This window comes from Flavobacteriales bacterium, assembly GCA_025210805.1.
Classification (GTDB): Bacteria; Bacteroidota; Bacteroidia; order Flavobacteriales; family CAJXXR01; genus JAOAQX01.
Genome location: JAOAQX010000025.1, coordinates 1 through 43165 on the forward strand (window position 1 = coordinate 1; position 43165 = coordinate 43165).

The following is a 43165-nucleotide window of genomic DNA, read 5'->3' on the forward strand; positions in this document are numbered from 1 at the left end:
GTGAACTCAAAAACTTGGTATCCTCCAAATGGGACACTATCTCCGTCAAGTAGTACATCAGGAGTGTCACAAATCAAATATTGACCATCAATTCCTGTGGCAAAAATCGTTACGTCAAAAAAGTCTAGAGCGACATCAAAACAATGACGGTAAGAAGTGTCAGAGGTGTATGTACCGTTTTGTTTTGCAACGGAATCAATCATCATGGCAAAACTAAACTTTGTTGGGATTCCAATAGTTAATTTCCTGTCAATTGCTATCCAAATTCCCCCTGTACTTAATGTGCTAATCCATGTAGTTGGATATCTATTAGAGCCTTCCATACCTAAAGCCCCGCTTCCAGAGTATGGTGTTATCCACCCATTGGAGTCTCCATAATTGTTACAGTTTCCATATCGAACAAGTCCCGTGTGATTAAAAACCCAATCTATACTATCTAAACTCCAAGAAGGAGGAGGATTATTGCAGTCTTGAAAAAAATAATCTTCTAGATTTGGATTTAACATGTAATTTGTGTCATATTGAGCCTTCAGATTAAAAGAGATGAGAAGACTTACAGACCAAATAATAAAATGGAGTTTTGATGATGTCATAAGATTATTATTAACCCGCTGTGTATTTAGATAAAAGTTACGTATGTAATTGAAAGTGAATTATAATTAAAAGATAGCGTTCGATATGAACAACTTTAAAGCAAATTACGATAAAATACTTGAAGTATTACGTGAAATAGATAAAATCGAAAGTTATATTGATCAGATTTACAAGCCAAAACTGAGTGATAAAGAACTTAAGTCTTTAATTTGACTTATAAATATTTAGGTATTGTGTGTCACTATTTCATTAGATATCAGAAGAATTATTAAGCAAAATTCATTTCAGGAATCTATCCGATTAAAATTAGCCAAGAGATTTACAGGACATGAAGATTGTTTCATTGTAGATAGCATGCCGTTAGAAGTGTGTACACTCTCACGATCTTCATGTAGTACAATTTGTAGAGATAATTAGAATGAATCCTTTGCTACCGTCAGTAATAAAACCCTGTAAATCGCTGCTGCCAATTTTTAATTGGTAGTCAGTTTGAATGTCAAAATAGCGAAAAAGTCATTAGGAAAATTCCCTAGCAATAGTGAAAGCAACTAGAAGTCATTATATATTAAATAACTTTTCGATAATTCATGTAAATTTGGTTTGATTATCAATGTGTACACACTTCGACCTGAGTATCGTGAAATTAAAAATTGGCGACAGCGAGGTAAGGCGAGAGAAGTTAATAACCTTGAGAAAATTGATAAGTATGAAAACAAACTACATATTAATATTTGGACTATTATTTGGTATTTTTTGTTATTTCTCACTTGTACAATTTTACACTAATCGCAATCATTCTTATTTTGGAGGTGTTAAATTTGGAAGTGCTAAAGCTGAGGTTGATAAGAAAATAGGTTATTTATTCGATGAGAAAAAAAACTGTTATTTAATTTCTTTTGATGGTGTAGATATTGAAACAAGGCTTGTTTTCTCTTATGATCAAAAATTGGAAGGTATGATTCTAAAAACGGATTCAGTTATTTTAGTTGATAGACTGCAGTCAAAAATACATTTTGATAGAAAGAAAGTTGCAATTCATAATATTCAACCCAAATTTCAAATATTGTACAATCAGAAACATGATTACAATGCCATTTGCATTTATACCGATAAACTTAAGTATTCTAAATATCTTAAGAGACTTCTTGATATTGAAGAATTTACAGATAGATAACATACAAAGTTAATCCCAAGCTCCCACAACGAAAACACTCAGCCTTGCCACTGCCAATCTTTAATTGGTAGCCAGTATGTAAGAAGAGACAACAAAACACTCAATAAAAACTCATTGAGTGTTTTGTTTTTCTTGTAAAATAGGTTAATTTGGTTTGATTATCTGTTTGTCATACACCTTGTCTAGTGTATCGGGTGATTTAAAAATTTTGAGATACGAGGATAAATAATCTAGGGTTATTTTTTACCAAACCAATCACTAAAGGATGTCTTATAACCTATTTGAAATTGAGTAAAAGAGGCTTCTCCTTCATTGAAGTTCTTGAACCATACGAATCGCACGTATAACTTTTCATTGGTATTTGGACGTTTGTAATAGGCTTCAAATTGTGGTATAAGATATGCACGAAGATTCGTGTTTTCAATCTCAATGTCTTTTAATTTAGATAACTCACTTGGTTCTGAAAGACTTTGAAACCAAAGATTGGTACCTAAATCTACTCCTATATGATCTTTGTATATCGGGATTTTATACATTAAATCAAGACCAAATGTAAGTATGTCCACAGTGTATTTCTCTTCCTTATATAAAATATCTGAAAATCCATACTTCCCTATTAAAGATAATTCAAGAGACTGACTATAGTAATAACTTGTCAGAATATTCAGTTTTAAACCTAAGTCCATTCTTGAAATCAAATTTAAATTAGACCGATCAATGCTTATGCTTTTATCTCCTTTTTCATTTGTTTCTATTATAGTTGAATCAATAAGCAGTGTTTGATTCTCATTCTCAAACTTAGAGAATCTTAAAGAAGGTTCTAGATAATGTAGCCAAATAAGTCTTGAATTTCTCATTGGGACGGTATTAGAGAAGAAATTAAATTTTATTTCTGATTGTATTAGACCTTTTGGTTGGTGTTCTCTTAAGGATATAGGTTCAGTATAGATTCTAACGTTCAGTAAGGAATTTAGGCTAGTACCAAATGCAACGGGTTTGACCATTGTATCTTTATCTAATCTCACAATTCCGTTATTAGGCACGGTATGAACGCCTAATGTTTTTGTATATTTTAGACAATCATTTAGGGATATATAAGGAGCAATAGAATCTGTATCAGATGTTTTGGTTTCGAATAATCTATCATTTAAATGTCTTCGGTATTCTATAATTGAGATGGGCATTTGACTTCTAAATTCTTTATTATTCTCTGTGAGAATGGTTAGGTTGAAAGCCATTCCATTCTTAATTTCAAACTCTATACTTTTAATTTTTATTTTGGTTTGAGTTTTTTTGAACCTTCTACATACAGTAAACTGGTCATATTTTAGAGAGTTATACCATTTCTTAAATCGTAATTTTTTAATATGATCACAAGATTTATCAAGCATTTCATTACAGTTTGAATCGTAGTAATCAAATTCGTATAAATAGACAGAATCATTCAATGAGAACTTACCAACTTGCTCATGTATAATAGTATCTTTCGAAGCTATTTGACGGAGTGAATTGTTGATTTTTTCAAGCTCTGTTTTTATCTTATTTACAGTTTCTTGAAGTTTTGCAGTGTCGATAGGTGAGTTGTCTATTTGTTCTTGGGATTCTTTATAGGAATCCGATGAACTCTTAGCGTCAGGTGTTTTTGTTGTTGATATTTCTCCACCTAGTGCAAAAGCTAAGTTTGAAATCAATAAAAAGAGTGCTAATAATTTAAAAAAATTCATAATATTTTTGTTAATGTTCGGTATAAATATAGTATTAAAAAATAACTAATAACTTGTTTTTGTGACTTTTGTATTTATTTTCGTTAGTGAATTAATATTTATAGATGAGATATAACGGTTTGTTAACTATAATAAAACTTTTTTATAAAGAAAAGGATTTTAACACAATTCTTTATGATTTTGAAGATGCTGTTCAAAACTTCCCAAGCTCCCACCAACGAAAACACTCAGCCTTGCCACTGCCAATTTTTAATTGGTAGTCCAAGTATTCCATTTATTTATGGTTCAGTTTTATGAATTTTTACGTTTAAGCCAAAGGTATTTCTATACGAATAAAAATTCCCTTTTCGACTTTTGGAAACTTGATACTACCTTTCATTATTTCCACTCGGTTGTAAATATTGAACAATCCGTTTTTCTTATCATCTTCATGAAACCCAATTCCGTTATCCTTATACTCGATTGTAATTAAATCATCTGTTGCAATAATGTTAAAAATGGTCTGATCCGCTTTTGAGTGCTTCAGATTATTTGATAATAATTCTTGCACAATTCTTACAATATGAATTTTTGATTTTTTATCTAATTTTATTTCTTCAGGAGAAATTTTATAAGTCAAACCTTGAACTTCAAAAGTGGTTAGAATATCTTCTAAATCATCGGTGAGATTTCCATATTTTTCAGGCTTATAGTCTAAGTCATGAGAGAGTTTTGCGACATATCTACTTGTAAGCAACACCTTTTTTCCTAACTGAGGATTATGTTTTTCAATATCAAAAGCTAATCCCAATAATTTTCCCGCTACCTGGTCATGAAGTTCGAGTCCGATTTCTTTTTGTATAATTTCTGTTTGGTGAATTTGATCTTCTTTGATTCTTATTTTTTTTCTTTGAAATAATAAAATACCAGCAGTAAAAAATAAAAGCAACAAAAGAATGGCAGAGAATAGTATTATTTTTTGCTCATCTTGAAGTGCGTTTAATTCCAACTTTTGGTTTTGATGTTGGTTTTGAAGTTTTAAAATTTGATTTTCTTTTTGATAAACCTCGACTTCAGCAAATGCTTGGTTCAGACTATTTGAATGATAGGCTGAGTCTCTTTTGTTTTTTAAATCATAAAGGGAGGATTGATAATAAAAAGCAACTTTGTAATTATTCTTCTTTTCATAATATTCAGACAAGGCTTGGAAGTAATCTAATTTTCTTAAAGGGGCTAGATTATTAACATCCTTCATGTTCTTATCTAGCCATTTGAATTGTTCTTCTACGTTCTTCCAGTCATTTTTTGATAGGTATAATCTAAATAGTGCTATATTCACTTGTTCCAAATTTTTTTGAGAAGCTATTTTATCAAAAACTATTTGAGCCTCTTTGAAATCTTTAAGTGACAGATCAAACTGTTTATTTTTAAGGTATAGAAAACCTCTATTTAGCTTCAATCTTGCGATTCTGCTTTTATCACTTTTATTCTCCTCACTCAATGAAAATGCGATATCTGCCATTTGATACGCCAGACTATCCATACCTAATTCATTATAGGATAAGAGTAGTAAGGAATAAAGCAAAATAGGATCATTCGGATTGTGTTCTAGACTTCTTTTAGCATATTCAATTGCTTTATAAAAATTATTTTTCTTTGCATAAAGAGAACCTATATTACCGTACAATCTACTAATTGATTTTTGCCCTGCTGAATTCTCACTTAGAAACAAACCCTCTTTATAGTAATGAATTGCAGAGTCAAGCTGACCAATCAATTCATAAGCTAAGCCCAAATTATTAAGTGAATTTAAATAAGAATCTATTTTAACAACATCCTTTGCTATATAATAACGTTTTCTAAAATTATAAATTCGTTTAAAATAGGGAATTGCTTTTTTAAACTGCCCAGAGTTAGCAAATAGTACAGCAATATCGGTTAGAGTAGCAATTTTTAAACTTTGATGCTTGGTATTATTAGAATCCAACAAATCACATAAACCTTCTAATAAAGGAATTGAATCTATACGCTCTTTTAGTGTTTTATTCGGCATTGTGATAATTGAGGTCCGCGCTAAGACTTCATGATATATTGGTTCAAAATTGTTGTTTTTAGCGTATTCAATACTATAATTATACAAACTATCTGCGGCAGAGTATTTAGCAAAGTCCCTGAACAAACTCGCCTTTCCTTGAGCTAAAGTAATGTGAAACTTAGTAGCTGAGTCTATAGAATTCAAAAGATGCTGAGCCCTATCAAAAAAATATAGTGCACTATCTCCATTTGAGTAATAGTACTCTACACCAAGGTTGTAGGTATGCTTAGCCCTATCGTAGTCATTGGTTGCTTGAGATATCTGGTTTCGTATATTAGTCTTTATACTATCCAAAGAATTTTTTCCTGTTACGAAAAAAGTAACTAAGAAGGCGATGTGAAAAAATATAATTCTCATAATTGTTATTTATTGAGAGGCAATGTAGTCAATAAAAATCTATTATTAGATTTTTATTGCTACTGATAAGTTATAGATTGATATTTTTTGCGAAATAAAAAAGTTCTTGTCTATTATTCAACTTTAATTTTTTTCGGATATTTCTTATATGGGTATTTATAGTATCTATGCTAATAGACATTTTATCCGCAAGAATAACTGTGTCCAAGGATTCTAAGCCACTCATTATATCTAATAATTGAATCTCTCTAGAGGATAATAAATCTAACAGAACAATAGAGTTTCCAAACTGAGAGTCAACTTCTGATAAACTAATATCGTTCAAGAACCTAAAAAAATCTTTCTTCTCAATATTCTTTTTAAGTACAGTTTCTAAAGCTTCGCTAAATTCATCAATTCCTACACTCTTTGGTAAATACAAATCAAAACCAGACTTGATGCATTTTTTAATAATATTTTTGCCTATAAAAGAAGAATAGGCTATCACTTTACAATTGGGATGGATTTTTTTTATCTTTGTTGCTAAATCAAAACCCATATGGTCAATAAATTCACCTTGAGATAATTGTAAATCACAAATTACTAAATCAAAATTGACTTGGTGCAATTTGGAAATCATCGACCTTTTACATTTTGCTGCAAAATAATTAAAGCTCTCCTCCAAAGCTGATTTTAATCTGTATTCAACACCAATACGGATATCTTCGTGATCATCCACGACAAGAATATTAAGCATCATCTAATTCTTTACTCACTCCCCACTATTAATAACTATATGAAACAATAGTACTAAAATATTTGTCAAATACCACAAAATGTTAGAATACATTTTTTCGGTTTCTTGCATTTTTGTAAACAAAACAAAACAATTATCAAAAATGAAAAAAATTCTATTAGTATTAGGTGTCATATTGATTAGTCTTTCCTCAGATGCACAGACAGTCAAAAAGAAAATTGGAATAATTTCTTTCAAGTACGTTAACGCAGCAGTAAATGTAAAAGATGTTTCAGCGATTCGTGAAAAAGTAACTAATTCATTCGTTAAAACCAAGAGATTTGATGTTCTAGACTTGACCACAATGGATAATGTTGAGCAAGAAAAGATTAGGCAAATGGGCGCTGGTATCGACTTGAAAACTAAGGCAGATAAATCCAATAATAAGCTCATGGGAGCAAATTATATTATTATGGGAAAGATAGTTTCTGCTGAAGCTACCAAAATGAGTTCGAAAGACTCAAAGGGTAATGAAAAAATTACTTATAAAGCCAAGTTAGCTGTTAGTTTAAAAGCGATAGATGTCGCAACAGGTAAGATTATCGCTTCAGAAACATTAGCGCCAAAAGCAGGCTCTGGTCTTTTAGGTGCAATCGGATTTGGACACGGAACAGAAAGAGAAGCAATAAAGAAAGCTATTGATGACATCGAGTCTGAAATAGACAAGTTTGTAACGAAGTATTTCCCAGCTGAATTTGAAATTGCCGAAATTATTGAGAGCAAACGTGGAAAAGCGAGAGCCATATTAATCGTTGGGGGTAGTGAATTTGGATTGCAAAAAGGAGATAAACTATATGTTTATGAATTAGTACAAACTCAAATAAGAGGGAAAAAACTTACAAGAAAAAAGAAGATATCGGAAGTAAAAATATCTAGTGTTGAAGATGAGAACTTCTCAAATTGTAAGGTTACCAAAGGTGGTGATGCTCTTCTCACTAAATTTGAAAAAGGGGCAAAACTGTTAGCCATTACTAATACCAAATGATGAAGCAATTCATTCTCATTATATGTGTTTTTTGTTTTGGAGTGCTGTCATCTTGCACTCCAAAACTTACAACTCAACCTACATACACAGCACAAGTAAATTTAGTTTCCGAGTCTGGAAATATAATAAAGCTAAAAAGTAAAGTATCGGGAAAAGAAAAAAAAACATTGGAGAAACAAGCCATAAACAATATTCTCAATACTCTTATTTTTCAAGGCTTTGCGAATGCTGAAAGTTACTATTTGCGAAATCCCTTGATACATAACGAACAATTGTCTAGAGAAAAGAATCATTCTTACTGGAAAATTTTCTTCGATCAAAACAGGTACAAACAACATGTTACTAGTCAAACGTATACTTATCTTGGAAAGATAAAAGGAATTCATTCAGGAGAAGTTTTTATGACAATAAACCTTAAATCCCTCAAAAAGAATCTAAGGCAAAATGGGATTATTAAATCATTAGGATACCGATGAAACAATACAAGCTAAAGCTCACCATAATATTAACTCTTATTTATCTGATAGGATTTGCTCAGTCTCAAGGGGAAATCAATAAACCTAAATTCCTCATTATGCCAGGGGGAAGTGGAAAGAATTTATTGGAAGAAATGAAAAAGCCTATTAATAAAATCTTATACTCTACTCTCTCAGAATTTTTCATTAGCAACTATCAAATAACACCTGAAAGTTATGCAACCAACACTCAAGAATTCAATAAAAACAATCTTACCAGATCCACTGACGATGTTCTTAATATAGAATACACGGATAGAAATAATAATTTGAGTGAATTAATTCTCAATAATTCTCGAGCGGATTTTTATATTAAGTACGAAGTAATGGAGATTAGAAGCTCTAATCGGATAAAAGTTCATTTATCACTTACTGGAATATCAATAAGAGGTAGAAGTGAAATAGCTTCAGTTTCTACAAGCGAATATGATGCTGCAGAACAGTTTTATTCACCAGGAATTGAGATTAGTCTAGCTAAATATCAATTAGAAGAACTAATTGAAAAAAACGATCGGTCATTTGTAGAGCAACTATTTCATTATTTTGACACAGAGCAGAAAGAAGGAACTCCAATACCTGTTAGTGTACATTTTACCAAAGATGCGGAATATAATGGATATTCAACTGTAGATGATGAAGGAAATACAATTACTGATATTTTGGATGAATTCTTCGAGGTAGTTGCCAAAAAAGGAATTTATTCAGATCCTTCCACTTCTTCAAGAGCAATTCTTTTTAGCAATGTAAATCTTCCCCTCCGTAAACCAAATGGAATGCCTTTTAAGAGAAGTAGAGATTTTATTAGACCACTTAGAAAGATGCTAAACAAAAAACTGAAATGCGGAGGTTGTGTCACCGTCAAAACAGAAAACAATTCTCAAATTGGAATTATAATCAGCAAATCGAAAAATTAGTATGAAAACTATTCTTGCTTATCTATTATTAATTTTTTTCGTTTCAGAGATTTCCGTAGCACAGCAATCTTTTCATGTATATATTGAGGAGGGAGAAACGAAAATTGATGAAACCTCCAAAATGAAACTTAAAGGAAAAATTCAAAATTATTTTTTTAATAACGGGATTCTTACTTCGGGTACTGAAAATATGTTTATCGCGTACTGCAATCTAGAGGTATATGATGAAAAAAATGTTGACATTGGATTAGAAACTATCAATATGTTTGAAGGAATGGTTCAATTAACATTAACCAATATCAAGGACCAAATAATATTTGGAAGTAAATCATTTAATTTCAAGCACACAAGCAGTTCTAGAAAAAGAAGTATTTCGCAAGGAATAAACAGCCTAAAATTGGATCGTGAGGACGAGGGATTTTTAGACATGGTTCTTTCAAATATTCACACTTACTACAATAAAAACTGCGACAATATTATTGATCAAGCTTTTACGCATAAAAATGTTCGAGAATATGAAAAAGCTCTATCTATAGCAAAGTCTATCCCATTTGAATCGAATTGCTCTTATCAACGTAATGTATTAATAGAAGAGATTGAAAGAGAGTATAGATTAAGTTGTAACGATAAGTATGATTTTGCACAATCCTTATTCTATCAGAAAAAGTACTTTCCTGCACTCAGCGTTTTATCAACAATAAACAATCGTACAGCCTGTACGTATAAAAAGAATGTCTTGAGGGACCAAATACACAGAAAAATAGAAAGTGAAGATCTTAAAAAATGGAATCTAAAGGTCTTACAGATTTTGGAAAAGTCATACCTAAAGAAATTAGAATTAAAATACTCTAAAGAAGTAGCTTTAGCTAAACTTGAAAACAATAAAAGAGCAATGGACCTAGAATTTAAAGCATATTTGATTGATTCCTATATTGATTTAGAAGAAAACAAAAAAGAAATGTTGAGAGATGAGTACAACTACATTTTATCCTCTCAAAAAATAGATGCGATGAAATCGATTTTAATGGAAAAGAACAAAAAAGTGAGTCATCAATTTCACGTTACAAAAAACTATCATGTATTTAAAACCGTTCAATTTTAAAATGTGATAAATCGAGTACCTCATAAAATGTGTAAGTTATCAAAGTAAGAGTGGAACATGTTTAACTCTGGCTTTTGGTTTGCCCAGCATGGGTAAACTCCCAACTCCCTCCCACCAACGAAAGCACTCAGCCTTGCCACTGCCAATTTTTAATTGGTAGCCATATTGAGAATAAAAAACCACAAAACACTCAATGATAGGTCATTGAGTGTTTTGTTTTTCTTGTAAAATAGGTTGATTTGGCTTGGTTATCCGTGTGTCCACACCTTGTCCCGAGCAGCGGGAAATTAGAAATTGGCGGTAGCGGGGGGTTATTCTAATTCTTTTAGTTCATCTGGTATTTTTAATTCAGATTTATAGCTTTTTATATTTCCGTAGTTCCAATATTTATCTTTAATCAAATAAAGGACAATTGCCATAAATGCAAATGATAAAATTGATAATAAATTACCAATAATAAAGTCAGATTGCCAACTTTCAAATCTCAAAATTGCATTATCTATATTCCAGTCAGACATATAAAGGAGGTATGTTCCAATACCAATAAAGATAGCCAAACTAATAAAAAATAAAAACCAACTCTTATTTCTCCATTTGCTAACTTGTTCTTTTATCCAAGCTTCTCTTTTGATTCGTCTTATTTCATTTTTCTCTTTTATTAAGTCACTTTTTAATTGTTTAGTTTCTATTTTTTTTTGATTAATAATTACATCAATGTCTTTGCTTTTCTCGTCATATTCTTTTTTGCTTTTTTCAAGACTATCAGTTTTAATGGATAAATTATTGAATATCTTTTCTAAATTTTTTATTCTAGTATCCTCAATCTCTTTTTGTTTTTTAGCTTCATCTTCTAATCGTTTAATGAACTCTTCTTTATTCTGTTCAGCCAGTAAATTTAGAGACTCAATGTCTTTAAGCTGTTTATTAGTTATTCGTGTTGCTACTCGAACAATATCTTCATCACTTATTTTCTCTTCAGCATATTTGTGAATATTATCATCTAATTCCCTTAGTATTTTTGCTTTAGGAAGGTTTTGGCTAAGTGTAAGAGCAATTGTAGAAGTCAATCCAATTTCAGCTAAATCTTCTCCATTTATTGAATTAGTTATCTGTGGATTACTAAGCCAGAGAATGTTTAACAAATCATCTGCTTTAATCGTTTCTGGCTGAAATCTTTCTCTTAAATGATAGTTGTCACCATGAATAGTTGCAGTATTATTTACAAACCAAGCTTTTACTTTATCAAAGTCACGAATACGCTTGTTTTTTCTTTCTTTTCTTACATATAGAACAGCCATTGCATCGTGTAAAGCAGCTATTTTCGTTGACCTGTAGTTAAGTAATTTTTTATAATCATCAGTAAATTTAGCTTCGTTCTTAAGTTTATCAGTATATGGGATTGTTAAAACCCCAAATTCTTTTAATGAGTCTTCAATATTATCAGCTATTCTTTCGAGATCAGTTTTAGACAAATTCCTTCTTTCACAAGCGTTGTAAACATCTTCTGTATTTACTTTTTTTTGAAGAAAAGATTTGTCAAAAAATTCTGCCTTTTTTTCAAGTAAATTAGTTGTTTCATTTATAGTATCTATAAGTACGTTTACTTTATATCCTTGTTGTTTTGCTATTTTTAATAAAGTTCGACAAGTATGTGTTGATTCAGGTGTGTTTAAGTCAAGTAAGCCTACAATAAAATTCGTATCTAACAAAAGTTTTACTTCGCTTTTAGTCTTATCGGGTGTATATTCGATATAACCTGAAATAATTGAACCTAAATAAATGTTTTTAATTTTTTCATATACTTGAGGAATACGCTTAAAAAACTCAATAAACTGAGCTTCTGCATTATAATCTTCTCCATTGTGATATTGATTATGAGAAATGTATTTAGAAAGATTGAATTTGTTTTTTTCTATGAATTTAAAAATGGATTCACTATTCTTAATATCGAGTTCAGATGTTTTACAAAAATCTTCAAACAGGTTTTCTAGTTCTTCAATATCTCTTTCTTGTTCTTCTAAAATTATATCAAATTCGTCGAAAGTATATTCATTTATGCTGAAAGATAAATCTTTATGTAATACAAATCTTGTTACTTCATCATCGTTAACTTCTAAGCAAATTGCATTTAAAATTTTCTTTAGAGCTGGGACAGGGAAATCTAGTCCGTATAATTCGTCTGCAATTGTTTTTATTTCAAGGATGCTTTCTCCTTTATGTATTCCTTTTGAATTCATATAAGACAATGCTCTTTTTACTAATGGTATAAATATATCAATTGGACCTTTGGCTAGAGTTCCTGTATTTCTAATATGTGCTAAAAGACTATATGTAGTTGCTCTTTCTTTATTCATTAATTTCTATTTGATTTCTGGTTTTGCCTTGTAGTCAACAACCACATAAACACACCCTCACATAACAAAGGCGCATTCATAAGTCATTATACGTTTATACTTCCTTCATCATAATCAAAAACACAAAAAGCCCAGAAAATACAAGTTTTGTAGGTGAATTTAGCAGTCTATTTATATTTTTGAATATCATAAGGCTAAGGTACAAAAAAACAAGGTTATGAATAAGAAATAAACAAATAATTACACGTATAATACTCGACAATTGCCTTTAGTTTTTGTTGGATTTTTGATTCCCTGTACCATATTATTAGCCCCGATAGAGGCGGTATCCTTTTGTTTTTTCCTTAGGAAAAACAAAAGATTATTCCATTGAAATAAAAATTTTTGACAGGAATAATGCCGATACATTGTGAAAACTCACTTATGAATGAAGTGAAGTAAGTGCGTATTGAACAAGTAATCGGTATTTAGCCGAAAGCGGGTTTCCGCTCCAAAAAAAAGAAAACAAAAAAACCAGAACTATAAAGTATAGCTCTGGTTTTTGGTATGATGATAAAATGGGTATTGGTTAGAGTCCCAAATTAGCTTTTAGGTTTTCTTCTCCACCTAGGAGGATTTCTACTGGGTTTTCTAGGGCTTCTTTTACTGCTACTAGGAAACCTACAGATTCTTTTCCGTCTATGATTCTGTGATCGTAGCTAAGGGCTACATACATGATAGGGCGGATAACAATTTCTCCGTTTTGTACCACTGGGCGTTCTACGATATTGTGCATCCCTAAGATGGCAGATTGTGGTGGATTGATGATCGGTGTAGATAGCATAGATCCGAATACTCCACCGTTTGTGATGGTGAAAGTTCCTCCGGTCATATCGCTAAGCTCTATTTTTCCGTCACGGGCTTTTATTGCCAATCTTTTTACTTCAGATTCTACTCCGGCAAAGTCCAGTTCTTCGGCATTTCTGATTACGGGAACCATCAATCCTTTTGGTGAACTTACGGCGATAGAGATATCACAGAACTCGAAACTTACCATTTCTTTTCCGTCTATCATAGAGTTTACGGCTGGGTACATTTCCAATGCGCGTGTTACGGCTTTGGTGAAGAATGACATAAATCCTAGACCTACTCCGTGCTTGGTTTTGAATTCTTCTTTATATACCTTTCTTAGGTCCATGATGGGTTTCATGTCCACTTCGTTGAAAGTAGTAAGCATGGCTGTTTCCGATTTTACGGCTACCAATCTCTCGGCTACTTTTCTTCTTAGTGAAGACATTTTTTTGCGTTTCTGACCTCTGTTTCCTGGTCCGTCTCCCATGGCTACTTTTGCATCTTCTACGTCGGCTTTGGTGATTCTTCCGTCTTTTCCTGTTCCGATGATGTCATTGGCGTTGAGGTTTTTCTCTGCCATGAGTTTTTTGGCTGCAGGGGAAGGGGTTCCTGTGGCGTAGTTTTGCTTTTGGGCTAGGGGTTCTGGGTTCGGTTTTGCAGTAGTATCTTCTTTTTTATCTTCTTTAGGTGCTGAAGGAGCTTCTCCAGCGGCACTTGTATCTATGGTACAAATAACAGATCCTACGGCTACTTCTTCTCCGTCTTCGGCAAGGATTTTTATTTTTCCTGCTTCTTCGGCATTTACGGTCAGGGTAGCTTTATCCGAATCAATTTCGCATAATTCTTGGTCTTTTTCAACCACATCGCCATCTGACACAAGCCAGTTTGCGATTTCTACTTCGGTGATGGATTCACCTGGACTTGGTACATTTATTTCTACGATCATAGCTCTCGTAATTTATGGCTTTTGTTAAAATCTTGTTTTAAAATCAAATACATTGTCAATTATTTCTTCTTGACGTCTCTTGGCTCTTTTGCTAGATCCACTAGCTGGGGTAGCACTTGAGCTTCTGGCAATCACTTCGAATGGGAAATGACGTAGATGTCTCAATATATGCGTCCAAGCTCCCATGTTTTCAGGTTCTTCTTGAGCCCAAATTAGGGTGTTGGCTTTGCTGTATCTGGTAATTATTTTGTTAATGGCTCGAATAGGCAATGGATAAAGTTGTTCTAGCCTAATCAATGCCACGTCTTCTCTTCCGAGTTCTACTTTTTTGGCAAGCAATTCATAATAGATTTTTCCACTACAGAAAACCACTTTGTTTACCTGTGATGGGTGTACTTGATTGTCGTCAATGATTTCGTGGAATTTTCCTGTAGAAAGGTCTTCCAATGTTGAAATACACTGTGGATGTCTCAATAAACTCTTCGGAGTGAATACAATCAATGGTTTTCTGAACCTACGGTACTGCTGGCGTCTCAATAGGTGAAACATTTGTGCAGGTGTGGTAGGATTGGCAACTTGCATATTGAGCTGGGCACAAAGCTGGAGATATCTTTCCATTCTTGCTGATGAGTGCTCGGCTCCTTGACCTTCATATCCGTGAGGAAGAAGCATTACAAGTCCGTTTTGTATTTTCCATTTATCTTCTGCGGCAGAAAGATATTGGTCAATAAGGATTTGTGCTCCGTTTGAGAAATCTCCAAACTGGGCTTCCCAAATAGTGAGGGTATGCGGACGTGCCATTGCGTATCCGTATTCAAAACCGAGTACTCCGTATTCGCTCAATAGTGAGTTGTGAATACATACTTGTGAGTTGTTTTGAAGCTTTTCTAGGATGCGTACACGTCTTTCTGAGTTTTCTGTTCTCAATACGGCATGACGGTGAGAAAAAGTTCCTCTTTCTACGTCTTGTCCTGTGAGTCTTACAGATTCTCCTTCGTGTAGCAAAGTTCCATAGGCAAGAAGTTCTGCCATTCCCCAATCCAGTTTGTTGGTCTCTTCCACCATTTTTTGGCGGTCTCCCATAAGCCTTACGGCTTTTTTGTACACATTGGCGTCTTCTGGAAGGGTATATATTTTTTGGGCAACTTCTTTAAGCGTTTCTAGTGCTATACCTGTTTTTGGAGATTCGTGGAAGTCTGAGAATTTTCCTCTTCTCATTTCTTTCCATTCTTCTTCCAAAAATGGTGTGATATCTTGTGTTTCGGCAGATTTTGCTTCGTCTAGGTCTTGGCTAAGGAGTGTTTTAAACTCTTTTTCCATTTCCTTTACGATTTGTTTTTCTACCACACCTTGTCCCATGAGTTTTTCGTTATATATTTCTCTTGGGTTCGGGTGTTTTGAGATCAGTTTATAAAGATTTGGTTGCGTAAATCTCGGTTCGTCTCCTTCGTTGTGACCGTATTTTCGGTAGCACAATAGATCGATAAACACATCTTTATTAAATTTCTGACGATATTCAATGGCTATTTCCATTGCATGAACCACGGCTTCTACGTCGTCTCCATTGATATGGAAAACAGGACACATGGTTGTTTTGGCAATATCAGTACAGTAAATGCTTGATCGGGCATCGAGGTAGTTGGTGGTAAACCCTATTTGGTTATTGATTACTAAATGAAGAGTTCCTCCAACGTGATAAGGTTCTAGCTGAGCCATTTGTACCACTTCATAAACAATCCCTTGTCCTGCAATGGCTGCATCTCCATGAATAAGGATCGGCATAACGGCATTGGCATCTTTTCCGTACTCGTGGTCTATTTTTGCTTTGGCAATTCCTCCTACTACAGCGTCCACTGTTTCTAGGTGAGAAGGGTTTGGGCAGAGGCTCATTTTTACTTCTTTCCCTCTGTCTGTTGCCATTTCTCGTGTGTATCCGAGGTGATATTTTACATCTCCGTCAAATTCTTCATCGATATATCCTTTTCCTTCAAATTCTTTAAAGACATCTGAATAGGATTTTCTAAAGATATTAGCCAAGACATTTAACCTTCCACGGTGAGCCATTCCGAAAACAAATTCTTTGATTCCAAAATCGGCACCGTGTTCTACGGCAGCATCAATGGCAGGTATGGCGGTTTCTCCACCTTCTAGCGAAAAACGTTTTTGACCTACATATTTGGTATGCAAAAAACTTTCAAAAGCTACGGCTTCATTCAGTTTTTTAAGCATATGTTTTTTTTGCTCGGGGGCAAAAATGGTTTTATTGTCATTTTGGTGAATACGGTTCTTAATCCATTGCACTTCTTCTACATTGTGGATGTGCATGAACTCTATCCCGATATGACTACAATACACTTCTTCTAGGTGTATGATAATCTCTCTCAGGCTAGCTGATCCGATTCCTATTTCAGATCCTGCTTGAAATTCTTGATCCAAATCTTCGGCACTCAGTCCAAAGTTTTGAATATCCAAACTAGGGGAATAGGCTCTTCTTTGTCTTACGGGGTTTGTTTCGGTAAAGAGGTGTCCTCTTTCTCGGTAACCGTTGATAAGATTGATTACCTTAAATTCCTTATGAAATCCTTCTGGAATTTCATCTCCAGAATAGCTTTCGTGGGCAAAATGATACCCTTGGAAGAAGGACCGCCATGTAGGCATAACAGAGTCTGGGTCTTCCAGATACTGTTGATAGATGTCTTCAACAAAGGCTCCGTGAATACTTCCTAAAAAGGAAAACTTGTCCATCTATTGAGTTTTTTATATAAAAAAATAACGCGTTAGTTCTGATTTTATCAATTTTCACTTTCTTGTGAGTAAAAGTTTGATAAAAAGCAAATATAATCGAAATCAGTGAATAGCTTATATAGGCTTGGCTAATTATTTGTTTTTGGAGGTTTAGATAACAATTTTGTCAGTTTGATTCTCATATTTTGTTCTGATACAGTTTTATCTATATATGTCAGTTCGAGTGAATTCTTTGGAGAGTAACGAAAGAAAATTTTTATCAAGAAGCCATTGCATTCCATCAAAATTTACTCAAATTGACAAAACATACAATTTTTATCTTTGTCAGTTCAAGTAGTTTATTTGGAAAGAAGTGGAAAAGAATTTGTATTGAGAAGTCATTGCATTCCATCAAAAACAACTTCCCGATGGGTCGTGACAGAGTTCATCCCGATTATTAACCAGGACTGAATTGACAGGATTTTATCGAGTATGTCAGTTCGAGTGATTTCTTGGAGAGTAACGGAAAAGAAATTGTATCGAGAAGTCATTGCATTCCATCAAAAACAACTTCCCGGTGGGTCGTGACAGAGTTCATCCCGATTATTAACCAGAACTGAATTGACAGGATTTTATCGAGTATGTCAGTTCGAGTGATTTCTTTGGAGAGTAACGGAAAAGAAATTGTATCGAGAAGCCATTGCATTCCATCAAAATTCACTCAAATTGACAAAACATACAATTTTTATCTTTGTCAGTTCAAGTAGTTTATTTGGAAAGTAGCGGAAAAGAATTTGTATTGAGAAGTCAAAGTAATTCTTTTGTTATTTGTCGAAAAATAATTAATTTGGAGTAGATGCCACTCGATGCTTGTCTTAAGATTTGACGACAGCAGGTTTTATAAAATTTAAATGACAATGAAAAACAAAACGCTATTTTTAGCATCAAAAGAGTTAGAGGATTATTTATACAAATTCTCTAAGGTCTTAACTTTTAAAGAAAAAGTATCGTTACTTCATGTATATGAAGATTTATTAATTAGATCTGCTTTAGATAATAAAAATGCTATGTTTGAATTAGGTCAATTTTATGAAAATGATGCCTACTTAACCCCAAACCCTTTTGCCAATGCCTCTAAATGTCTTTATTGGTATTCTAAAGCCACAAATTTTAATCACCCTGAAGCTTGTAACATGTTGGCGACAATTTATGAATCAGGTATTTGTTGTAAAAGAAGCTTAAGGAAAGCATTATACCTTTATGAAAAAGGAAGTAAATTAGGATATGATATTTCAAAGGAGAATTTACATATTCTAATAAAAGAAATTAATGATAAAAACCACAAGTATTTTAATTTTTTTAAACAAGAATTGAATGAAATATCTAATGAAGAAAAAGCTAAAATTGAGAAGAAAATCAAGAAATTAATTGATTCAAAAATATAGTAAAATGGAATCTCGCTACTGACAAAAAAGACTACCAAATTGTACTGATTTTATTCAAAAAACCTTACGTTGATAAATCCTTATAAATGATTCACAATATTTGTTCATAGAAAATTCACTTTTATTTTCAAATGCACTTTTGCTTAACGCAAAATATCTTTCATCACTCATTTTTGAAATATCGATTATTGCATCTTTAAAGTCTTTATCATTCCTGCATAGATATCCATTCTCAAGGTGTTTCACAAACTTATTATTTTCTCCTATATCACTGGCAACTGTAGGGACGCCAACAGATAGATATTGTTTTATTTTCAAATCTTCTCAGTTTATATATATATGTAAAATGTTATACAGAGGCGATGAGCTTGCCTTGTATTAAGTTTTTTTTTAGGGAGAACTTTCGCTAAAATAAGAATTTTGAAATTTATATTCTTTTCTAAAATAAAAATGTTTCCTTTTTGAGGATCAATTATACTTTCAATGAATTTATGATTTCAAGTGTTTATTTTTGTGGTGTTTAAGTTTTTTATAATTAGAGGGTACGGCTAAAAACACCCATTTTTTTTATTAAGCTTATAATTTTTTTTACCAAAAAAGATAAAGAATCGTAAGGAACATTCAAATCATTAGACAAAAAAACAACCAAAATAAAAAAGATGATGAAGAAAATGTTATCCCTTGCCCTTTTACTTACTGCAAGTAGTTTATATGCACAAATAGAAGTACCACAAGTTCAAAAATCACTTTATACTCCACTAGAAGCTACTTGGTGTGGATACTGTGGTAAGAATGGAATCCCTACTACAGCGGCTATCTATCAGGAGGTAAAAGTAAAAGCCATTTTTATGGATCTACAACCTTCTTCTACGAGTGCATTATATGCATCAAAAGCAAAAGCGATTAGTAACCAGATTAATCCAACAGGATATCCATCTGTAGCAATTAATGCGAAACTAAAAGGTGTTTTACACCCAGGAATAAAAAATCAGTTGGTGGCAGAGATAAACGCTAATTATAGTGCGAATTCTGCTGAGGTAAATGCTGGTTTTCAATGGTACAGAACAGAAGATAGTTTGATAGTTTATACAAATACAAAATATTTTCAAGCACAAAACGGAGATTTTTACACAGGGGTTTATTTAACCCAAGATAGTATTTGGGAATACCAAGCAAACTATGATGCCAATATTCCAAACGGAAATATTTACCACAATCATATTTTAAGAGAGGTGCTTTCAAAGAGTTCTTTTGGAATTCCATCAGGAACAGGAGCGATTGCTTCGGGAACAGAACATATTCAAAGGCATGCAATTAAATGGAAAAGTACTTGGAAAGAAGAACATATTCATTTGAATACAGTGGTTTGGAAAAAGGAAAATAATAAATATGTTTTTCAAAATGCCAATAATATTGGGGAAAAGGTAAAAGCACCCGAATTGAGTGTTGAATCTAACGACGGTGTGTTTTTAGAGATATATCCAAATCCTGTAAATTCCACGTTGTTTTTTCCAAAAGACCAAGAAAATACCCGTTTGACAATTCTTCAAAGTGATGGTAAGCTAGTAAAACAATTCGAAATTGGAAATCAAAACGGATTTCAGATAGACGTTTCGGAACTTGCCCAAGGATTATACTTTATTCAAGGAACAGATGAGAACGGTAGAAAAATACAAGCACGCTTTGTGAAAGAATAGTTTTTTATTGTGATTAGTAAAATAACTTTATTAAACGACGGAATTGAAAAATTTCGTCGTTTTTTTGTGATTTGATAGAAGAATTAGGATGATGTGTTTTTTCCAAATTGTATTATTTATGATATTGATTTACAGTGTGAATAGTGTTGTGCTTATGGGTTTAGTAATTACTTAAAGTGCAATCGCTTTCTTAAATGATTTATCGTAAGGAATTCTTTTCTTTTGGATTTCTCAAGGTAAAGGCTGTGTTTCGCATTATTTTCTACTCAAATAAGTATGCCAATTGGGAACGAATTCACGCTTTGATATTTGTAGTTCTAATGCTTGATAGAGTGCTCCAATAAAAGATAAAGTTTCATCAAATTTTATTTCTTTCTTACTACGTATGATTTGTATTCGACTTTTTGTTCTCAGCATAGAATATTTATCAATTATGCAAATTGCAAGTACTCCTTTGTTATCATTCAGCCATTCCTCTAGTGTTTCTTCTTTGATATTACAATCAAAAGCGATTACTAACCCGTGAATAGAGATTTTTTCATCTGGATTGGATGCTCCATATTTAGCAAGTTTTAATTGGTACATTCCTTTTATTTGCTCTTCAATTTGCTCTAAATCTAACGTTGATAACGTTGATTTAACTTCAGCAAACATTAGAACAGATTCAACAGGAATAATTGAGTTTCTTCCTCCAAAGTTTATTTTAGGCAAATAGCTTTCATCAGTTAAAATTAAATCAAGTTGTCTTGAAATATTACCTGTTGCATCACAAATAACTCCTGTATTTAATGAGATTCTTTTTGGGAGTAAATCCTTGAGGAAATTAACTATAAAACTTTCTCGTAATTCTCCAACCGTCGGCGGATGTTTTATTTTTGAGATCGATTCACTTTGGGCTAATAGCTGAATTATTCTGGATTGTATTACTCTTTTAATTGGATTCATTGTGTTATTTTTGAAGCGAAATACCTCAAAGATAGGAAATTTAAGTAATATTCATTCACCCCAATTTCCCAGCGACAAAGCCCGTGGTCCAGGCTGCTTGAAAATTATAGCCACCCGTAATTCCATCGACATCCAAAACTTCTCCTGCAAAATAGATATTGCTATTATTTTTACTCTCTAAAGTTTTGGGTTTAATGTTTTTGAGAGAAACGCCCCCTGCGGTAACGAATTCTTCCTTAAAAGTTGTTTTTCCAGATACTTGATACCCATCGTTGGTAAGAATTTCTGTTAGTTTATTAATGCTTTTACTACCCAATTCTTTCCAAGCTCTTTCGGGAGATATTTCAGCTCTTTTTAATAAAAAAGTCCATAAACGACTAGAAAGCGGAAAGCTCTTTTGATTATCAATTTTTTTATTGGGATGCTGTTGCTGAGTGTAATATAGTTGTTGTTTTACAAGTTCAAAATCGGGTATATTTACCCAGTTGATCCTCGTAGTAAACTGATATTCCTTGTCCGCCAATTCTCTGGCAGCATAAGCAGATAGTTTTAAAATGGCAGGACCACTCATTCCCCAATGCGTGATAAGTAAAGGACCATCGCCAAGCCATTTTCCTCCCTCAACTTTCGTTAGGGCGTTTTCCACCACGATTCCCATCAGTTCTTTGATGGATTCATTGGGCATATTAAATGTAAACAAGGAAGGACGTGGTAATTCTATCTTTTCCCCAAGGTTTTTGATCCATTCATAGTTTCTTGCTTTCGGAAAACCACCCGTTGCAATAATAATATGGCTAAATTTTTCCTGATGATTCTTATTGATACAAAAAGAATCGTCTTCATTTCTATCAATGGAATCTACCCCAGTTTTAGTTCTTATTTGAATCTCATTGATTCTTGTCTCTTCCAGAAAACAATCAATTATCGTTTGAGAATCTTGAGATGCAGGAAAAACACATTGATCCTCTTGCAAAACCAGTTTCACGCCACGCTCTTCAAACCAATCCCAGGTATCGCCCGTAGAAAATTGATAGAAAAGATTTCTCAATAAACGACTTCCTCTTGGGTAAGCCTTGATAAGTTCTGGAATATCTCTACAGCCATTAGTAACATTGCATCTTCCTCCTCCAGATACTTTTACTTTTGAAAGTAAACGAGCAGTTTTTTCAAAAATGACTACCTCAGCATTCGGATGATGTTTTTTAACGGAAAAAGAAGCGAAAAACCCTGCAGCTCCTCCACCTATTATGGCTATTTTTTTTTGCATAATGCAAAAGTACGGAAGAAAGTGAGGTAATTATGAAAATAGAAAATGAAATTATCTTTTTTCCTTTGATATATATCAGCAAAAAAATTAAATACATTATCGTAAATTTGCAGAACCAAAAGAACAACCGATTACAAAGATGAAAATTTATCATAACCCCAGATGTTCTAAGAGCAGAAATACTTTGGCAATTTTGGAAGAAAAAGGTGCTGATTTTTCTGTTGTAAAATATCTTGATACTCCACCGAGCAAAAAAGAAATAGAAGATATTCTTAAAAAACTAGGAATCCCTGCCAAGGATTTGGTAAGGAAAACAGAAGATATTTTCAAGAAAGAACTCAAAGGAAAAGAATTTTCAGTAGAAGAATGGATCGATTGGATGGTGAAAAATCCTAAGCTGATTGAACGCCCAATTGTGGTTTCTGGAAATAAAGCCGTTATTGGTCGTCCTCCAGAAAATGTTTTAGAAATCCTTTAATTTTACCCAAACAACACCTATGTTGGATCAAGAAGAGAATACCCGATTCATTAGTTTGGGAATTAGCCATTGGAAATCTCCATTAAAAATTAGAGAGAAGTTTTCTTTTAGCTCCGAACGTTTGGATTGGATGCATAAAGAAGCAAAAGCGCAAGGCGTTTCCTCTTTTTTTGTTATTGACACCTGTAATAGAACACAAGTTTTTGCTCGTTTTCATGATATAGAATTTCTGAAAGAAATTTTTATAAAGGGAACAGAAACTTGCCCTACTTTGTTTAATCATTATGGTTTTGTTCACGAAGGAAAAAGAGCGGTAGATCATCTTTTTGCTTTGTGTATGGGCTTAGATTCTATGATTCTAGGAGATTTGCAAATCATCAATCAAGTAAAAACGGGTATTAAGTATTCTACGGCATATCAGTTAGTAGATAATGTGACACATCGTTTGATGCAATATGTTTTGCAATGTTATAAATCAGTAAGTACAGATACCGATATTAGCAATGGTCCAGCCTCTATTGCACACGCAGCGGTTTTGTATATCAAACAAAGATTCAACAATCTCGAGGATAAAAAAATACTCCTTTATGGATTAGGAGAAATGGGAGACACAGCCGTAAAAAACCTCATTGAAAATTATCGAGTAGGAGAGGTTACTTTAATGAATAGAACCTTCGAAAAGGCTGAGAAATTGGCTAAAGAACTCAACGTTTTGGCTTGTCCTGTAGAATGCTTGAAAGAAAAACTTCAAAGTTCTGATATTATCATTGTAGCTACAGGTGCGGATACTTATACCGTGAAAGAATCACACTTTGATGAGGTAGATACACACCAAAGAGTGATATTGGATTTGGCAGTTCCTAGAAATGTGGATATTGCTCTAGAAAATCACCCAACAGTAGATTTGGTAGAAATGGACGAACTTCAGAAAATTCAAGATCAGACTTTGGATTTAAGAAGAAAAAATATTCCAAAAGTAAAAACCATTATCAATCTTCATGAAATGGAATTTTATGATTGGATGAAAATGCGTGAGATTTTTCCATTGATTGGAAATTTCAGAAAAAAGATGGAGAATCTGCGAACCAGTGAATTGGAAAAGCAAAAATTTAAATTCACAGAAAATGAACTTGAAAAAGCCGATGTTTTTTCAAAATTTGTGATGAACAAAGTAATGAACCAAACCATTGAATATATCAAAAACAGATATCGAAAAAATGACGATATCATAGAGATTGTCAATGAGATGTTTCAATTAAAAGATCCCAATAAAATTCAATAAAATGACTTGGAAACTAGGAACTAGAAAAAGTAAATTGGCATTATGGCAAAGTGAATTGGTGAAAAGTCAATTAGCAGAATTGGGGCAAGAATGTGAATTAGTAGAAATATTATCTGAAGGCGATAAAGTATTAGATACCCCGCTTCCGCTAATGGGAGGGAAAGGTGTTTTTACCAAAGCATTGGATGATGCTTTGCTCTCTGGAGCAATCGATTTTGCGGTTCATTCTCTAAAAGATGTGCCTACTCGTTTACCCGAAGGAATCCAAATGGCAGCCATACTCAAAAGAGCCAGTTGGGAAGATGTTTTGGTGGTAAGAAAAGATTTAAAATTCATGGAAGAAGATCGAGAAATGGTCATAGCAACCAGTTCTCTTAGAAGACAAACCCAATGGAAAAGTCGTTATCCAAATACCAAAGTAGTCGATATCCGAGGGAATGTCCAAACAAGAATTGCAAAGCTAAGAGCCAGTAATTGGGATGGAGCTATTTTTGCCGCTGCTGGGCTAGAACGTATGGATTTAGACCATGAAATAGCAATGAGATTAGACTGGATGCTTCCTGCACCAGGACAAGGAGCTATTGCCATAGTTTGCAGAGAAAATGATACCGAAATTCTATCTAAACTCCAAAAATTACATCACCCAGAAACCGCCAATAATGTACTGTCTGAAAGACAATATCTTCATGTACTCAACGGTGGGTGTTCTGCCCCAATAGGAGCAAGAGCACGAGTGGAGAATGGAAAAACAATCCTTTCTACAGTGTTGATTGATGTGGAAACAGGAAAGGAAATTCGTCATGAAATTGAAGCTGATTTCTCGCCAAACGAATTGCATTTAGGAAAAGAAGCCGCCAGTTTATCTCTCAAAGAAGGCGCACAAGCCATTATTGATAAACTTACTTCAAAACGCTAACAGTTTTTGAGAGCATTGTTCACATATTGCTTAGATCAAAATTTGATAACGGATATCAATTTATCAATTGATTCTCATGATTTTATCAAAATAATTTTTGAGAATGTTCAAAATTTAAGGATTCAATCCTTTGAAAATGTAGTTATTACCAGTGTTCAGGCTGCCAGTTGGTTAATGAGGTCTAATATTGAAATTCAAGGAATGATTTTTACCAATTCTGAAAAGTCTCAAAGATTACTAGCAGAAAAGTTTAGGGATATTGTTTTGTCAAAATCAGTTTATGCAGACGATTTGGCGGCGGAAATTTTAAAATACCCTGTTCAAGAAGTGATTCATCTAACGGGAAATCTTGGACTTAGGAATATGGAAAAATCCTTGGAAAAAAGTCCTGTTGTTTACCATCGCAAAGAGGTGTATTTTACAGAATTAAACCCGAAAAAATTCCCCTATAATTTTGATTATATTCTAGTAGCAAGTCCCAGCCAAGTAAAAAGTTTTTTTGAATTGAATGAGGATACGCCTTCTAGCCAGTATATTTGCATCGGAAAAACCACAAAGGAAGCACTTTTGCGTTTTTCGATTCCAGACTCAAGAGTAATTTTGAGTCCAAAACCTACCAAACAAGCGATGCTTGATTGTTTAAAAGAAAGAACAAAGAAAATATGAATTTTCCCCCTTTAAAAAACGACCTTTTTTTAAGAGCATTAAAAGGTGAAGAAGTAGAAAGAGCTCCCGTGTGGATGATGCGTCAAGCAGGTAGGTTTTTACCTGATTATCGTGTTTTAAGAGAGAAATATACCTTTTTTGAGCGTTGTAAAACACCTGAGTTGGTTTCAGAAATAACCACCATGCCTATTTGGCAAGTGGGAACCGATGCAGCCATTTTATTTTCGGATATTTTGGTGGTACCAGAAGCTTTAGGTTTGGAAGTTCAAATGATTCCAGGCCAAGGACCTTTTCTACCCAAAACAATCAATTCACTAGAAGATGCCGAAGCACTAGTTATCCCAGATGTTCATGAAGCATTAGGTTATGTAATGGACGGAATCAAGCAAACAAGAATGGATCTCAAAGGAGAGGTTCCTTTGATTGGTTTTGCAGGAGCACCTTTTACCATTCTTTGTTATATGGTACAAGGAAAGGGTTCCAAAGATTTTTCTCAGGCTAAGTCTTTTTGCTTTAACAATCCTGAAGCAGCTCATGTATTATTACAAAAAATAACAGAGACAACCATTGCTTATATGGAAGCTCAAGTAGAAGCAGGAGCTCAAGCTTTCCAACTTTTTGATTCTTGGGCAGGACTTTTGAGCAAAGATGCTTTTATGGAATTTGCCTACCCATACATCAAACAGATTATGGCAAAATGCACCGTTCCGAATATTATTTTTGCCAAAGGAGCGTGGTATGCACTTAAAGAAATGGCTGAACTCAATGTAAATGGAGTAGGAATCGATTGGGCATGTTCACCAGCTTACGCAAGAGAGCAAGTAGGAGATAAAATCACGCTTCAAGGAAATTTTGATCCTTCTATGCTTCATGCACCAATCCCTACGATTGAAAAAGAAACGAAGAAAATGCTTAAAGCCTTTGGAAAACAGAATTATATTGTAAATCTTGGGCATGGGATTTTACCTACTGTACCCGTAGAAAATGCCAAAGCATTTATCAACACAATTAAGACTTTTGAGTATTAGTATTCAAATAATTCTATTGTAAAAAAAGAGCATTTCAATTAGTTGAAATGCTTTTTTTATTAGCTATTTGTTGGACAGTTGTTAACGAGTAAATTTGTAAAAGAAATGTTTTAAAGTGTACTGTGGTTCATAATCGAGCAATTTCTTCTGTCTTATCGCTACATCCACTATCTCATACCCAAATATCATGAGAAGTTTTTCAAATCTTTTTAATATTGTGGATGAGAATTTATGCTAAAATTTTTGTCATAGTGGTAAAGAATATTCTGATTATAAATTCTTTTGCCAATTCCAAGCATCTTTAACGGCTGTTTCGATACTTTTTTTAGCTTTCCATCCTAAAACATTATTAGCAATGCTGGTGTCTGCCCAAATTTTTTCGATATCACCAGTTCTTCTTGGTGCAATTTTATAAGAGAGTTTTTGTTGAGATACTTTTTCAAATAATTCAACCATTTCTAAAACAGAGTTTCCGTTTCCTGTACCGATATTAAAAAAGTCTATAGAAGTTTCAGGATGTTCTTCCATATATTCTAAAGCTCTTATATGTGCATCCGCAAGATCTAAAACATGAATAAAATCTCTAATGCAAGTTCCATCTGGAGTATTATAATCATTACCAAAAATGGAAAGTTCTTTTCGGATACCCGCACCTGTTTGTGTGATATAAGGAAGTAAGTTATTAGGAATTCCTTTTGGCAATTCTCCAATCAAACCACTTGGATGAGCTCCAATAGGATTAAAATACCTTAAAGCGATACTTTGAAATTTTTTATTTTTAGCTTCCGATAGGAGTAATTCTTCTCCCACTTGTTTGGTGTATCCATAAGGAGACTCGGCATGTTGTATAGGACTTTTTTCTGTTACTGGAAGTATATTAGGTTGACCATAGACTGTACAACTTGATGAAAATACAAGTTTTCCACAGTTCATTTTTCCTAAATTGAGAATCAGTTGACTAAGGCTTCCGATATTATTTTGATAGTATTGTGCAGGCTTTTCCACAGATTCTCCCACGGCCTTATAAGCCGCAAAGTGAATAACTCCATCAATACTTCCAAAGTTATCAACAACCTGTTGATAACTTTTTTGTTGCGTACAATCTAACTGTAAAAAAGGAATATCACTTCCACATATTTTATTAATCCTATCTAGGATAAAAGGCTCAGAATTGCTCAAATTATCCATAATTATTGGTGAATATCCAGATTCAAATAATCTTACAACGGTGTGAGAGCCAATATAACCAGCACCCCCAGTTACTAATATTTTTTTCATGTTTCAAATTTAAAATAAATTGTCAAGTATGGACAGATTTCTTGAAAATTGAAGGAATAAAAAACAAACCAAAATTCTGTTGTTATTACCTATATCCTTTGTTCTTATATATTTATGTTAAATTTGATTTAATCAGAATATAAATTTAAAAAAATAACTGTTATGGCAAATTCGGTAAATAAAGTAATATTAATTGGAAGAGTAGGGAGAGACCCAGAAATTAAAACACTTGAAAATGGTGTGAAATTAGGTCGTTTTTCTTTAGCTACTACAGAGATTTACAAAAACAAAGACGGATCAAAAAGCGAACACACAGAGTGGCACCAGATTATTGTTTGGCGTGGAATGGCAAATTTGGCAGATTTAATTGTAGAAAAAGGAGCACTTTTTTATGTTGAAGGGAGAATTCGGTCTCGCTCTTGGGAAGATCCTACAACAAATGATAAGAAATATTCTTTTGAAATTGTCGCAGATGAATTACATTTGTTAAGTCGAAGTCAAAAGGCACTTGAAAATGATAACAGTACACAGTACAAAGAATCTGACGAGTCGCCTTTATAGTTGAACGAAAACTTAATTTGTGGAGCCAGAACCCCCAGCCTTATTAAATGAAATAATTATTCAATCTCTCTTCAATCCTTTTGATTGGAGTTGGGTGTATATGGGAATACTAATCGTTTTTTTACTCCTTTGTTCTGCTCTTATTTCAGGTTCTGAAGTTGCTTTTTTCTCTTTGAAAAAAGATGACGAAGTTCTTGAGGATAATGATATCTTAAAATCACTTATTCATCACCCAGAGCAGCTACTTGCTACAATCCTTATTGTTAACAATATTGTAAATATAGCAATTGTTATTATCACAGAGGTTTTCTTGAGTAATCTAATCAATTTTCAATACTTTGATCAAGAACACCAAACAGTTGTAGAGTTTTTGATTAAAGTGGCTGTTGCCACTTCATTTTTATTGCTATTTGGAGAAGTATTACCCAAAGTTTATGCAAATAAACAACCTCAGAAATTTGCCAATATGATGACCAAACCGATGTTTTTCTTAAACAAAAGATTGGCACCCATTAGTAAATTAATGTCCAAGGCAACATCAGTAATTGAAGAAAAAAATAACAAATTATCTATTTCCGTTAGTGATCTTTCTCAGGCATTGGAAATAACTCAAGAGCAAGGAGAATCACAAAATGAACAAATGATATTGCAAGGAATTGCAAAGTTTGGAAATACAGATTCTAAGCAAATAATGACCCCAAGAACTCAGGTATTTGCTGTAGATATTCTCACACCATTTGACGAACTTTTGGAGCATATTCTTCAAAGTGGCTATTCAAGAATTCCCGTATATCAAGAGAAAAAAGATAAGGTAAAAGGAATTATTTATATCAAAGACTTATTGCCGTATTTGCGATATGAGTCAAATTTTAGATGGCAAGTACATCTTAGAGAAGCATTTTTTATTACCGAGAATATCAAATTGGATGATTTACTAAGAGAGTTCCAGAAGAGGCGAACGCATATTGCTGTTGTATCAGATGAGTATGGAGGAATGCACGGAATCGTTACTATGGAAGATATCCTAGAGGAAATTGTAGGTGATATTCGAGATGAAATGGATGATGATCGTTTGGAATATCAAAAGATAGATGAAAAGAATTTTATTTTCGAAGGGCAAATTTTTCTAAAGGACTTTTATCGAGCTGTTGATCATGTGAACGAAGACGCTTTTGAAGAAAATAAAGGGGATTCAGAAACTCTGGCTGGTTTTGTTTTAGAACAATGTGGTAAATTGCCACAGAAGGACGAAATGATCCATTTTCAAGACTATTCTTTCACCATTGTAGCAATAGATGAAAGAAGGATACTCAAACTAAAATTTACACTCAATGATTAAAAGACTGCTTGCATTTTTTTTTATGACAATCGTGATGGTTTCATGTTCAGAAGATTTTCAACCAAAGCCAAAAGGATATTTTAGGATTGAACCTCTCAAGAAAAATGAAAGAAAATTTGATGTTCCACCTTTGCCATTAACTTTTAGTTTTCCAGATTATTTTAAAATAAAATGGAAAGATGTCAATCAGTTTAACTTAACAAGTCCATATTATAGTACAACAATTCATTGTACCTATATGCCTGTTCAAAAAGGAAATTTTGAAGAAAATCTTACAGAATCTATCAAACTAACTTTAGGACATATTAAACGTGCCGCAGGAATGGATGAAAAAATCATAGAAGATTTTGAAAAGAAAAAATACGGAATACGTTATAAAATCCTTGGAGAAGTTGCTTCGCCGATTCAATTTGTTGTGACCGATAGTTTTAATCATATTTTTAGGGCATCATTGTATTATGATTTAACTCCAAATGTGGATTCATTAAGGCCTATCTATAATGAAGTGGAGAAAGATGTTGAACAGATTTTATCTACCTTAGAATGGAGAGATCCGTCTTAAATAAACCCTTACCAGAGCATCTTGTATTATATGATGGAAACTGTGGTTTATGTGATCGATCCATCCAAAAAATCATCCTTGCCGACCAAAAAAAGATATTTTTTTTCGCCAGTTTACAATCTCCCTTAGGGAAAAGTCTCGTAGAACAATTGCATTTGGGACAAATAGATAGTGTAGTATATGTTTCTTTTGGGCAAAAAGCATGGGTGAAGTCTGAAGCATTTTTTAAAATCATCAAAAAATTGCCGAAATATAAATGGCTAAATATTTTCACTTTTATTCCTAAGAAATGGGCGAATTTTCTTTATGATTATATTGCCAAAAACAGAATTAAATGGTTTGGTAATAGTGAACAATGTCTTTGGAAAACACCCGAAATTTCTAAACGTTTTTTAGATTAAATTTTCCCCTTCAACCTTTCAGTAATCTCTAACACGGCAGGGCAAACCAAAGTGTTTTGCATAGTGAGCGGTAATATCTGATTCATTTTTCTCTGATTGGTATGCGGATATTCTCTGCAAGCATCAGGGCGTATATCATAAATGAAACAAGTATTATCGTCATTCAAAAAAGTGCAAGGACTTTGCTGAAGAACATAATCATAATCTTCATCAATTTTTAGATATTGCGCAATAAAATCCTTTGGTTTCTGATTAAAATCTTTAGCAATCCTTTTAATATCTCTTTCTTTAAAAATTGGACTGGTTGTTTTACAGCAATTTGCACAATCTAAACAGTCTGTTTTTTTGAAAACCTCTTCGTGAGTTTCTTGAAAAATATGATCTAAGTTTTTGATTTTCTTATTTTTAAGTTTTTTAAAAAACTTCTCGTTTTCCTTTTTTCTTTCTATCGACTCTTTGCGAAATTCCTCTATGTTCATAATATTTTCTTCAATCCTTTGCAAAAGTATCAATATATCAATCAAAAAAGCTAATTTTGATTTTTGATGTCATTCTTAAACCCTGTCATACTATTTTTTTTATTCACCATTCTTTTGGTGATTCTTATACATATCCTAAATCTTAAGCGATATAAAAAACACTATTTCTCAAATTTTAAATTACTTGAAGAGCTCACGAAAGAGCAAAATAGAAAAGTAAAATATAAGAATCTGTTCTTGATTTTACTAAGAAGTATGATTGTTTCGGCACTTGTTCTGGCATTTGCGCAGTTTTTTGTAGGGAACAAGAATCAAAAAAAAGCAAATAGCCTAGCCATTTTTATAGACAATTCTATGTCTAATACTCGAAAATTGGGAACTCCAACAATTCTAGATTTATCAAAGAAATACGCTACAGAGCTTATTGAGAGTAGTCAGGCTAATCAGTTCTTAGTTCTTACAAATGATTTTTTTCGAGGTAAACATTTGAAAAAAATTGGTAGAAAAGAAGCTTTGGAAAAAATCTCCAATATTCAACCAAGTCATTTTAGGCAAAATATCGATTTTATTTATGAGCAAGTTTCCCAAAATGTAGCGGAAGAAACCGAAACGTATTTTTTAGGAGATTTTCAAGAAAACCAATATAAGAATCTTCATAAGATTCAAAGAAATGATAGTAATCAGGTTTATTTAATCCCTTTTTCTACAGAACAAACAGGAAATATTTCTATTGAAAAAGTAGCCTTAAAAAATCCCATTTTAATTTCGGGTGAACCCATAGAACTTGTCGTTACTTTAAAAAACCATTCGGCAGAGGCTCAGTCTAAGTTAAAACTAAAGGTATTATCTCATAAAAAACAATTGGCGATTGCTCAAACTGATTTAATGGGCGCTTCAGAACAAGACGTTCTTGTCAAATTTAGTTTACCCAATAGACATGATGGGAAATTAGAAATAAAAATTCAAGATCCTTTTTATACTTCAGACAATCAATTTTTCTTAACAATCCCTATAAACAATAAGCCTAAGGTTGTATTGATTTCTAATGAAGATATTAGCTTTCTTACCAAATTATTCCAAAAGGCAAATTATGAGGTAATTGTTCAAAAACCTAAAAACCTAAACTTAGCAGCACTTGAGCAGGTAGATTTATGGGTTTTAAACAAATTAGGTTCAGCTCATACCGCTATTCTCCAAAAGGCAAAAAAACAACTGGAATCAGGTGCTAATGTTTGGTTTATCCCAAGTGATTCAAGAGAGCAATCAAATGATGTGTTGAGGTTAATGGGAAGCGATTTTCGTTTAAAACAACAGGATGAAAATCCAATGAAAATTACCCAAGTGGTAACAAATAACCCTCTATTTAAAGGGGTTTTTAATGAAAGTAATATCGATATTTCAGCAGGAAGCCTTCAGTCAGAAAAACATTGGGAGTTAAGTGAAACCTTTGAAAGTAAAGAACTTTTACAATTAGCAAACGGACAAGCATTTCTCTCTTATCAAAATACTAAAAAGGGACTTTTATTTCTTCAGAGTTCATCATTTGAGCATACAAATTTTGAAAAACATACTTTATTTGTTCCTATTTCTTTGAATATGGGATTGATAAAAGCAAATCCTACTGCAAGTCACTTGGTAATAGGGAAAAGTGACAGGATTGAACTCCATGAAGAAGAAAAAGAAGAAACACTTAGAATACTTTATCGAGGCAATAAAATGAGTCCTAAATTAATGAAAATCCAAGGGAAACAGATTGTTGTTCTTTCGGATCTATTTAATAAACAGGGGTTTGTAGATATCCTTAGGGGAGAAGAAATCGTTCAGTCTATTGGGCTTAATAATGATAATCAAGAAAGTGAAATGTCTTTTTTGAGTGTTAATAAATTAGCAGAAATTACTGAAAGTAGCCATTGGATTCATTTATTGGACAACCATTCTGAGCAATGGAATGCCTTTTTAAATAATCATAAAAAGAACCAAAGCAGTTCCTATTTTTTCTTGATGTTAGCTTTGGTGTTTTATGTGATAGAAATGATTTATCTAGCTTTTCAAAATAAAAGAAAATGAGAATATTATTTAAACAAGTAACCCTTGTGGATAGGGAAAGTACCTATAACAATCAAACGATAGATTTGTTAATAGATAAAGGTGAGATTGTTCTTATTTCGAAAAACATCAATGAAGCTGCCGATAGAATTATTGATATTCCGAATTTGCACATCACTAACGGAATGCTTGATCTTGTTGGAAGTATTCCAGACCCAGGGGAGGAGTTTAAAGAAAATTACCAGACAGGAATCGAGGCAGCCTCACATGGTGGATATACACATATTGCCATTTTGCCTCATAAAAATGCACCTGCTGATTCTAAGGAACGAATTAATTTCATTAAGAATCAGGCAAATGATGCCGCAACGAAGATTTTACCGATTGGGGCTTTGACAACTGGTTTAAAGGGCGAGAATATGGCGGAGCTCTATGATATGCAGCAGAATGGAGCATCGGCATTTGCACAAGATAGAAAATTTTTGAGCAAAGGAAATGTGATGAAAACAGCTCTTGAATATGCTAAGATATTTGATGGGCAAATAATAAGCTTTCCACATGATACCACACTTGATGAAGGAGCTGAGATTAATGAAAGTGAAGTTTCAGTGTTTATGGGAATGAAAGGTTCTCCAAATATATCAGAAGTCATTGGAGTAGAGCGTGAGCTTAATCTCGTGAAATATACCGAGGGTAAAATTCATTTAGCCTGTCTTACCACTGCCGAAGCTTGTGAAATATTGAAAAATCACAAGAAAGAAAAGCGTAGGGTAAGTGCTTCTGTTGCTATTCAAAACTTAGCTTTTCATGACGAAAACCTTAAAGAATTTGATGTAAACCTAAAAGTTCAACCGCCAATTAGAGCGAGAAAAGATCAAGAAAAATTAATAGATTCTGTTGTTGATGGAACTATTGATTGCATCGTTTCAAATCACCATCCACAAGATCAAGATGCAAAATATAATGAATTTAAACTTGCAGAATTTGGTGCTTTGTCATATCAAAATACCGTTGCTCAGGCTTACGAAATATTGAAAAATAAGTTGACTTTGGAGGACTTTGTTGCTATTTTTAATAAAAATTCCTATCATGTTTTGAGACAAAAAACTACAGTAATAGAGGAAGGGCAAAAGGCAAATTTAACGTTCTTTACACTGGATAATGACACAGTTTTTGATGAAAAACAAATTGTATCATTATCAAAAAATTCACCTTATATAGGAAAAAAGTTCCGATGGAAAAATCATGGGATTTATAATGATGGAATCCTAAAAATGATATGAAATTTCTAAACTCCAAATATCTTCATGAATTAGGAAGTATCGATTTTATTGCTCAACAACTTGTGGAAGGCTTCATGAGTGGTCGTCATAAGAGTCCTTATCATGGTTTTTCTGTAGAATTTGCAGAGCATCGCCTGTATAACCCTGGCGACTCCATGAAACATGTGGATTGGAAACTTTATGGTAAAACAGACAAACTTTATCTCAAAAAATACGAGGCAGAAACGAATCTAAAATGTAAAATTATTTTAGATACCTCCAGTTCCATGTTTTACCCTATAAAAAAGGTGTGGTCTCTTCAAGAACCCAATAAATATCTTTATTCTATTTACGCCATAGCATCATTAATAGAATTAATGAAAAGGCAGCGGGATGCATTTGGAGTGAGTCTTTTGGGAGAAGAAATAGAGCTCAACACTCCCTCAAAAAACTTGGAAAGTCATCAATACTTTTTATATGAACAATTAGAAAAAAATATCCTTGCCTTTGGGATAGAGGAGAAAAAGAATACCCATTTTTCTAGTCTTTTACAAAAAGTGATTCAGCAACAAGGCAGACGATCGGTTATATTTATTTTTTCAGATTTGATGTTTGACACTTCTGAAGAATTTGAGGCTTTTTTTACGGGTCTAGAATTTGCAAAATTCCAAGGGCATGAAGTTACAGTTTTTCATACGCTAGATTATAAGGAAGAAGTGGATTTTAATTTAGATGCCGAGCAAATGGAAGTTTTTGCTTTAGAAAGTAATCAGAAAATTAAACTAGATTTAGCCGATATCCAAAATAAATATCAAAAGAAAATGCAAGCTCATTTAAGAGAAATCAAAGGGAAGATCCAAGATCAAGGAGTGAACTATTTCCCAGTAGACATCAACAATCAAATAGATGATGTTTTGATGGCTTATTTGATGCAGAGGTAGGTTTTACTTTTAAAATGTGATAATTCGATTTTTCCTTATTTCGCCTAGTTGTTCTATCGAAAATTTTTCATGGAGCATCACTCTAGGTAAAACATGGGTGAAGTTCTTGTGTTCTGGATAAATTTCACCTTTTCGAGTACTTACTGATGTCTTGAAGTCAAAATTTTTAATCCATTCAAAATCTCTTTTTTTTGCTTCATTATCAGACCCAAAAGGAAAAGCAAAGTGAGCGGTATTTACACCGGTTTCTTTTGAGAATAGTTGATTACAAGTTTCTATTTCTTTTGTGAAATTTTCTTGATTCAGTAAAGCCATATTTGGATGGGAGTCCGTGTGATTTTCTATTTGCACTAAAGGATCATTTACTAATACTCTTATTTGATCCCATGTCATTCCTAATTCTTTAGGATAAGATTCCCAATCAATATTTTGATTTTTAAAATAAGTAAGAATCTCTTCTTGAGAAAGGGATAATAAATACGTCCTTATCTTCATAAAATTAGCTTCTTTTTCAAGTGTACTTCTATTAGAAACTAATTCATTATTTATGTTCACCTTTTCCTCTTTTAGTAGATACTCTTCTAAAGCATACCACCACATCTTAATATTTCTTTCAGGCATTCCTGTATTTAAGTAAATCGTGAAAGGAATTTGGTGTTTTTTGAGAATAGGATACGCTACTTCAAAATTATCTTTGTAACCATCATCAAAGGTTATTACAAAAGTACTTTTTTGTAAAGTATTTGAAACGAGTTGATGATGAAGTTCATTCAATGAAATAAACTGGATTCCTTTTTTCTTAGCTTCAAGAATAAAATTTTCTAAGAACTCTGGACTTACTTTTAAATTCTCGTTGGGGAAAAGTCGTTTATGATCTATTGGCGACACTCTATGAAGCATAAAAATAACAGAATGCCCTCTAAAGTATTTTTTTATAAAGGGCATTTTTTTTGAAAGTTGGATAATCTGTTTTTTAAGAGACATTTTTCGTCGCTTTTATTCCTATGGTTACTTGATAATTAGGGTCTTTGTAGAATAATTCTTCGTTGGTAAGTTCTTCGGCAGTAATTCCATGTAGAATAGAAGTTGCCGCCAATACATTTCCATAAATTTCGATTTCTACATTTCCTTTACCAAATACTCTTTCAAAGGCATTTTTAATCGATAAATCGGTAAATCTCCAATAATCTCCCCATCGATCCATGTCGTATCTGCTGATTTGACAAAGTCCTGCAACAGTGGTAAGCATCACTCCATTATCTTTCAATAAATGATAACCACCTTCGATACCTTTTTCAAAATCTTCGATAAAATTTAAAGTTTGCGTACAAATAAAGCAATCTACACGATTGTTTGGTAGAGTTTCTGATTTAGTCAAATCTCCAACAATTGTGGCGTTTGGATTTTTATCATCGTAATGCAAAATTTCAGAAGAGGTTACTTGACTTCCGTATTTCAATGAGTAAGTGGACTCAGATATTTCTAACACAGAGCCTAAAATATGCTTATGTTGTTTTTCTAAAAAATACTCAATAAATGCTCGATCGATAGGCGTGCCTCGATCAAAGCCAAATTGATTTGAAATAGGATCTTTACTTCTTAAATGATACCATTTTTGACTCGTGAATTTTCTTTTTAAACCTTTAAGAATAGATTTTATCATAATACGTAATTTATGATTTATACATGAAAATATTCAACTGATTATCCATGGCTTGTTCTTCCTTTTTAGAAAATGGTCTTTTCTTAGAATAAATACTTTGAATATGATATCTAAAGCTATTTCTTTGAGCAATTTCCAAAATTTGGGCAAGCTGTTGATTGTCATTATGGAATGAGTGAAACTCTAGAAAAATGTTTTGAATTCTATGAAGATTTTTCTCTAGATGTGGGAAAACCGTATTTTCGGCACCTTCTATATCCATTTTAAAGAAGTCGATATGATTATATTGTTCAAGATAATCATTGATATCAATGGCTTCCACTTCCATAAAATTCTCTTGGTTATTTTGATTGACCAAGGATCCTGAATCAGCTCCTTCTGCGGCGAATTTAAGTGTTTCACTTTTTATCCAGACGGCTTTTTTATTGAGTTCTACATTTTGAAATTTATTTCGCTCTATATTGTCTTTTAAAAAATCAAAAACTTTTTCATCTGGTTCAAATGCTATAATTTTAGCATTAGGATATATCGTCTTTATATAAGATGAAACTGTCCCTACATTTGCTCCACAATCAAATACGATTGGGTTAGGGTTTTTGGTGTCAAATTCCATGATATTTTGAAAAAAGACTTCATGATATTGCCATAAAAAAGATTTAATATCTGGAACGACAAAATTGAGTCCATTGAATTTGACATTTTTGGTTTTATACCTTTTTTCAGGATTATTTGATAAGGCCATAAGAATGAACCTTCGATAGTTCTTATCGAGAAAAAAGTACCCTATATTTTTAAAAAACTCTGTTAATACTAGTTTCATCCTTTTCTTTTATAATTTAAATATAAAGCACCAATTGTCATTAAGAATACTAATAATGATAAAATCCCCCCAATCATAGAGCGATTATTCACCATTCGAAACTCTATTTTATGTTTACCTGCTGGAATTTCTAAAGCTCTAAGGATGTAATTGGCTCTTAGTATTGAGACTTCTTCGCCGTCTATGAATGCGGTCCAACCTTCTGGGTAATATATTTCAGAAAATACGGCTATTCCAGTTGTAGGATTGTTCGATTCGTAAGTGAGTACGTCAGGTTTATAAGATACTAGCTTAACTGATCCGTTTGCAGAACTGGTTTTATTTTGTAGTTTTTTGAGTTCATCTTGGTGAAGAATAACCGTATTTTTAGGGTCAATATTAGCAATTTCTGCATGTTCTTCATTTGCTGATGAAACTTCTTTTATTTGATTTACAAACCACGCATTTCCATAAGTTTGATCATTTACAGCAAAGAGTTTTCCTTGGTATAAATAATACTTGTTGTTGAGCATATTTAAAACCTTAGTTTTTCCAAAATCTCTACTGTTAAGGTGGGCTAGTTCTTTACTGATATATCCATCAATAATATCTTGATATCTTCTCAGTTTTGCAGGGCTATAGCCTCCTGTAGATTTATGAAAATAACTGGCTCTAGAGCTATTAAAAGGATTGTCTAGATCCATTACTCGGTAGTTTGTTTCGAAATTAAGTGTTTGAAATTCGATATTTTCTTTATCAAATTTGCTCATTCTTTTTCCGTTTTCTTTTTTCCATTCTGCAGTTCTCTTTGCAATTTCTTGTTGAATTGAGGGTTTTTGTCTCATTTCATTTTGAAGAATTGCATAATCCCCTTGAGTGGCATATTGTTTATTGGCATGCTTTTTTTGTTTTTGCCAATAGGTATATTTTCCTTTAGATTTTTCATTATTCAAAAAATGTTGATCTTCTTGCCAAACATCTGCTAAGGTAAGAATCACAAGTAGTGGAAAAGCAAATTTTGCGGGAATTGTTTTCTTAATAAATAGGAGAACGATTATAAAAGCAGGAACGATATACATTAATCTACTCAGGGTAGAATCCCAAAACATCCCTTCTCTAATACTTATGGTCGCTTCATAGAGTGTGTTTGCTCCATTTGGATTGCTTTTTTCTAGCTGATCAATTGCTAAAAGTTCGGCTTGATTTAAGAAATCAAAAAAGACACTTGGAACAAGACCTATAAGTAAAATGGCTCCAATAACAGATCCACCAGTAATTGTTATTTTTTTGAGATTTTCTTCTGCCCAAGTTTTGTTGGTAATTTCTCTCAAAAACAAAATTGCCATAATAGGAAATGTAAAATTGGCAATTACCAGCATAGAAGATACGGTTCTAAACTTAGCATAAAGTGGGACATAGTCAATAAATAAATTGGTCAACCACATAGATCCAATATCTCCGCCTAGGTTTTTCCCCCAGCTAAGCATTATTGTAAGAATTGTAGCTCCCAAAAGCGACCATTTAAGCCAATTATTCACAAGAATTAAATACAATAGTGCAAAGAAAACAATAATAGCTCCAATATAATTAGGTCCTACTGTTCCTGGTTGATCTCCCCAGTATCCTCCAAAAGTTCTTCCTCTATTTTTTTGATATTCTTGATAAGCTAATTGTTGAATTTGTCTGTTTTCCTTTCCTAAAGTCTCAAAATATTCAGTAGTTAAATGATTGGCTCCTTTTGAGTTTGGAACAAAAAGATTATAAGTTTCTCCTATTCCATAAGACCAATGAGTAATATAATCTCTTTTTAGACCTTTACTCATATTCATTTTGTCGTATTCACTAAGGGTAGCTTCATCTGGCTTTGCTTCCGATTCTAGTACTGGCGCCCCTCTCATAGAGTGTTTACTGTATTTATAGGTTTCAAAATTATTTGAAAAATTAGCAACTCCGGCCAATATAACAGCTACAACTATAAATGCCATGCGTTTTGCGAATTGTCCTATTTCTTTGCTCTTATAATACCTAATAAATTCAAAAAGAATCATAAATGCCAAAACAAAACCAAGGTAGTATGTCATCTGGATATGGTATACCATAATTTCCATTGCCATAAAAAAGGTAAAAACAACAAAACCAAGCCAACGTTTTTCCCATTTAGATCTCAAAAGCATGATTAAACCTGCTAAAACTCCTGGAAATAAAGAGATAGCCATCATCTTTGTCATGTGACCTACTTGAATAATAATGATATTATAACTCACAAAAGCATATGCTAAAGCTCCCAAAATGGCAATCCAAAAATTAGTTTTTAAAACTCTTGCAAGAAGGTAAAAACTCATGGTAGAATAAATTACCGCTACCACGGGGTAACCAAACAAGCCAGAGAAGAATACATGTAGCTCATAAAAAGGATTAAAATTTGGATAATAGATGATATAGGTAGGCATTCCTCCAAACATAGAATTTGTCCAGGCAGATTTAGATCCAAACCAAGAATGATAAGTCATGGCCTCGTTTGCCATACCATTAAAACCTTGCATATCATGAAGCTTTAAAGAAAGCCCTTCCAAAACAGGAGAAAAATAGGCGAGTGCTACCAATAAAAAAATACCAAAAGCTGCAAAATGCTCCCAGTTAGACTTAAAAAAATGCTTGATTTTTTCCATTATATCTACTTTTAAAGGCACTAAGATAATCCATATTGTGCAATTCTGAAGAAAAAAAGTTTAGATAAAAATATCCACTTTTAAAAAGCCATTAATTTTATACTTCCATAGAAATTTTGCCATATCTTTGAACACCTTATGGGAATGGTAAATAAAATAAAAGATCCAATAAAGGAGGAGATGAAAATCTTTGAAGAAAAATTCAAAGATTCCATAGCTACCTCTGTGCCACTTCTGGATAAAATCACTCATTACATTGTAAAAAGAAAGGGAAAACAAATGCGACCGATGTTTGTTTTTCTTGTTGCCAAAACCTTCGGGGAGATTAATGAAAGTAGTTACCGAGCGGCTTCTTTAGTAGAGTTGCTTCATACAGCAACTTTAGTTCATGACGATGTGGTAGATGACGCCAATCTTCGGAGAGGTTTTTTTTCTATAAATGCTTTGTGGAAAAATAAAATTGCCGTTTTGGTGGGAGATTATTTGCTTTCAAAACTGTTGGTTTTAGCCGTGAAAAATCAGGAATTCAAATTGCTTGAAATTACCGCAACTGCTGTAGAAGAAATGAGTGAAGGAGAACTGCTCCAAATAGAAAAGGCTCGAAAATTAGACATTGTGGAAAGTGTCTATTTTGATATTATCAGAAAAAAAACTGCAACTCTTATAGGGACTTGTTGTTCTACTGGTTTAGCATCAGTTTCTAAGGATGAAAGTCTCATTGAAAAAGCTTATACTTTTGGTGAAAAAATAGGCTTAGCCTTTCAGATAAAAGATGACTTATTCGATTATCAACAATCCAGTTCATTGATAGGGAAACCTGTAGGGATAGATATCAAAGAACAAAAAATGACTCTTCCCCTCATTTATACCCTTCAAAAATGTTCTGAAAAAGATAAAAAGTTCATCATCAGGACGGTGAAAAGACATAATACAAACTCAAAAAGAGTCCAGCAAGTGATTAAAATGGTTAAGGAGCATGGAGGATTAGATTATGCTAAAGAAAAAATGAATACCATTTTTCAGGAGGCTCTTGAAATACTTGAAACTTTTCCAGATAATGCCTCAAAAGAGTCTTTAAGACTGCTTGTTGAGTATGTAATAAAAAGGAAAAAATAAAACTTAAAAAATAGACTTTTATTTCTTTTCTTGAATTTTTTTGATTTCTCTCTGGGTCTATTCTGTTAGTAATAGTCTATCATAACTTTTTTGAAAGAGGTTTAATCAAAGAAAAGTTTTAGTAAACGCTAGATTTTAATCCCCATTTTTAGGATACTACCAGAATTGATATTTCCATCATAAAATGGTTGAGTGAATAATTTAAAACCAATAATATATTTCTCTTTGATGGTATAAGAATTTTCTATAATAATATTAAAACCCAATATGGTTTTATTAATAAGTTTAGGATGTTGTCCTTGTACAATTCCATTTTGTAGTTTAAGAGCTCCATAAGTGTTATAAGAGATATCCATCAAAGAGCATCCGCCACCAAATCTAAAGTTATATTTGTTATTATTTTTAAACGGAGAGAAAAATGCATTCAGATTCCCTTGAAGAAAAGAAGCTGTCACTACAGAGTGATGACCATTTCTTTTGGCAATATTGATTCCTATTGAACTAGAAAAATATTGATTGATCTTATAATTTACTTCATTTTCAAATAAAATGGTAGAAATATCTCCAGATCCCAAGAATGACATTCCTGCTCCAAATTGGTAATCTAGTTGAGATTTTTTTTCTTGAGCTACTGCTTCTAGGCTAAGTAACATAATAACTATTATTAATATGTTCTTTTTCATTGACTAATACAGGTTAGTTATTTTTATTGCTTTTCTAGAATTTTTTTGATTTCATTTTTGGTCAAGCCTGTTAGTTTTTGAATGATGGCTAAATCAAGACCCAATTTAATAGAGTTTAAAACAATATCAATGTTTTTTTGTTCTATTCCCTGTTCTATTCCTTGTTCAATTCCTTGTTCAAAACTATAATCCAAGGAGTTTTGGATATCTCGATAGTATTTCAAACTTCCTTCGTAGTTTTCGTATTCGTCACGGGTCATTTTTGCTACTTCGGCGGCTTCAAAAAGTTTTTCGAAGATGGTTTCTCTTAGAGCATCAGGTACTCTATCAAGTTTATGGAGGTTTTTTATCACATAAAGCCATTTATCAAATCTGGTTTCTAGTTCGTCAACAGACTTGTTAAAATTGGGCATTTCGAGGTAAATAAAAGTGAGCTTATCATAGAATACTTTGTGGGTGTCAATATCCACCAACTGCACTTCGTGGAGGTATTTTTCTTTTTCCTCCTCGGTGTCGCCATCATTGTCAAATACAAAATCGAGAATCCCGATAGTGTAAACAGATTTTAGTTCA

At 32.9% G+C, this 43165-nt stretch carries 38 protein-coding genes; 20 read left to right on the forward strand and 18 right to left on the reverse strand.

The window, feature by feature from the left end:
* The coding region (locus N4A45_09520; GenBank protein ID MCT4665457.1) for a hypothetical protein at positions 1-593 on the reverse strand (593 nt) is incomplete at its 3' end.
* A 707-nt stretch (positions 594-1300) separates the two neighbouring features.
* On the opposite strand from N4A45_09520, the gene N4A45_09525 reads away from it, so the two are divergent.
* Positions 1301-1768, forward strand: a complete 468-nt coding sequence (locus tag N4A45_09525) for a hypothetical protein (protein MCT4665458.1) — start codon at positions 1301-1303, stop codon at positions 1766-1768.
* A 236-nt stretch (positions 1769-2004) separates the two neighbouring features.
* Here the strand turns inward: N4A45_09525 and N4A45_09530 are convergent, their stop codons facing one another.
* The 3 genes from N4A45_09530 to N4A45_09540 all read right to left on the reverse strand — a co-directional run bounded on the left by N4A45_09530 (position 2005) and on the right by N4A45_09540 (position 6662).
* Positions 2005-3492, reverse strand: a complete 1488-nt coding sequence (locus N4A45_09530) for a hypothetical protein (protein MCT4665459.1) — start codon at positions 3490-3492, stop codon at positions 2005-2007.
* Between the two features lie 307 nt (positions 3493-3799).
* Positions 3800-5923, reverse strand: a complete 2124-nt coding sequence (locus tag N4A45_09535) for a tetratricopeptide repeat protein (protein ID MCT4665460.1) — start codon at positions 5921-5923, stop codon at positions 3800-3802.
* 70 nt (positions 5924-5993) lie between these two features.
* The gene (locus tag N4A45_09540) at positions 5994-6662 is read right to left on the reverse strand and encodes a response regulator transcription factor (GenBank protein MCT4665461.1); all 669 of its coding nucleotides are present in this window, start codon (positions 6660-6662) and stop codon (positions 5994-5996) included.
* Between the two features lie 139 nt (positions 6663-6801).
* Here N4A45_09540 and N4A45_09545 point away from each other — a divergent pair, with 139 nt between their 5' ends.
* The 4 genes from N4A45_09545 to N4A45_09560 are packed head-to-tail and all read left to right on the forward strand — an operon-like array spanning position 6802 to position 10214.
* Positions 6802-7683, forward strand: coding sequence for a CsgG/HfaB family protein (locus N4A45_09545; GenBank protein MCT4665462.1), 882 nt, complete (start codon positions 6802-6804; stop codon positions 7681-7683).
* Positions 7680-8159 (forward strand): hypothetical protein, encoded by a 480-nt coding sequence (locus tag N4A45_09550; protein ID MCT4665463.1) that lies wholly within the window; start codon positions 7680-7682, stop codon positions 8157-8159. The genes N4A45_09545 and N4A45_09550 overlap by 4 nt, the downstream gene beginning before the upstream one ends.
* Positions 8156-9112, forward strand: a complete 957-nt coding sequence (locus N4A45_09555; protein ID MCT4665464.1) for a DUF6175 family protein — start codon at positions 8156-8158, stop codon at positions 9110-9112. The genes N4A45_09550 and N4A45_09555 overlap by 4 nt, the downstream gene beginning before the upstream one ends.
* Position 9113: 1 nt before the next feature.
* The gene (locus N4A45_09560) at positions 9114-10214 is read left to right on the forward strand and encodes a hypothetical protein (GenBank protein MCT4665465.1); all 1101 of its coding nucleotides are present in this window, start codon (positions 9114-9116) and stop codon (positions 10212-10214) included.
* Between the two features lie 311 nt (positions 10215-10525).
* On the opposite strand, the gene N4A45_09565 is transcribed toward N4A45_09560, so the two are convergent.
* The 3 genes from N4A45_09565 to N4A45_09575 form a co-directional block, all read right to left on the reverse strand.
* Positions 10526-12568, reverse strand: coding sequence for a hypothetical protein (locus N4A45_09565; GenBank protein ID MCT4665466.1), 2043 nt, complete (start codon positions 12566-12568; stop codon positions 10526-10528).
* A 568-nt stretch (positions 12569-13136) separates the two neighbouring features.
* A complete protein-coding gene (gene odhB / locus N4A45_09570) occupies positions 13137-14345 on the reverse strand; it encodes a 2-oxoglutarate dehydrogenase complex dihydrolipoyllysine-residue succinyltransferase (GenBank protein MCT4665467.1) in 1209 nt (402 codons plus the stop codon).
* 24 nt (positions 14346-14369) lie between these two features.
* On the reverse strand, positions 14370-17090 hold the full coding sequence (locus N4A45_09575) for a 2-oxoglutarate dehydrogenase E1 component (protein MCT4665468.1): 2721 nt from the start codon (positions 17088-17090) through the stop codon (positions 14370-14372).
* Between the two features lie 896 nt (positions 17091-17986).
* Between N4A45_09575 and N4A45_09580 the strand changes: the two genes are divergently transcribed.
* Entirely contained in the window at positions 17987-18514 is a 528-nt protein-coding gene (locus N4A45_09580) for a hypothetical protein (GenBank protein MCT4665469.1), read from the forward strand.
* A 54-nt stretch (positions 18515-18568) separates the two neighbouring features.
* Here the strand turns inward: N4A45_09580 and N4A45_09585 are convergent, their stop codons facing one another.
* Entirely contained in the window at positions 18569-18832 is a 264-nt protein-coding gene (locus N4A45_09585; protein ID MCT4665470.1) for a hypothetical protein, read from the reverse strand.
* 341 nt (positions 18833-19173) lie between these two features.
* On the opposite strand from N4A45_09585, the gene N4A45_09590 reads away from it, so the two are divergent.
* Positions 19174-20211, forward strand: coding sequence for a T9SS type A sorting domain-containing protein (locus N4A45_09590; GenBank protein MCT4665471.1), 1038 nt, complete (start codon positions 19174-19176; stop codon positions 20209-20211).
* A gap of 255 nt (positions 20212-20466) precedes the next feature.
* On the opposite strand, the gene N4A45_09595 is transcribed toward N4A45_09590, so the two are convergent.
* Together N4A45_09595 and N4A45_09600 are read right to left on the reverse strand one after the other, a co-directional pair.
* Positions 20467-21156, reverse strand: coding sequence for a hypothetical protein (locus N4A45_09595; protein MCT4665472.1), 690 nt, complete (start codon positions 21154-21156; stop codon positions 20467-20469).
* A gap of 55 nt (positions 21157-21211) precedes the next feature.
* On the reverse strand, positions 21212-22423 hold the full coding sequence (locus tag N4A45_09600; protein ID MCT4665473.1) for an NAD(P)/FAD-dependent oxidoreductase: 1212 nt from the start codon (positions 22421-22423) through the stop codon (positions 21212-21214).
* A 139-nt stretch (positions 22424-22562) separates the two neighbouring features.
* On the opposite strand from N4A45_09600, the gene arsC reads away from it, so the two are divergent.
* Genes arsC through hemE form a run of 5 tightly spaced genes read left to right on the forward strand, consistent with a single transcriptional unit; the run spans position 22563 to position 26793 of the window.
* Entirely contained in the window at positions 22563-22901 is a 339-nt protein-coding gene (arsC, locus tag N4A45_09605) for an arsenate reductase (glutaredoxin) (GenBank protein MCT4665474.1), read from the forward strand.
* A gap of 19 nt (positions 22902-22920) precedes the next feature.
* Positions 22921-24183, forward strand: a complete 1263-nt coding sequence (gene hemA, locus N4A45_09610; GenBank protein ID MCT4665475.1) for a glutamyl-tRNA reductase — start codon at positions 22921-22923, stop codon at positions 24181-24183.
* Between the two features lies 1 nt (position 24184).
* Complete coding sequence (gene hemC, locus N4A45_09615; GenBank protein ID MCT4665476.1) at positions 24185-25099, forward strand: hydroxymethylbilane synthase; 915 nt, start codon at positions 24185-24187, stop codon at positions 25097-25099.
* A gap of 6 nt (positions 25100-25105) precedes the next feature.
* Positions 25106-25765: a uroporphyrinogen-III synthase gene (locus N4A45_09620; GenBank protein MCT4665477.1), complete on the forward strand. Its 660-nt coding sequence runs from the start codon at positions 25106-25108 to the stop codon at positions 25763-25765.
* On the forward strand, positions 25762-26793 hold the full coding sequence (gene hemE / locus N4A45_09625; GenBank protein MCT4665478.1) for a uroporphyrinogen decarboxylase: 1032 nt from the start codon (positions 25762-25764) through the stop codon (positions 26791-26793). The genes N4A45_09620 and hemE overlap by 4 nt, the downstream gene beginning before the upstream one ends.
* A 270-nt stretch (positions 26794-27063) precedes the next feature.
* On the opposite strand, the gene galE is transcribed toward hemE, so the two are convergent.
* Positions 27064-28071: a UDP-glucose 4-epimerase GalE gene (galE, locus tag N4A45_09630; protein ID MCT4665479.1), complete on the reverse strand. Its 1008-nt coding sequence runs from the start codon at positions 28069-28071 to the stop codon at positions 27064-27066.
* A gap of 162 nt (positions 28072-28233) precedes the next feature.
* Between galE and N4A45_09635 the strand changes: the two genes are divergently transcribed.
* Genes N4A45_09635 through N4A45_09650 form a run of 4 tightly spaced genes read left to right on the forward strand, consistent with a single transcriptional unit; the run spans position 28234 to position 30934 of the window.
* Positions 28234-28632: a single-stranded DNA-binding protein gene (locus N4A45_09635; GenBank protein ID MCT4665480.1), complete on the forward strand. Its 399-nt coding sequence runs from the start codon at positions 28234-28236 to the stop codon at positions 28630-28632.
* A gap of 19 nt (positions 28633-28651) precedes the next feature.
* On the forward strand, positions 28652-29971 hold the full coding sequence (gene gldE / locus N4A45_09640) for a gliding motility-associated protein GldE (GenBank protein MCT4665481.1): 1320 nt from the start codon (positions 28652-28654) through the stop codon (positions 29969-29971).
* Complete coding sequence (locus tag N4A45_09645) at positions 29964-30533, forward strand: hypothetical protein (protein ID MCT4665482.1); 570 nt, start codon at positions 29964-29966, stop codon at positions 30531-30533. Before gldE ends, N4A45_09645 begins: the two co-directional genes overlap by 8 nt.
* Positions 30515-30934 carry a DUF393 domain-containing protein gene (locus tag N4A45_09650; protein ID MCT4665483.1) on the forward strand — a complete coding sequence of 140 codons (420 nt, stop codon included), beginning with the start codon at positions 30515-30517 and terminating at the stop codon, positions 30932-30934. Before N4A45_09645 ends, N4A45_09650 begins: the two co-directional genes overlap by 19 nt.
* Here N4A45_09650 and N4A45_09655 read toward each other — a convergent pair.
* Entirely contained in the window at positions 30931-31413 is a 483-nt protein-coding gene (locus tag N4A45_09655) for a YkgJ family cysteine cluster protein (GenBank protein ID MCT4665484.1), read from the reverse strand. The two genes, N4A45_09650 and N4A45_09655, sit on opposite strands and share 4 nt — an antisense overlap.
* A gap of 66 nt (positions 31414-31479) precedes the next feature.
* Between N4A45_09655 and N4A45_09660 the strand changes: the two genes are divergently transcribed.
* The 3 genes from N4A45_09660 to N4A45_09670 are packed head-to-tail and all read left to right on the forward strand — an operon-like array spanning position 31480 to position 35662.
* Positions 31480-33480: a BatA domain-containing protein gene (locus N4A45_09660; GenBank protein MCT4665485.1), complete on the forward strand. Its 2001-nt coding sequence runs from the start codon at positions 31480-31482 to the stop codon at positions 33478-33480.
* Entirely contained in the window at positions 33477-34742 is a 1266-nt protein-coding gene (locus tag N4A45_09665) for a dihydroorotase (GenBank protein MCT4665486.1), read from the forward strand. Before N4A45_09660 ends, N4A45_09665 begins: the two co-directional genes overlap by 4 nt.
* Positions 34739-35662 (forward strand): DUF58 domain-containing protein, encoded by a 924-nt coding sequence (locus N4A45_09670; protein MCT4665487.1) that lies wholly within the window; start codon positions 34739-34741, stop codon positions 35660-35662. Before N4A45_09665 ends, N4A45_09670 begins: the two co-directional genes overlap by 4 nt.
* A 9-nt stretch (positions 35663-35671) precedes the next feature.
* On the opposite strand, the gene N4A45_09675 is transcribed toward N4A45_09670, so the two are convergent.
* Genes N4A45_09675 through N4A45_09690 form a run of 4 tightly spaced genes read right to left on the reverse strand, consistent with a single transcriptional unit; the run spans position 35672 to position 40793 of the window.
* A complete protein-coding gene (locus tag N4A45_09675) occupies positions 35672-36646 on the reverse strand; it encodes a polysaccharide deacetylase family protein (GenBank protein ID MCT4665488.1) in 975 nt (324 codons plus the stop codon).
* The gene (locus N4A45_09680) at positions 36636-37325 is read right to left on the reverse strand and encodes a hypothetical protein (GenBank protein ID MCT4665489.1); all 690 of its coding nucleotides are present in this window, start codon (positions 37323-37325) and stop codon (positions 36636-36638) included. The genes N4A45_09675 and N4A45_09680 overlap by 11 nt, the downstream gene beginning before the upstream one ends.
* A 10-nt stretch (positions 37326-37335) precedes the next feature.
* Positions 37336-38145 carry an FkbM family methyltransferase gene (locus N4A45_09685; GenBank protein MCT4665490.1) on the reverse strand — a complete coding sequence of 270 codons (810 nt, stop codon included), beginning with the start codon at positions 38143-38145 and terminating at the stop codon, positions 37336-37338.
* Positions 38142-40793, reverse strand: coding sequence for a YfhO family protein (locus N4A45_09690; GenBank protein ID MCT4665491.1), 2652 nt, complete (start codon positions 40791-40793; stop codon positions 38142-38144). Before N4A45_09690 ends, N4A45_09685 begins: the two co-directional genes overlap by 4 nt.
* Positions 40794-40931: 138 nt before the next feature.
* Between N4A45_09690 and N4A45_09695 the strand changes: the two genes are divergently transcribed.
* Positions 40932-41909 (forward strand): polyprenyl synthetase family protein, encoded by a 978-nt coding sequence (locus N4A45_09695; protein MCT4665492.1) that lies wholly within the window; start codon positions 40932-40934, stop codon positions 41907-41909.
* Between the two features lie 128 nt (positions 41910-42037).
* Here N4A45_09695 and N4A45_09700 read toward each other — a convergent pair whose 3' ends face one another.
* Entirely contained in the window at positions 42038-42562 is a 525-nt protein-coding gene (locus N4A45_09700; protein ID MCT4665493.1) for a hypothetical protein, read from the reverse strand.
* 53 nt (positions 42563-42615) lie between these two features.
* Positions 42616-43165: Rpn family recombination-promoting nuclease/putative transposase (locus N4A45_09705; GenBank protein MCT4665494.1), on the reverse strand; the 550-nt coding region annotated here is incomplete at its 5' end.

Bases quoted from the DNA above. Each gene is read 5' to 3' on its own strand.
- N4A45_09575 (MCT4665468.1), bottom strand. From the start codon at position 17,090: ATGGACAAGTTTTCCTTTTTAGGAAGTATTCACGGAGCCTTTGTTGAA.
- N4A45_09700 (MCT4665493.1), bottom strand. From the start codon at position 42,562: ATGTTACTTAGCCTAGAAGCAGTAGCTCAAGAAAAAAAATCTCAACTA.
- N4A45_09690 (MCT4665491.1), bottom strand. From the start codon at position 40,793: ATGGAAAAAATCAAGCATTTTTTTAAGTCTAACTGGGAGCATTTTGCA.
- N4A45_09655 (MCT4665484.1), bottom strand. From the start codon at position 31,413: ATGAACATAGAGGAATTTCGCAAAGAGTCGATAGAAAGAAAAAAGGAA.
- N4A45_09565 (MCT4665466.1), bottom strand. From the start codon at position 12,568: ATGAATAAAGAAAGAGCAACTACATATAGTCTTTTAGCACATATTAGA.
- N4A45_09555 (MCT4665464.1), top strand. From the start codon at position 8,156: ATGAAACAATACAAGCTAAAGCTCACCATAATATTAACTCTTATTTAT.
- N4A45_09670 (MCT4665487.1), top strand. From the start codon at position 34,739: ATGAAATTTCTAAACTCCAAATATCTTCATGAATTAGGAAGTATCGAT.
- N4A45_09530 (MCT4665459.1), bottom strand. From the start codon at position 3,492: ATGAATTTTTTTAAATTATTAGCACTCTTTTTATTGATTTCAAACTTA.
- N4A45_09595 (MCT4665472.1), bottom strand. From the start codon at position 21,156: ATGAATCCAATTAAAAGAGTAATACAATCCAGAATAATTCAGCTATTA.
- N4A45_09560 (MCT4665465.1), top strand. From the start codon at position 9,114: ATGAAAACTATTCTTGCTTATCTATTATTAATTTTTTTCGTTTCAGAG.
- odhB (MCT4665467.1), bottom strand. From the start codon at position 14,345: ATGATCGTAGAAATAAATGTACCAAGTCCAGGTGAATCCATCACCGAA.
- N4A45_09685 (MCT4665490.1), bottom strand. From the start codon at position 38,145: ATGAAACTAGTATTAACAGAGTTTTTTAAAAATATAGGGTACTTTTTT.
- N4A45_09650 (MCT4665483.1), top strand. From the start codon at position 30,515: ATGGAGAGATCCGTCTTAAATAAACCCTTACCAGAGCATCTTGTATTA.
- N4A45_09645 (MCT4665482.1), top strand. From the start codon at position 29,964: ATGATTAAAAGACTGCTTGCATTTTTTTTTATGACAATCGTGATGGTT.
- N4A45_09540 (MCT4665461.1), bottom strand. From the start codon at position 6,662: ATGATGCTTAATATTCTTGTCGTGGATGATCACGAAGATATCCGTATT.
- N4A45_09580 (MCT4665469.1), top strand. From the start codon at position 17,987: ATGAAAAACAAAACGCTATTTTTAGCATCAAAAGAGTTAGAGGATTAT.
- hemA (MCT4665475.1), top strand. From the start codon at position 22,921: ATGTTGGATCAAGAAGAGAATACCCGATTCATTAGTTTGGGAATTAGC.
- N4A45_09680 (MCT4665489.1), bottom strand. From the start codon at position 37,325: ATGATAAAATCTATTCTTAAAGGTTTAAAAAGAAAATTCACGAGTCAA.
- N4A45_09535 (MCT4665460.1), bottom strand. From the start codon at position 5,923: ATGAGAATTATATTTTTTCACATCGCCTTCTTAGTTACTTTTTTCGTA.
- arsC (MCT4665474.1), top strand. From the start codon at position 22,563: ATGAAAATTTATCATAACCCCAGATGTTCTAAGAGCAGAAATACTTTG.
- N4A45_09590 (MCT4665471.1), top strand. From the start codon at position 19,174: ATGATGAAGAAAATGTTATCCCTTGCCCTTTTACTTACTGCAAGTAGT.
- N4A45_09600 (MCT4665473.1), bottom strand. From the start codon at position 22,423: ATGCAAAAAAAAATAGCCATAATAGGTGGAGGAGCTGCAGGGTTTTTC.
- N4A45_09525 (MCT4665458.1), top strand. From the start codon at position 1,301: ATGAAAACAAACTACATATTAATATTTGGACTATTATTTGGTATTTTT.
- galE (MCT4665479.1), bottom strand. From the start codon at position 28,071: ATGAAAAAAATATTAGTAACTGGGGGTGCTGGTTATATTGGCTCTCAC.
- N4A45_09695 (MCT4665492.1), top strand. From the start codon at position 40,932: ATGGGAATGGTAAATAAAATAAAAGATCCAATAAAGGAGGAGATGAAA.
- hemC (MCT4665476.1), top strand. From the start codon at position 24,185: ATGACTTGGAAACTAGGAACTAGAAAAAGTAAATTGGCATTATGGCAA.
- N4A45_09660 (MCT4665485.1), top strand. From the start codon at position 31,480: ATGTCATTCTTAAACCCTGTCATACTATTTTTTTTATTCACCATTCTT.
- N4A45_09550 (MCT4665463.1), top strand. From the start codon at position 7,680: ATGATGAAGCAATTCATTCTCATTATATGTGTTTTTTGTTTTGGAGTG.
- hemE (MCT4665478.1), top strand. From the start codon at position 25,762: ATGAATTTTCCCCCTTTAAAAAACGACCTTTTTTTAAGAGCATTAAAA.
- N4A45_09675 (MCT4665488.1), bottom strand. From the start codon at position 36,646: ATGTCTCTTAAAAAACAGATTATCCAACTTTCAAAAAAAATGCCCTTT.
- N4A45_09635 (MCT4665480.1), top strand. From the start codon at position 28,234: ATGGCAAATTCGGTAAATAAAGTAATATTAATTGGAAGAGTAGGGAGA.
- N4A45_09665 (MCT4665486.1), top strand. From the start codon at position 33,477: ATGAGAATATTATTTAAACAAGTAACCCTTGTGGATAGGGAAAGTACC.
- N4A45_09545 (MCT4665462.1), top strand. From the start codon at position 6,802: ATGAAAAAAATTCTATTAGTATTAGGTGTCATATTGATTAGTCTTTCC.